This window comes from Streptomyces sp. NPDC051976 (assembly GCF_040680795.1).
Taxonomy (GTDB): Bacteria; Actinomycetota; Actinomycetes; order Streptomycetales; family Streptomycetaceae; genus Actinacidiphila.
Genome location: NZ_JBFAXL010000062.1, coordinates 1 through 49,100 on the forward strand (window position 1 = coordinate 1; position 49,100 = coordinate 49,100).

Annotated in this window: 36 protein-coding genes and 3 tRNA genes; 21 read left to right on the forward strand and 18 right to left on the reverse strand. The window is 73.2% G+C overall.

Annotated features, from left to right (window positions below; all coding sequences use genetic code 11):
- Positions 1 to 163: 163 nt before the first annotated feature.
- Positions 164 to 1,186: a LacI family DNA-binding transcriptional regulator gene (locus AB0M29_RS37535; RefSeq protein WP_365391309.1), complete on the reverse strand. Its 1,023-nt coding sequence runs from the start codon at positions 1,184 to 1,186 to the stop codon at positions 164 to 166.
- A 329-nt stretch (positions 1,187 to 1,515) separates the two neighbouring features.
- Here AB0M29_RS37535 and AB0M29_RS37540 point away from each other — a divergent pair, with 329 nt between their 5' ends.
- From AB0M29_RS37540 to AB0M29_RS37555, 4 genes are all read left to right on the forward strand, one after another.
- Positions 1,516 to 2,868, forward strand: coding sequence for an ABC transporter substrate-binding protein (locus AB0M29_RS37540; RefSeq protein WP_365391247.1), 1,353 nt, complete (start codon positions 1,516 to 1,518; stop codon positions 2,866 to 2,868).
- Positions 2,869 to 2,951: 83 nt separating this feature from the next.
- Entirely contained in the window at positions 2,952 to 3,890 is a 939-nt protein-coding gene (locus AB0M29_RS37545; protein ID WP_365391248.1) for a sugar ABC transporter permease, read from the forward strand.
- Between the two features lie 3 nt (positions 3,891 to 3,893).
- Positions 3,894 to 4,817 carry a carbohydrate ABC transporter permease gene (locus AB0M29_RS37550; RefSeq protein WP_365391250.1) on the forward strand — a complete coding sequence of 308 codons (924 nt, stop codon included), beginning with the start codon at positions 3,894 to 3,896 and terminating at the stop codon, positions 4,815 to 4,817.
- Positions 4,818 to 4,895: 78 nt separating this feature from the next.
- The gene (locus tag AB0M29_RS37555; protein ID WP_365391252.1) at positions 4,896 to 6,389 is read left to right on the forward strand and encodes a GH1 family beta-glucosidase; all 1,494 of its coding nucleotides are present in this window, start codon (positions 4,896 to 4,898) and stop codon (positions 6,387 to 6,389) included.
- A gap of 88 nt (positions 6,390 to 6,477) precedes the next feature.
- Here AB0M29_RS37555 and AB0M29_RS37560 read toward each other — a convergent pair whose 3' ends face one another.
- The 3 genes from AB0M29_RS37560 to AB0M29_RS37570 form a co-directional block, all read right to left on the reverse strand.
- Positions 6,478 to 7,965, reverse strand: coding sequence for a cellulose binding domain-containing protein (locus AB0M29_RS37560; protein ID WP_365391254.1), 1,488 nt, complete (start codon positions 7,963 to 7,965; stop codon positions 6,478 to 6,480).
- 218 nt (positions 7,966 to 8,183) lie between these two features.
- Entirely contained in the window at positions 8,184 to 9,566 is a 1,383-nt protein-coding gene (locus AB0M29_RS37565; protein WP_365391256.1) for a HAMP domain-containing sensor histidine kinase, read from the reverse strand.
- Positions 9,563 to 10,267 carry a response regulator transcription factor gene (locus AB0M29_RS37570; RefSeq protein ID WP_365391258.1) on the reverse strand — a complete coding sequence of 235 codons (705 nt, stop codon included), beginning with the start codon at positions 10,265 to 10,267 and terminating at the stop codon, positions 9,563 to 9,565. The genes AB0M29_RS37565 and AB0M29_RS37570 overlap by 4 nt, the downstream gene beginning before the upstream one ends.
- Positions 10,268 to 10,391: 124 nt before the next feature.
- On the opposite strand from AB0M29_RS37570, the gene AB0M29_RS37575 reads away from it, so the two are divergent.
- Positions 10,392 to 10,937, forward strand: coding sequence for a hypothetical protein (locus tag AB0M29_RS37575; protein WP_365391260.1), 546 nt, complete (start codon positions 10,392 to 10,394; stop codon positions 10,935 to 10,937).
- 51 nt (positions 10,938 to 10,988) lie between these two features.
- On the opposite strand, the gene AB0M29_RS37580 is transcribed toward AB0M29_RS37575, so the two are convergent.
- Both AB0M29_RS37580 and AB0M29_RS37585 read right to left on the reverse strand, forming a co-directional pair.
- Positions 10,989 to 11,864, reverse strand: a complete 876-nt coding sequence (locus tag AB0M29_RS37580) for a fused MFS/spermidine synthase (protein WP_365391262.1) — start codon at positions 11,862 to 11,864, stop codon at positions 10,989 to 10,991.
- Positions 11,865 to 11,871: 7 nt separating this feature from the next.
- Positions 11,872 to 12,270 (reverse strand): hypothetical protein, encoded by a 399-nt coding sequence (locus AB0M29_RS37585; protein ID WP_365391311.1) that lies wholly within the window; start codon positions 12,268 to 12,270, stop codon positions 11,872 to 11,874.
- 273 nt (positions 12,271 to 12,543) lie between these two features.
- On the opposite strand from AB0M29_RS37585, the gene AB0M29_RS37590 reads away from it, so the two are divergent.
- Complete coding sequence (locus tag AB0M29_RS37590) at positions 12,544 to 13,821, forward strand: tetratricopeptide repeat protein (RefSeq protein ID WP_365391264.1); 1,278 nt, start codon at positions 12,544 to 12,546, stop codon at positions 13,819 to 13,821.
- Positions 13,822 to 14,146: 325 nt separating this feature from the next.
- On the opposite strand, the gene AB0M29_RS37595 is transcribed toward AB0M29_RS37590, so the two are convergent.
- Positions 14,147 to 14,743: a histidine phosphatase family protein gene (locus tag AB0M29_RS37595; protein WP_365391266.1), complete on the reverse strand. Its 597-nt coding sequence runs from the start codon at positions 14,741 to 14,743 to the stop codon at positions 14,147 to 14,149.
- A 40-nt stretch (positions 14,744 to 14,783) separates the two neighbouring features.
- A complete protein-coding gene (locus AB0M29_RS37600) occupies positions 14,784 to 15,473 on the reverse strand; it encodes a TetR/AcrR family transcriptional regulator (protein WP_365391268.1) in 690 nt (229 codons plus the stop codon).
- Positions 15,474 to 15,712: 239 nt separating this feature from the next.
- Between AB0M29_RS37600 and AB0M29_RS37605 the strand changes: the two genes are divergently transcribed.
- From AB0M29_RS37605 to AB0M29_RS37640, 8 genes are all read left to right on the forward strand, one after another.
- Positions 15,713 to 16,675, forward strand: a complete 963-nt coding sequence (locus AB0M29_RS37605; RefSeq protein WP_365391270.1) for a phosphatase PAP2 family protein — start codon at positions 15,713 to 15,715, stop codon at positions 16,673 to 16,675.
- 21 nt (positions 16,676 to 16,696) lie between these two features.
- Positions 16,697 to 17,875 carry a hypothetical protein gene (locus tag AB0M29_RS37610; protein WP_365391272.1) on the forward strand — a complete coding sequence of 393 codons (1,179 nt, stop codon included), beginning with the start codon at positions 16,697 to 16,699 and terminating at the stop codon, positions 17,873 to 17,875.
- Positions 17,866 to 19,545: a hypothetical protein gene (locus tag AB0M29_RS37615; RefSeq protein WP_365391274.1), complete on the forward strand. Its 1,680-nt coding sequence runs from the start codon at positions 17,866 to 17,868 to the stop codon at positions 19,543 to 19,545. Before AB0M29_RS37610 ends, AB0M29_RS37615 begins: the two co-directional genes overlap by 10 nt.
- Positions 19,546 to 19,643: 98 nt before the next feature.
- Positions 19,644 to 20,942, forward strand: coding sequence for an AAA family ATPase (locus tag AB0M29_RS37620; protein WP_365391312.1), 1,299 nt, complete (start codon positions 19,644 to 19,646; stop codon positions 20,940 to 20,942).
- A gap of 80 nt (positions 20,943 to 21,022) precedes the next feature.
- Positions 21,023 to 21,388: a hypothetical protein gene (locus AB0M29_RS37625; RefSeq protein ID WP_365391275.1), complete on the forward strand. Its 366-nt coding sequence runs from the start codon at positions 21,023 to 21,025 to the stop codon at positions 21,386 to 21,388.
- Between the two features lie 147 nt (positions 21,389 to 21,535).
- Positions 21,536 to 22,204, forward strand: coding sequence for a bifunctional DNA primase/polymerase (locus tag AB0M29_RS37630; protein ID WP_365391276.1), 669 nt, complete (start codon positions 21,536 to 21,538; stop codon positions 22,202 to 22,204).
- Between the two features lie 56 nt (positions 22,205 to 22,260).
- Positions 22,261 to 22,334, forward strand: a tRNA-Lys gene (locus tag AB0M29_RS37635).
- A gap of 90 nt (positions 22,335 to 22,424) precedes the next feature.
- Positions 22,425 to 24,971 (forward strand): phosphatidylglycerol lysyltransferase domain-containing protein, encoded by a 2,547-nt coding sequence (locus AB0M29_RS37640; protein ID WP_365391278.1) that lies wholly within the window; start codon positions 22,425 to 22,427, stop codon positions 24,969 to 24,971.
- A 48-nt stretch (positions 24,972 to 25,019) separates the two neighbouring features.
- Here the strand turns inward: AB0M29_RS37640 and AB0M29_RS37645 are convergent, their stop codons facing one another.
- Positions 25,020 to 26,573: an alpha/beta hydrolase gene (locus AB0M29_RS37645; RefSeq protein WP_365391280.1), complete on the reverse strand. Its 1,554-nt coding sequence runs from the start codon at positions 26,571 to 26,573 to the stop codon at positions 25,020 to 25,022.
- 236 nt (positions 26,574 to 26,809) lie between these two features.
- On the opposite strand from AB0M29_RS37645, the gene lysX reads away from it, so the two are divergent.
- The 3 genes from lysX (at position 26,810) to AB0M29_RS37660 (ending at position 31,833) form a co-directional block, all read left to right on the forward strand.
- A complete protein-coding gene (gene lysX / locus AB0M29_RS37650; protein ID WP_365391282.1) occupies positions 26,810 to 30,217 on the forward strand; it encodes a bifunctional lysylphosphatidylglycerol synthetase/lysine--tRNA ligase LysX in 3,408 nt (1,135 codons plus the stop codon).
- A 75-nt stretch (positions 30,218 to 30,292) separates the two neighbouring features.
- Complete coding sequence (locus AB0M29_RS37655; RefSeq protein WP_365391284.1) at positions 30,293 to 31,324, forward strand: polysaccharide deacetylase family protein; 1,032 nt, start codon at positions 30,293 to 30,295, stop codon at positions 31,322 to 31,324.
- An 80-nt stretch (positions 31,325 to 31,404) separates the two neighbouring features.
- Positions 31,405 to 31,833: an OsmC family peroxiredoxin gene (locus AB0M29_RS37660; protein WP_365391285.1), complete on the forward strand. Its 429-nt coding sequence runs from the start codon at positions 31,405 to 31,407 to the stop codon at positions 31,831 to 31,833.
- Positions 31,834 to 31,875: 42 nt separating this feature from the next.
- On the opposite strand, the gene AB0M29_RS37665 is transcribed toward AB0M29_RS37660, so the two are convergent.
- Both AB0M29_RS37665 and AB0M29_RS37670 read right to left on the reverse strand, forming a co-directional pair.
- Positions 31,876 to 33,132 carry a M6 family metalloprotease domain-containing protein gene (locus AB0M29_RS37665; protein ID WP_365391287.1) on the reverse strand — a complete coding sequence of 419 codons (1,257 nt, stop codon included), beginning with the start codon at positions 33,130 to 33,132 and terminating at the stop codon, positions 31,876 to 31,878.
- 16 nt (positions 33,133 to 33,148) lie between these two features.
- Positions 33,149 to 34,393 (reverse strand): M6 family metalloprotease domain-containing protein, encoded by a 1,245-nt coding sequence (locus tag AB0M29_RS37670; protein WP_365391289.1) that lies wholly within the window; start codon positions 34,391 to 34,393, stop codon positions 33,149 to 33,151.
- Between the two features lie 306 nt (positions 34,394 to 34,699).
- Here AB0M29_RS37670 and AB0M29_RS37675 point away from each other — a divergent pair, with 306 nt between their 5' ends.
- Positions 34,700 to 36,460 (forward strand): EAL domain-containing protein, encoded by a 1,761-nt coding sequence (locus tag AB0M29_RS37675; protein ID WP_365391291.1) that lies wholly within the window; start codon positions 34,700 to 34,702, stop codon positions 36,458 to 36,460.
- 141 nt (positions 36,461 to 36,601) lie between these two features.
- Here AB0M29_RS37675 and AB0M29_RS37680 read toward each other — a convergent pair whose 3' ends face one another.
- Both AB0M29_RS37680 and AB0M29_RS37685 read right to left on the reverse strand, forming a co-directional pair.
- Positions 36,602 to 38,383 carry a glycosyl hydrolase family 18 protein gene (locus AB0M29_RS37680; RefSeq protein WP_365391293.1) on the reverse strand — a complete coding sequence of 594 codons (1,782 nt, stop codon included), beginning with the start codon at positions 38,381 to 38,383 and terminating at the stop codon, positions 36,602 to 36,604.
- Between the two features lie 262 nt (positions 38,384 to 38,645).
- Entirely contained in the window at positions 38,646 to 39,761 is a 1,116-nt protein-coding gene (locus AB0M29_RS37685; protein WP_365391295.1) for an LLM class flavin-dependent oxidoreductase, read from the reverse strand.
- A 314-nt stretch (positions 39,762 to 40,075) separates the two neighbouring features.
- Between AB0M29_RS37685 and AB0M29_RS37690 the strand changes: the two genes are divergently transcribed.
- Positions 40,076 to 40,831, forward strand: coding sequence for an IclR family transcriptional regulator C-terminal domain-containing protein (locus AB0M29_RS37690; protein WP_365391297.1), 756 nt, complete (start codon positions 40,076 to 40,078; stop codon positions 40,829 to 40,831).
- 84 nt (positions 40,832 to 40,915) lie between these two features.
- Here AB0M29_RS37690 and AB0M29_RS37695 read toward each other — a convergent pair.
- The 4 genes from AB0M29_RS37695 to AB0M29_RS37710 form a co-directional block, all read right to left on the reverse strand.
- Positions 40,916 to 40,989, reverse strand: a tRNA-Lys gene (locus AB0M29_RS37695).
- 110 nt (positions 40,990 to 41,099) lie between these two features.
- Positions 41,100 to 41,173, reverse strand: a tRNA-Lys gene (locus AB0M29_RS37700).
- A gap of 56 nt (positions 41,174 to 41,229) precedes the next feature.
- Positions 41,230 to 42,078 carry a pentapeptide repeat-containing protein gene (locus AB0M29_RS37705; RefSeq protein WP_365391299.1) on the reverse strand — a complete coding sequence of 283 codons (849 nt, stop codon included), beginning with the start codon at positions 42,076 to 42,078 and terminating at the stop codon, positions 41,230 to 41,232.
- Between the two features lie 97 nt (positions 42,079 to 42,175).
- Entirely contained in the window at positions 42,176 to 43,582 is a 1,407-nt protein-coding gene (locus tag AB0M29_RS37710) for a M1 family metallopeptidase (RefSeq protein WP_365391301.1), read from the reverse strand.
- Between the two features lie 258 nt (positions 43,583 to 43,840).
- Between AB0M29_RS37710 and AB0M29_RS37715 the strand changes: the two genes are divergently transcribed.
- Positions 43,841 to 44,992, forward strand: coding sequence for a PP2C family protein-serine/threonine phosphatase (locus AB0M29_RS37715; protein WP_365391303.1), 1,152 nt, complete (start codon positions 43,841 to 43,843; stop codon positions 44,990 to 44,992).
- A gap of 34 nt (positions 44,993 to 45,026) precedes the next feature.
- Here AB0M29_RS37715 and AB0M29_RS37720 read toward each other — a convergent pair whose 3' ends face one another.
- Positions 45,027 to 47,981, reverse strand: coding sequence for an FAD-binding and (Fe-S)-binding domain-containing protein (locus AB0M29_RS37720; protein WP_365391305.1), 2,955 nt, complete (start codon positions 47,979 to 47,981; stop codon positions 45,027 to 45,029).
- A 168-nt stretch (positions 47,982 to 48,149) separates the two neighbouring features.
- Here AB0M29_RS37720 and AB0M29_RS37725 point away from each other — a divergent pair, with 168 nt between their 5' ends.
- Complete coding sequence (locus AB0M29_RS37725) at positions 48,150 to 48,959, forward strand: GAF and ANTAR domain-containing protein (RefSeq protein ID WP_365391307.1); 810 nt, start codon at positions 48,150 to 48,152, stop codon at positions 48,957 to 48,959.
- Positions 48,960 to 49,100 lie beyond the last annotated feature (141 nt).

Sequence of the window (49,100 nt, forward strand, 5' to 3'; positions counted from 1 at the left end):
GTTAGGGGCGCGGGGAACTGCGCGCTCAGCCCCCACCGGGCCGGTGGTCCGAAAGCAACGCGTCTGCCCCACTGGGGCCGGTGGTGACGTGCAGGAGCGCGACGGCTGGTCGCGCAGTTCCCCGCGCCCCTGACGGGGCTAGGCACTACGCCAGCGCGGGCGGCTACGCCGAGTCGCGTTGGACCAGTTCGGTGGCCAGGACGACGTGCCGTCGAACGGAGGCGCGTTCGGCGATCTCTTCGAGAAGGACGCGCGCCATGGTGCGCCCCATCTCCTCGGTGGGCTGCCGGACGCTGGTGAGCGGCGGGTCCATGTGGCGGGCGATGGCAGAGTCCTCGAACCCGACGAGCGCCACATCGGTGGGCACCGAGCGCCCGGACTCCCGCAGTACCTGGCGCGCGCCCGCCGCCATGAGATCGGACGCGGCGAAGACGGCGTCGATCTCCGGGCGCCGGGCGAGGAGTTCGCGCATCGCGCGCCGCCCGCCCTCCTCGGTGAAGTCGCCGTGCGCGACCAGCGTCTCGTCGAGGCCGAGCCCGGCCTCGACCACCGCCTGCCGGTAGCCGTCGAGGCGGCAGCGGGCCACGTACATGTCCGGCGGCCCGGTGATGGTGGCCACGGCCCGCCGGCCGCGCGCCACGAGGTGGGCGACCGCGGCGCGCGCCCCGCCGACGTTGTCGGCGTCGACGTACGACACGGACTCCAGGTCGCTGCGGCGCCCGTTCAGCACCGCGGGCATCTCCAGCTGTTCGAGCAGATCCGGCAGCGGATCGTCCTCGTGCACCGACACCAGCAGCACGCCGTCCACCCGGTGGGCGGCGAGGTACTGGGCGAACCGGGCCCGCTCCTTGGGGGTGCGGATCAGCGTCAGCAGCAGCTGCATGTCGGTGTCGGCCAGCTCCGCGCCGATCCCCCGGATGATGTCGGAGAAGTACGGCTCGGCGAACAGCCGCGTCTCCGGCTCGGGGATGACGAGCGCGATCGCGTCGGTGCGGTTCCCGGCCAGCGCGCGGGCCGCCCGGTTCGGTACGTACCCCAGCTCGGCGATGGCGGCCTCGACCGCGGCCTTCGCTCGGTCGCTGACCCTCGGTGACCCGTTGATCACGCGGGAGACCGTGCCGCGGCCCACTCCGGCGCGCACGGCCACCTCCTCCAGGGTGGGCCTACCGCTGTGCCGCCCGTTCATGGCCACTGCCGCCTCCTGTACTCCACTGTGGCGCCACCTTAGCGCTCGCCGCTCCCACTCCGGAGAGTGCCTGAGAGCGCTCCCACCCAGCGTTCACCGTAGCGGCTCGTGAGCACGCCGTGCGTTCAAGAAATGACGGCGACTCCGCTCCGGACACGTTCCGGCAACGAAAAGGACTTCACATCTTGACACTGACCCCTCCCAGGCAGGAATGTTCCGGCAAGCCTAAGTGGGAGCGCTCCCACAACCCTGACACCCCGCGGCACCCGCGCGTCTCCCGGGGGACACACGGCGCCGCACGCCAGCACCAGCCTGACAAGGAGAGTGGAATGCGCACTTCCGGCAGAAGCCGCAAGGCCGCAGTCATCGCGGTCGCGGGGCTCGCGACCTGCGCGACCCTGATCACCGGTTGCAGCAGTGACAGCAAGTCCTCGGACAGCGGCGGCAAGGCGTCCTCCGGCACCGAGAAGATCACGCTGCACATCGGCGACTTCGGGTCGTTCGGCTACGACGACAAGACCGGCGCGAAGCTCTTCTCGGAGTACGAGCAGCTGCACCCGAACATCAAGATCGTCGAGGACAACGTCTCCGACGGCCAGCAGTACTGGGACTCGCTCAAGCTGCACCTGCAGCAGAACAGCGGCCTCGACGACATCCAGGCGATCGAGATCGGATACATCGCCGAGGCCATCCAGCCCAACCTGGCGTCGAAGTTCGTCGACTTCAAGAGCGTCAGCGGCTTCAACGCCGACGACTGGGTGAGCTACAAGGAGAAGGAGGCCACCACCGCCGACGGCAAGGTGATCGGCGTCGGCACCGACATCGGCCCGACCGCGATCTGCTACCGCACCGACTTCTTCAAGCAGGCCGGGCTGCCCACCGACCCGGCGCAGGTCTCCGCGCTGTGGAACGGCGACTGGGCGAAGTTCGTCTCGGTCGGCGAGCGGTTCAAGTCCAAGGCGCCCAGCGGCGTGGCCTTCACCGACTCGGCCGGCGGCCTGTTCAACGCGGTGCTGTCCAGCCAGTCGGCGCAGTACTCGGACGCCAGCGGCAAGCTCGTCTACGACTCCAGCCCCGGTGTGCAGACCGCCTGGACGCTGTCGGCCAAGGCGGTCCAGGAGGGCCTGACCGCCAAGCTGCAGCAGTTCGACTCCAACAACACGTGGTCGGCGGCGTTCAAGACCGGCAAGTTCGCCACCATCGCCTGCCCGAGCTGGATGACCGGCATGGTCGCGAGCAACTCCGGCCCGGCGAACAAGGGCAAGTGGGACATCGCCCAGCCGCCGCAGGCCGGCAACTGGGGCGGTTCGTTCCTGGCCGTGCCCAAGTCGGGCAAGCACACCGCCGAGGCGACCGCGCTGGCGCAGTGGCTGACCGCCGCCGCCCAGGAGGTCAAGGTCTTCCAGAAGTTCGGCAACATCCCGTCGAACAAGGCCGGTCTGGCCGACCCGGCGGTGCAGAACGCCACGAACGACTACTTCGGCACCTCCGGCGCGCCGATCGGGAAGATCTTCTCGACCACGGCCAACAACATCCAGCCCGCGCCGATCGGCCCGGACGACGGCACGGTCAAGGACATCATCACCAAGAACGGCCTGCTCGACATGGAGCAGCGCGGCACCTCCGCCGACAAGGCCTGGTCGAACGTCAAGGCCCAGGTCAAGGACAAGGTCGGCGAGTAATCCCGATCGGGGCCGCCCGGCAGTGACTCCTGCCTGCCGGGCGGTCCGTGTTCCCCCTCCCCAACCCCGGAAGGACGCCCCTCGTGGCCATCTCCGCCCCGCCGGCCGGCTGGCGCACCCGGCTCTACCGGCTGGACACCAAGGCGTCGCCGTACGCGTACATCGCCCCCTTCTTCCTCGTCTTCGCGGCCTTCGGGCTCTTCCCGCTCATCTACACCGGCTGGCTGTCACTGCACCATGTCGAGCTGGGCGACAGCGGCTCGGGGACCTGGGTGGGCTTCGACAACTACACGAGCCTGTGGGACAACCAGTTCTTCTGGAAGGCGCTGCGGAACACCTTCACGCTCGGTGTGATCTCCACGGTGCCGCAGCTGCTGATGGCCCTCGGCCTGGCCCATCTGCTCAACTACAAGCTGCGCGCCCGCGGTTTCTTCCGGGTCGCGGTGCTGGCGCCGTACGCCACCTCGATCGCGGCCGCCGCGCTGGTCTTCGTCCAGCTGTTCAACCCCGACTACGGGATGATCAACCAGTTCCTCGGGCACGTCGGTGTGCACGGCATCCGCTGGGACTCCTCCAAGTGGCCCGCGCAGATCGCCATCTCGGCGATCGTGACCTGGCGCTGGACCGGATACAACGCGCTGATCTACCTGGCCGCGATGCAGGCGGTGCCCGCCGATCTGTACGAGGCGGCGGCGCTCGACGGCGCCTCGCGCTGGCGGCAGTTCCTCAGCGTGACGATCCCCTCGATCCGCCCCACGATCTTCTTCACCATCATCGTGTCGACCATCGGCGCCACCCAGCTCTTCGGTGAGCCGCTGATCTACGGCGGCGGCGTCGGCCCGACCGGCGGCACCGACCACCAGTACCAGACGCTGAGCCTCTACATGTACGACAAGGGCTGGCAGGTCGGCCAGCTCGGCCAGGCGTCCGCGGTGGCCTGGGTGATGCTGCTGATCCTGCTGCTCATCGGCGCCGTGCAACTGCTCGTCCTGCGGTCCAACCGCCGGAAGCTGGGGGGCTGACCCATGGCTCAACTGACCGAGTCCGTCAAGCCGGCCGAGTCGCGCCGGCACTCCGCGCCGCCGCGCACCGCACGCCGCCGCAAAGTGCGTGCTGGTGGCGCCGGCAAGCAGCACGACGGCGGCCCCCTCGCGTATCTGTTCCTCATCCTCGCGGCGCTGGTCTCGCTGTTCCCGCTGTACTGGACGGTGGTGGCGGCCTCGCACACCGACACCGACATCGTCACCCCGCCGACGCCGCTGCTGCCCGGCAGCCATCTGATCGACAACCTCAAGATCGTCTGGGAACAGGTCGACATGACCAAGGCCCTGGTCAACTCGACGATCGTGGCCGGGTTCGTGTCGGTCAGCACGGTGCTCTTCGCGACGCTGGCCGGATTCGCCTTCGCCAAGCTGGAGTTCCGCGGCCGCAACGCGCTGCTGACCGTCGTGGTCGCCACGATGACGGTGCCGCCGCAGCTCACCGTGATCCCGCTGTACCAGATCATCACCAAGGCGGGCTGGGTCGGCCACCTCCAGTCGGTGATCCTGCCGTCGCTGGTGGCGGCCTTCGGTGTGTTCTTCATGCGGCAGTTCCTGGCCGAGGCGCTGCCGATCGAGCTGGTCGAGGCGGCGCGGGTGGACGGCGCGCACAGCCTGCGGATCATCTGGCACGTGGTGTTCCCGATCGCCCGCCCGGCGATGGCGGTGCTGGGGATGCTGGTCTTCGTCCAGTCGTGGAACGACTTCTTCTGGCCGTTCATCGCGCTCAGCCAGCAGAACCCGACGGTGCAGGTCGCGCTGGCCGGTGTCGGCTCCGGCAACCACCAGATCGACCACGCGGTCGTGGTGTGCGCGGCGCTGGTCGCCACCCTTCCGCTGCTGCTGGTCTTCGCGGTGCTCGGCCGGCAGATCGTCAGCGGCATCACCGCGGGTGCCGTGAAGAGCTGACCCCGACCGCCCCCGCCGGCCTCTCGCCCCGCCGGCCCTCTCCCCCGCTTACCCCTGATTCCCCTGGAGTCCCCTGTCATGACCGCTGTCCGCTCCGAGAGCACTGGACTCTCCACGAGCCCGCCCTCGCTCCGCTTCCCCCCCGGCTTCGTCTGGGGGGCGGCCACCGCCGCCTACCAGATCGAGGGCGCCGCGGCCGAGGACGGCCGCACCCCCTCGATCTGGGACACCTTCAGCCACACCCCCGGCCGGGTCCTCAACGGGGACACCGGCGACATCGCGGCCGACCACTACCACCGCTTCCGTGACGACGTCGCCCTGATGTCCGAACTCGGCCTGGGCGCCTACCGGTTCTCCGTCTCCTGGTCGCGGGTGCAGCCCACCGGCCGCGGCCCGGCCGTCCAGCGCGGCCTGGACTTCTACCGTTCGCTGACCGACGCGCTGCTGGAGCGCGGCATCACCCCGGTCGCCACCCTCTACCACTGGGACCTGCCGCAGGACCTGGAGGACATCGGCGGCTGGACCGTACGCGAGACCACCGAGCGGTTCGCGGAGTACGCGGGCATCGTGGCCGGCGCCATCGGCGACCGGGTCCCGTACTGGACGACGCTCAACGAGCCGTGGTGCTCGGCCTTCCTGGGTTACGGCTCAGGCGTGCACGCGCCCGGCCGTACCGAGCCGGAGTCCGCGCTGAAGGCCGCCCACCACCTCAACCTCGCCCATGGCCGGGCGATCGGGGTGCTGCGTTCCGTTCTCCCCGACACGGCGCAGACCTCGATCACCCTCAATCTGCACCAGATCCGGCCGGTCAGCTCCTCGGCCGCCGACCAGGACGCGGCCCGCCGGATCGACGCCGTCGGCAACCGGGTCTTCACCGGCCCGATCCTGGACGGCGCCTACCCCGCCGACCTGCTGGCCGACACCGCGCACCTGGTCGACTGGGAGTCGCTGGTCAAGGACGGCGACCTCGCGGAGATCAGCCGCCCGATCGACCTGCTGGGCATCAACTACTACACACCCACCCTGGTCTCCGACGGCCGCGACAGCACCCCCGGCACCGATCTGACCCGCAACGACGGGCACGGCGCCAGCGACCACTCGCCGTGGCCCGGGTCCGAGCACGTGGCCTTCCACCTGGCGCCCGGCGAGACCACCGCCATGCGCTGGGCGGTCGACGCCACGGCGCTGTACGACCTGCTGCAGCGGATCGCCCGCGAGCACCCGGGGCTGCCGATGATGGTCACCGAGAACGGCGCCGCCTACGACGACTACCTCTCCCCCGAGGGCGCCGTCAACGACCCGCAGCGGATCGCCTATCTACGCGGCCACCTCTCGGCCGTGCACCGCGCGGTCGCCGACGGCGCGGACGTCCGCGGCTACTTCCTGTGGTCGCTGATGGACAACTTCGAGTGGGCGTACGGCTACAGCAAGCGGTTCGGCGCGGTCTACGTGGACTTCAGCACCCAGCGCCGGATCCCGAAGTCGAGTGCGTACTGGTACGCGGCGGTCGCCCGCGACAACGTCCTTCCGCAGGAGGCGGACGAGGCGGGGCCGGGGGCCGTGGCGTCCTGACCCCGTTCGACGACCGCGGCCGGCCGCTCCTCTCCCGTGGGGGGGAGAGAGGAACGGCCGGCCGGTCGCAACGGCTGGTGGGGGGGTGTCAGCCGTTGAAGGAGGCGAAGGCCTTCGAGAACGCGCCCGCGCTCTGCGCGATCGAGCTGCACGTGGCGTCGGCCCACTGCTGGGCACCGCCGGCGCACTGCTTGTCGCGGGTCGCGGACCACATCGACAGCCACGCCAGGCCCTTGGTCTTGGCGAAGTTCGCGAGCTGGGTGGCGTCGGCGACGGTGAAGATCTCGCTGCTGACGTCGTTCACGCCGATCATCGGGGTCACCGCGATCTTCTTCCACGCGGCCGCGTCGGAGAGCCCGAGCACGCTCTTGACCTGCGCCTGGGTGGCGGTGGCGCCGTCTATCGCATACTGGCCCATGTCGCCGTTGAACGAGGCCCCGTAGTCCATCGCCATGATGTTGACGGCGTGGATGTCCACCCCGTTGCTCTTGGCGTTGCTCAGCAGGTTGATGCCGTCCTGGGTGAGGCCGGTCGGCATCGCCGGGAGGGTGTACGACACCTCCAGGCCGCTGTGGCTGCGCTGGAGTTGGGCGATGGCCTGGGCGCGGCGGGTGTTGGCCGCGCTGTCGGGCAGCGCGCCGCCCTCGACGTCGAAGTCCACCTTGGTGAGCTTGTACTGGTCGATCGCCTTGCCGTACGCGGCCGCCAGGTCGGAGGCCGAGGAGCAGGCGGAGGCCAGCTCGGTGCCGTTCGCGCCGCCGAAGGAGACGCGCACGTCACCGCCGGCCGCCCGCAGCGCGCCGATCTGTGCGGCCACCGCGTCGCTGCCCAGGTCGGTCACCCCGCCCCACTTCGGCACGCAGCCGCCGCCGGAGACGACGAAGGCCAGGTTGAACTGCTTGACGCCGTTCGCCTTCGAGGCCGCCACCAGGTCGTACGCGGGGTACAGCGAGGTGTCCACGTACGGCGCGAAGCCGCCGCTCGCGGTGGAGCCGGGGCTGGTCGGGGTGGGCGTGGGAGTCGGCGTCGCGGTCGCGGTCGGCTTGGCCGTCGGGGTGGCCGTCGGCTTCGCGGTCGGCGTCTGGGTCGGGCCACTGGTCGGGGTCCCGGTGGGGTGGCCGGTGGGAGTCGGCGTCGGGCCGTCGGAGACCGAGCACTTCGCGTTGTTGATCAGGCAGTTGAGCGGGTCGCCCGCGGTGCCCTTCGACGTCGTCACGAAGCCGACGTCCACCTTGCCGCGCGCCGCGATCGTGGCGTTCCAGCTCGCCGCGGTGACGGTCACCGTCTGACCCGACATCGTGTACGAGCCGTTCCACAGCGAGCTGATGGTGGTCCCCGACGGCAGGTCGAACTTCAGCGTCCACCCCGTCAGCGGGCTGCCCGTCTCGTTCGTGATCTCGTACTGCCCGGTGTAACCGCCGGTCCAGCCGCTGGTCTTGCTGTACACCGCGCCCACCGACGCGGCACTCGCCGACCCGGCCAGCGCGAAGGCGCCGCCCGCGACGGCGGCGACAGCGGTGACCCCGCCGATGAACTGGACCTTGCGGCTGGGGCGGCGGCGGTGCGTGGTTGCCATCTGGAGCCTGCCTCTGTGACTGGGGGAGGGGGACGCGGCGTCACGCTAGCGCCCCCGGATCGGACAAAAACCCAGTTCAGGACCGTGGACCCACTTCTTATGTCGGGCTTAAGGAAGGGAAAGGGGGCCGTTAAACAAGCCACCCCTCACGGGCCCCGCGAAGGCCGCGCGGCCCTGACAGGTGTCAGGACCGCGGGACGGTGGCGGCAGCGGTCCGGCTACGACTTGGCGGGGCGGCGGTTCAGGGGGGTGCGGCGGCGGTGGCCCGGGGTGGGGTGGGGCGAGGCGGCGGGGTCGGGGGTGAGGGCGAGCCAGAGCCGGATCTCGGCGCCGCCGAGGACGGAGCGGCCGACGGCCAGGTCGCCGCCGGTGGACTCGGCGACGCGGCGCACGATGTCGAGGCCGAGTCCGGTGGAGCCCTGGCCGCCGTCGCCGTGGCCGCGCCGCAGCGCCGCCGCGGGGTCGGCCACGCCCGGCCCGGCGTCGGAGACCAGCACGATGACGGCGTCCTCGCCGCGGTGGACGTCGACCGCGAAGGCGGTGCCCTCCGGGGTGTGCCGGAAGACGTTGCCGAGCATCGCGTCGAGCGCGGCGGCCAGTTCGGCCCGCGCCACCGGGACCCGCACGGGCTTGTCGGCCCCCGCCGAGCGCACCTCGCGGCCCTCGTCCTCGGCGAGCGCCGACCAGAACGCCATCCGGTCGCGTATCACCTCGGCCGCGTCGCACCCCACGGCGGCGGGCGCGTGGCTGCGCTGCTCGCGGGCGGCGCGGATGATCTGGTCGACCTCGCGTTCGAGCTGCGCGACGGCGGCCCGGGTCTGGTCGGCGGCCGGACCGTCGCCGAGGGAGGCGGTGTTGAGCCGCAGCACGGTGAGCGGGGTGCGCAGCCGGTGCGACAGGTCGGCGGCCAGCTCCCGCTCCCCGGCGAGGAGTTGGTTGACCTGGTCGGCCATCGCGTTGAACGCGGCCGCCGCGGACCGCAGTTCGGTGGGCCCGGCCTCCGGTACCCGTACCGCCAGGTCGCCCTCGCCGAGTTGCTGGGCGGCGCCCGCCAGCCGTACCGCGGGGCGGATCATCCGGGTGCCGAGCCGGTCGGCGATGGCCACCGAGCCGACGATCAGGCCGACGCCGACCGCGGCCAGCAGCAGCCAGGCGGTGGCCACCCCGCGGGTGATGTCGCCGTCCGGCACGAAGACCTCGACCACCGCGACCGTCCCCGAACTCACCGCCGTCGGCTGGAGCAGCGCGTACCCGCCGGGCACGTGCACCGTCGCCGCCTCGCCGTACTTCGACGCGCTGTCCAACGCGGCGGCCGTGGCGTGGAAGCGGCCGATCTCGACGGTCTGGGTGCCGGGGGTTGCCGGTACCCGCAGCGCGATCCGGGACTCGGCCCCGGCCTGGGTGGTGGCGACGGCCCGTTCCAGCTCGGCGCGGTCGGTGGTGATGGCCAGCGCGGGCCCGATCGCGGCGGCCTGCCGCTCGGCGCTGGTGAGCGCCCGGTCCCTGGCCATCTCCTTGACGACCAGGCCGAGCGGTACGGCGAAGGCGATCACGACCATCGCCGTGACCGCCAGGCACACCTTGACCAGGGCCCATCTCACAGCGGGCGCTCCACGACCGGTGGTTCCAGCTTCACGCCCACCCCGCGCAGGGTGTGCAGATAGCGCGGCCTGGCCGCCGTCTCGCCGAGCTTGCGCCGCAGCCACGACAGGTGCACGTCGATGGTCTGGTCGTCGCCGTACGACTGCTGCCAGACCTCGGCGAGCAGTTCGCGGCGCCCCACGACCACACCGGGCCGGGCGGCGAGGAACGCCAGCAGGTCGAACTCGCGCCGTGTCAGGTCGAGGACGACGCCGTCGAGGGTGGCCGCGCGCCGCCGCACGTCGATGTGCAGGCCGCCGACATGGATCAGCGCGTCGGCGGGGGGCGCGGCGGAGCGGCTGTTGGCGCGGCGCAGCACCGCGGCCAGCCGGGCCGACAGGTGCTCGACGGAGAACGGTTTGATCAGGTAGTCGTCCGCGCCCGCGTTGAGCAGCCGCACCACCTCGGCCTCGTCGTCACGCGCGGTGGCGATGATCACCGGGACGTCGCTGAGCCCGCGCAGCATCTTCAGCGCCTCCGACCCGTCGAGGTCGGGCAGGCCGAGGTCCAGGATCACCACGTCGAAGCCGACCTGCGCGACCTCGCGCAGCGCCTCCAGGGCCGTGCCCACACTGCGTACGGTGTGGGCGGCCTCGGTGAGGTGCCGGATGAGGGCGGAGCGCACGAACTGGTCGTCCTCGACGACGAGCACACTTGCCATGCGCGGCAACCTAGCCCATCCGGGGCAACCCGTTCCTCTTCGGTGACGGATCCGCGGTGTACACGCCGGGGCACAGGGGGGCGCATCGGACGCGTGTTCCCGGCGGCCGCGGGGGTACGGCAGTATGGCGCGGGTGCACAGAGGACTTCTCCACGCCGCCGCGTGGATGCTGGCCACCGCGGTGGCCGTGACGCTGTCGTGGTTCGGCGTCCACTCCGTGCTGCGTACTGCCTACGACCCGCCGCGGGCACTGCCGGTCTCCGACCTCGGCCCGCCGGTCGCCTCGTCCACGCACCGCCCGAAGCCGCCGGAGACCCGTTCGCCCACCTCCCCCGCCACCACACCCCCGTCGGCCTCCCCGACCCGCACCACCAAGGCGCCGCTGCCGCCCAAGCGGCCGCCGGGCACGCCCCGCTCCACCTCGTCGGCCAGCAGCGACACCGGCAATGTGCACAGCTACACGGTCGACGGCGGCCGGGTCGCCCTGGACCTCGGCCCCACCTCGGCCTCGCTGGTCTCCGCCACGCCCAACCCGGGCTGGCAGATGCAGGTCTGGACGCAGGACGGCTGGCTGCGGGTGACCTTCACGCAGACCTCGGGCGGCGGCTCGTCGTCGGTCTTCTGCACCTGGAACGGCCATCCGCCGACGGTCGAGGCGTTCGAGGACTAGGTCCTGTCCGGCGGATCGTGGCGGCCCAGGCGAGCCCCGGCGTTCGCGGTCTCAGTCGAAGACGGCCGGCGGTGGGGGCGGTGAGGCGGCGGCCGTCGCGTCGGTGACCACCGCCGCGCCGCCCGCGAAGTCGGCCAGCGCGCGGCCGTGTTCGACCCGGCCGGGGTGCGGGTCGGAGGCGACCCTGCGGGTCAGCTCGGCGACCGGCAGCTCGTGGTCGGCGGCGAGCAGGATCAGGTTCCCGAACCGCCTGCCGCGCAGCACCGCGGGGTCCGCGGCGAGGCAGACCTGCGCGAACGCGGCGCGTACGGTGGCGATCTGGGTGCGCAGGAAGGCCAGCGCGCCGCCGTCGGTGAGGTTGGCCGCGTAGGTCCCGTCCGGGCGCAGCACCCGCCGCACCTCGGCGAGGAACTCCGCGCTGGTGAGGTGGGCGGGGGTGCGGGCACCGCCGAAGACATCGGCGATCACCAGGTCCGCCCAGCCCTCGGGGAGCTTCGCCAGGCCCGCCCGCGCGTCACCGCCGCGCACCTTGATCCGCCATCCGCGGTCCCACGGCAGCTCGGCCCGCACCAGCTCGGTGAGCGCCGTGTCCAGCTCGATCACCTGCTGGGTGGAGCGCGGCCGGGTGTGGGCGGTGTACCGGGCCAGGGTGAGCGCGCCGCCACCCAGGTGCAGCACTTGCAGCGGGCGGCCGGGCGGCGCGGCCAGGTCCACGATGTGGCCGAGCCTGCGCTGGTACGAGAAGTCCAGGTGGGCGGGGTCGTCGAGGTCGACATGGGACTGCGGCGCGCCGTCGACGAGCAGGCTCCAGCCGCGCGGCCGCTCACGGTCGGGGCGGAGTTCGGCGAGTCCGCCGTCCACCGGGGCGGTCACCGCCTCCGGGGTACGCGCTCTGCCGCCACCGCCCTGCCGTCTTCCTGCTGCCATGCTCCGATTATCGGCCCGGCGCGCGGTGGTCCCGCACGTCAGCGACGCGCCGCACCTCGCTCGCCCGGTAGCCGTCGGCCAGCTCAATGGTGCGGGCCGCGGTGCCGAGCGCCGCCCGCAGCACCGCCGGGTCGGTCACGGCGGTGTCGGTGTGCGGCGGCACCAGCCAGCCGGTGTCCTCGACCGGCGGCTCGCCGTCCAGCACCAGCCCGCGGCCGTCGGTCCTCGTACACGAACTGCCGGGCAGGTCCCAGCAGTCCGCGGTGCCCGGCGGCACCAGGAAGCCGAGGCGGTCCCCCGCGTTGTCGTGCAGCACCGGGCCCACTCCGGTACTCAGCCGCAGGATGTCCACCGCTTCGAGACCCTGCCTGGCCGGCACGGTCACCAGCTCGCACGGCGGCGGCAGTTCGCTGCGCTCCGTGCTCGGACCCGACGTGTGTGACCCGCTGGTGTCCAACAAGGCAACTCTCCTCACGCTCACGATGTGATCGGCGCCACACCGTTACAACGCGTCGTGGCGTCAACGGCTACGCCGGATTCATGCCGTAAGGGGTGGCGTTTCATGGCGGATGGTGCGTGAGATATCCGTTTTGTACGGGAATTCGTGCTTTGTGGGTACCCGGACGCCGGTACCGTCGTCCCGCCGCCGAGCGGCACCGTCCGTCCGGGAGTGTCCGTCATGACGTCGTCCGCCGCTTCCTCCTCCCCCGTTCCCGTCGCCAACACCGCCTTCCGGCGGGTGCGGGGCGGTCTGTCGCCGGGCGAGTTCGCGGCCGCGGTACGGCGGGCGGCGCGGGAGATCGGCGAGCAGGTCAGCTGCGACGCCCGGTACATCGGGCGGCTGGAGGCGGGCGAGATCCGCTGCCCCAACTACGCCTACGAGCGGGTCTTCCGCCATATGTTCCCCGGCCTCACCCCGGCGGACCTCGGCTTCGCCCCACGCCAGGCGGTCCGCGGCCGGCGGGCGGCGGCCGCGGCCGCCCCCACGCAAGAGCCCATTCCCCACCCAATGTCCGGTCCGATGTACGAGGAGAGCGACGTGCTGCGTCGCGCGTTCATGAACGGCGGCTCGGCCGCCATCGCCGCCGCACTGATCCCCGCGCAGGGCGGCCGCCGCCGTACGACGGCACCGACGGGGGCCGACGAGGTCCGGGCGGTCCACGAGGCCGTCCGGCGAATCCGGCTGCACGACGACCGGCACGGCGCCGAGGGGCTCTACGACACGGCCGGTGACGCGCTCAGGACCGCCTACCGGCTGCTCGACGAGAGCGCGTACGGCCCGGCGGCCACCGCCGGGCTGGCCGCCGGGGCCGGTGAACTCGCCGTGTCCGTCGGCTGGCTGGCCCACGACTCCGGCCGCCTCGCCGAGGCGCGCTCCTACTACGCCGAGGCGCTGGCCACCTCCCGGATGGCCGGTGACCAGGCACTCGAGGTGCACGCCTTCTGCAACACCGCCTTCCTCGCCCGGGACGCGGGCCGCCCCCGCGAGGCGGTACGGGCCGCGCAGGCCGCCCAGTTGCTGGCCCGCGGCTTCGGCTCGCCCCGGCTGCTGGCGCTGCTCTCCCTGCGGGAAGCGGGCGGCCGTGCGGGGCTCGGTGACCAGCGCGGCTGCGAGCGGGCGCTGGCGCGGGCCCAGTCGCTCTTCGCGGCGGGGCCGCGGGACGCGGATCCCGGCTGGATGAGTTTCTTCGGCGAGGCCGAGCTGGCGGGGCTCGAGGCCCAGGCGTGGTCGGCCCTCGGCGTCCACGGCAGGGCCGCCGAGGCCGCCCGCGCCGCGGTCCGCCTCCAGGACCCGCACTTCACCCGCAACACCGCGCTCTACGAGGCCGAGCTCGCCGTCAACCTGGCCCGCTCGGGCCACCCCGAGGAAGCCGCCGCCGCCCGCACCCGCGCCCACCGCCTCCTCACCCACATCGGCTCGGCCCGCATCCGCACCCTGCTCACCAGCGCGGCCTAGGGGGTCGGGGGCCGGGGGTTCCGGCGAAGGGCCTCGAAATCGGATATTTACGGCGCTTCTGGCGCTTCGTCATCGGCGGACTCTTCCCCGCCACAAATATCCGGCAGCATTTCGAGACCCTCCGCCTGCACCCCCGGCCCCCTCAGGCTTTTCGACCCCAGTCGACCGGTAGCCAACATCCGACCCGGGAGGGGACATGGCGGGGTGTCCCCGCAGGGCGCCGAACACTCCCCCCGCAGAAGCCAATACACCCGGCAAGTGTTTGGCGCCCGAGGAGATACCCCGCCAGGGCCCCGACCCCACCCACGCGGAGCAGGCGCAGACGTCAGCCGAGGTGCCCGGTGTCGTTCCAGCGTTCGAGGGCGGGCGCGGCGTAGGCCCAGCCGAGGATGGAGAGGGAGGCGGGGTCGAGGCGGAGGGAGGCGGCGAAGGTCGGGGGAAAGCCGAGCCAGCGGGCGCCGAGGGTGCGCAGGAAGTGGCCGTGGGCGAAGACGAGGACGTCGCGGTCGGCGGACCGGGCCCAGGAGATGACGTCGTCGGCCCGTGCCGCGACCTCGGCCAGCGGTTCGCCGCCGGGGACCCCGTCCCGCCAGATGTTCCAGCCGGGCCGCATGGCCTGCAGCTCGGCGGGCGTCAGCCCCTCGTAGGTGCCGTAGTCCCACTCCAGCAGGGCGTCCCACTCCTTGGCGCGCCCGTCGCCGAACCCGGCGAGATCGCAGGTGGCCGAGGCCCTGACCAGCGGGCTCGTCCTGACCTCCACGTCGGGCAGGCCGCCCCAGGGTTCCCGCCGCAGCCGCTCACCGAGCACGGCCGCGGTCCTGCGGCCCTCCGCGGTCAGCGGAATGTCGGTGCGCCCGGTGTGCCGCCCGGACAGGGACCATTCCGTCTGGCCGTGCCTGACCAGAAGGATGCGCGGAGCCATGCGGCGGAGCCTTTCCTCGGGAGCGGGCCCCCATTCTCGCTCAGAGCCCGTGCCCCCCTCCGAGCAGGCCCTCCAGCATCGCGTCGAGCCCGTGCTCGTACTGCGCGCCGCCGTCGTCCTGCACGCGCAGCAGTTCCGGCGCGAGGCTGACCAGGGCCGGGTAGCGGTCGGCGGACAGCGCGCCGAGTTTGCTGTGCACCCGCTCGCGTACCCCCTCCTCGCACATCGCCCGGGCCCGCCGGGTGTTCCACAGCGCGGACCCGACCGTGTACTGCATCAGGGCGACATGGGCGCGGGCGGCGTCGGTGCGGTCGAGGCCGGTGCGGCGCAGCAGTTCGAGCATGCGGTCGATGACCGCGATCGCGTCGTCGCCGCGCAGCGGGCGGATGGTGAGCAGCTGGAGCGCGGAGGGGTGCTCGGTGAACAGCCGGTAGACACCCCTGCAGACCTCCCGGAGTTCACCCCGGGGGTCGCCCGCGCCGGTGGAGGGAAGCTCTATCGTGTCCATGAGCCGCTGCGCGACGGCGTCGCTGATCTCGTCCTTGCCACGGAAATGGGAGTAGACCGCCATGGTGCCGACCCCCAGTTCCTCGGCGAGGGCGCGCATGGTGAACGCCTCGGCGCCGTCGCGGTCGAGCAGGGTGATGGCGGCATCGAGGATACGGTCGGGGTTGAGCGAATTGCGGGGTGCGCGGCGCCGTGGGGAGCGGACCGGCTCAGTGACGGACATCGGAATCTCTGGTTTCTCGTCCTTGAGTACCTCGCGGCGGGCAACCCGGAGGAGCGGACCGGGCGTCCTGTGCTACGCATACCCTGCCACGAGAGGTTGAACACCGTACGAACTCGGTGTTCCAGCGAAAATCCCGAGGCGGTGTGCGTACGGTCTAACGTACGTCGTACGGTAGAGGGTACGCCAAAAGAGTCCACGACCGCCTCCGCGGCCAACGGAGAACCTGGAGAGACGTCCGCATGACGATCACCGCCACCGCGCCGCGAGCCGCCTCCTACCGAGGCAGGTTGCGCTGGTGGACCGAGCTACCGCTGATCGCCATCATCTATGGCCTGTACTCGGCGGGACGGCTGCTGGTCCGCGGTGACGTGGACGACGCCGTCGGGCACGGCGTCGACATCCTGCACTTCGAGCAGTGGCTGCACCTGGACCCGGAGGGCTGGTTCAACCAGCTCTTCACGGACCACGCCTTTCTGGGCGTGCCCGCGGACTTCGCCTACGCCTCGCTGCACTACATCGTGACGCCGACGATCCTGGTCTGGCTGTGGCGCCGCCGCCCCACCCACTACCGGGTGGCCCGCACCTGGCTGCTGATCTCCACCCTGATCGGCCTGATCGGCTTCACCACGCTGCCCACCGCCCCGCCGCGGCTGATCGGCGGCCACGGGTTCATCGACACCATGCAGCAGTACGGCTCGTACGGCTGGTGGGGCGGCGACGCGAGCGCGCCGCGCGGGATGGGACATCTGACCAACCAGTACGCGGCGATGCCCAGCCTGCACGTGGGCTGGTCGCTGTGGTGCGGGATCATGCTGTGGCGCTACGGGCGCAACTGGTTCGTCCGCACCCTCGGGGTGATCTACCCGCTGATGACCGCCCTGGTCGTGATGGGCACCGCCAACCACTACCTGCTGGACGCCGCTGCCGGTGTCGCGGTGATGGGCCTCGGCTTCCTGCTGGCCAAGCCCGCCCTGCGGGTGGTCGACAAGCTGCACAACCGCTACGGGCGCGTCCTCCACGACGGCTCGGCCGACGGCGCCTCGCACGAGGTCGCGTCCCACAAGGTGCCCGCGCAGCGGCCGACGTCCCCGCAGGACGCGCCCGCCGCGGCCGTGGACGGCGACCGCGCGGAGGGTGACCGGGCGGAGTCCGGGGACGGCCGTCCGGCGGGAGAACACGCCGGACGCGGCCGGATGTCCTAGCCGGGTGCCACACTTTCGCGGGTGAGCACTACGCACGACTCGCTACGGGAGCGGCTGACCGCGCTGCGCGGTCCCGGTGTCTCCCCCCGTCCGCTCGACGCCCGGGCGCTGGCCGCCCTGGCCGCCAACCCCGGCTGCCGCAGACGGGCCCTGCTGGACGCCGCCGGGGTCGACAAGGGCGCCGTCGCCGAAGTGCTGGGCGCGCCCGCCCGGTTCGGCCAGTCGCGGTTCGCCTTCTCCCGGGGGCACGCCTTCGAGGCGCGGGTGAAGCGGGACGACTGCGCGGAGCTGCTGCGGCTGCTGGGCGCCGAGGGCGCGGGCGGGACGGCCGCCGTGGTCCCCGACCTGTCGGCGCCGGGCCCCGAGGGGCGGGCCGCCCGCACCCGGCTGGCCCTGGAGGAGGCCGGTGAGCGGGCCGCCGCGGGGGTCTGGACGCTGCTCGACCACCCGCTGCTGGCGCTGGAGGTCGCGGGCTCGGTGGCGTATCTGGAGCCGGACGCGGTGGCCGTCGCGCCGGACGGCCGCTGGACGGTCGTGGAGATCAAGTCCTTCCCGATCCTGGACGGCGGCGCCGACGCGCTGAAGGTCGGCGCGGCGGCCCGGCAGGCGGCGGTCTACGTCCTCGCGCTCGACGAGGTGACCGCGGGGCGCGCGCGGCCCGACGTGCTGCTGGTCTGCCCGAAGGACTTCTCCAACCTGCCGACCGCCGAGTGGGTCGACGTACGCAAGCAGCTCTCGGTCACCCGGCGGCAGTTGGCCCGGCTCACCCGGATCGAGGAGATCGCCGCCGCCCTGCCCGAGGGCGCCACCTTCGACCTGCGGTACGCCGACGACGGCCGCACCGCCACCCGCCCGCGGCTGGAGCTGACGGCCGCGGTGGACGCCGTGCCCGCCGCCTACGCCCCCGAGTGCCTGTCCACCTGCGAACTCGCCTTCCACTGCCGCGACCGCTCCCGCGCCGACGGCTGCGTGGAGTCCCTGGGCCGCTCCCTGCGCGCCGACCTCGGCACCCTCACCACCGTGGAGGCCGTCCTGTCCGCCGCCACTGCCCACTCCGGCGACCCCGCCGACCCCGCGGTGGCCGCCCTCCGCCGCGCCGCGACCCTCCGGGCGGAAGCGCTGCGCGCGGCGGAACCCGTCCCGGTCGCCGCTCCCCGGCAAGGGGCGCGTGCGGAAACGGAGGAGCGGGCGTGTCGTTGATGGAGACGCTGGCGCGGGCGGAGGCTGTGGCCGGGGGGCGGGCGGTGCCTGCCGCGACCGTGCGGCACCGGTATCTGGCGGCGGAGCCGCTGGTGTTCGTGCCGCTCACCACCGCGGGTGAGGCGGGCGCGCCGCTGGGGGCGCTGATCGGCACCCGGCGGGAGGACCCCACCCTGCTGGTGGTGCCGCAGCCCCTCGACCGCGACCTGCGGTTCGCCTTCTTCGCGGGGCTGGCCGACGCCGCGCTGCCGCGGATCGAGGAGTACACGCGGGAGGTGGAGATCGAGCCCGCCACCCGTAACCGGGAGGAGAGCGAGGTCTGCGCCGACGCCGTGCAGATCGTGGTGCCCAACAGCGCGGCGCTGGAGTACGTACGCCTGCTCGGCCGCTCCACGCGCTTCCTGCGCACCGTCGAGGACAGTGACGCCCCGCACCCGGTGCCGGTGCCGGTGCCGCTGCTCGGCCGGTGGCTGACGCACTACGCGGAGCGGGCCCGTACGCCCGGCAGCGCGCTGCTGGTGGCGATGACCGAACTGCTCACCCGGCACTGGGCGACCGGGCAGTCCTCGATGGAGGACCAGCACCTGGGCGCGCTGCTCGCCTGGATAGCGCCTCCGCCGGGCAGCGACGGGGCGACCGCCGCGGAGAGCGCCCAGACCGACCGCGGCAAGGACGGCCTGCTGCTCAGCCCGCCCGCGGGCCCGGCCACCGACCCGGTCTTCGACAACGCGGCGCTGGCCCCGGCGATGGCCCGTTACGACGCGGCGCGGGCCGCGACCGGCCCGGACGCCGCCCGCGCGGTCGCCGCCGCGGAGGAGGAGGTGCGGCGGCTCGTGGCGTCGCAGCTGCTGCCGACCTGGGACGACGTGTGGCGCGGTCTCGACCTGCTGCGCGCGCTGCCGGAGGCCGCGCATGTGGCGGACCGCTGGAAGCGGGACCGCTGGTCCTTCACCGGGCACCGCGACCGGCTGGCGGCGGGCGAGCCGCCGCAGCCCAAGCGGGACGGCGCCATCGCCGCCGCCCAGAAGCTCGCGGGCCGTGAGACCGCGCAGGCCAGGCTGGCCGCGCAGGAGGCGCTGGACGACCCGCTGACGATGGCCGCCCGCAGACTGGCCGGTGAGGCGGTCGCGGGCGAGATCACCGCGGTGGAGATGGCGTACTCCGACGGCAAGCGGCCGATGCCCCGCCCCCTCCTGACCCTGCTGACCGACGACCGCCCACAGGCCGAACCGGGGACGAAGGCGTACCGCGCTGTCCCCGGCGCCCGCTCGGCGCAGTCCGCGGAACTGGTGTCGGTCGAAGCGGCGGACACGGCGAGCGTGGGTGGGGCGGCGAAGGCAGCCGACGCGGGCGCGGCCGGGGCGGCAGACGCGGTGGGCGCGGCGGATGCAGCGGACGCGGGCGCGTGGGAGATGTCGGGCCCGGCCACCGGCGGGCGCGCCCGCGTCGTGGTGCGGCTGACCGGGGGGATGGGGAGCGGGCGCGTCCCGAAGGAGGGTTCGGTGCCCGGGCCCGGCGACCGCGTGGTCTTCACCTTCTTCGAGCACGATCCGCGCGGCGGGCCCGGCCTGCCGGAGCCGCAGGACACGCCATGGACGCACGGGGGGCCGCCGGACGCGGCCGCGCCGCCGGAGCGTCCCGACCCCGTGACGGCGGAGGACTATCTGTGACGCAGGACGTACCGGGACCCGCCGGCCGGCAGGCCGCGGCTCCCGCGCAGGCGCGCGGCTTCGACCCCGGGGCGGAGGCCGCCGCCGCGACCTCGGCGATCCTGGAGAGCACGCTGCGCGGCACGGCCCGCGGTGTCGTGGTCGACTCGCCGCCGGGGGCGGGCAAGTCCACCCTGGTGGTGCGGGCGGCCCGCGAACTGGCCGCCGCGGGCGAGTCGTTGATGATCGTGGCGCAGACCAACGCGCAGGTCGACGACCTCGCGGACCGGCTGGCGAGCGCCGAGCCCGACCTCGCGGTCGGCCGTCTGCACGGCGCCGACTCCCCGCCCGACCCCGCGCTCGACCGGCATCCGTCGCTGCTGAAGTCCAGTGCGGTGGCGGATCTGCGGCCGTGCAAGGTGGTCATCGCGACCGCCGCGAAGTGGGCGTACGTGAAGTCCGCCGACGCGGAGCCGTGGCGGCACGCGATCGTGGACGAGGCGTACCAGATGCGCTCGGACGCGCTGCTGCAGGTGGCGGGGTTGTTCGAGCGGGCGCTCTTCGTGGGCGACCCGGGGCAGTTGGACCCGTTCAGCGTGGTGGGCGCGGAGCAGTGGGCGGGGCTGAGCTACGACCCGTCGGCGAGCGCGGTGGTCACCCTGCTCGCGCACAACCCGGGGCTGCCGCAGCACCGGCTGCCGGTGTCCTGGCGGCTGCCCGCGTCGGCGGCGCCGCTGGTGTCGCGGGCCTTCTACCCGTACACGCCCTTCCGCAGCGGCACCGGGCAGGGCGACCGGCGGCTGGCGTTCGGGGTGCCGGGGGACGGCGGCGGTCCGGACCGGGTGCTGGACGAGGCCGCGGAGAGCGGCTGGGGGCTGCTGGAGCTGCCCGCCCGGCACACCCCGCGCACCGATCCCGAGGCGGTACGGGCGGTGGCCCTGGTGGTGCGGCGGATGCTGGACCGCGGCGGGCTGACGTACTCGGAGTCGGCGTCCGGGCCCGCGCCGCTGACCGCGGACCGGATCGCGGTCGGCACCGCGCACCGCGACCAGGCGGCGGCGGTGCGCGGCGCGCTGGCGGAGCTCGGGGTGCCGGGCGGCGTCGGCGGGGTGACCGTGGACACCGCGAACCGGCTGCAGGGCCGCGAGTTCGACGTGACCGTGGTGCTGCACCCGCTGTCGGGGCGGCCGGACGCGACCGCCTTCCATCTGGAGACGGGGCGGCTGTGCGTGCTGGCCTCCCGGCACCGGCACGCCTGCGTCGTGGTGTGCCGGGCGGGCGTCGCCGACCTGCTCGACGAGCACCCGTCCTCCGAGCCGGTACAGCTCGGGGTGACGGTGAAGTTCCCTGACGGCTGGGAGGCCAACCACGCGGTCCTGGCCCACCTCGCGGAACACCGGGTGAGCTGGCGCCCCTGAGGCGCCGCCCGCCGCGGCCGTAGAGGGGCTTGCCCCCGCGCGGGACAATGGAGGGCGTGAACGATCCGGGAGGTATCCGAATGACCGAGCCGCAGTCGGCTCAGAACCCGCGCAAGAGCGCGCCGCAGTACAGGCGACCGGCGTCACTGGCCTTCGAGCCGGCCGCGGCCGTCGCCGACCCCGAGCACTTCTTCGATCTGGAGTCGATGGAGGACCCGGCGCGGATGCTGGCCCGGGCCACCGAGCTGGCGCTGGCCTTCCGGGCCGCGGCCGAGCGGGCCACCGAGTTCCAGGCGATAGCGGCGGCGCAGCTCGCCGATCCGCGGCGGTTCGACCGGCTGACGTACGCCCGGCTCGCCGAGCAGGCGGGGTGGACCGAGGACTACGCCAAGCGGATGGTCGAGTACGGCGAGGGTCTGATCGCGGGCCGCGGCGGGACGCCCTGACGCCGTCGCGGCGCCGCGTCACCCACCGGTCGCCGGGGAGTCACCCGCCGGACACCGGGCGGAAATGTACCCCATGTCCCGTGTCGGCGTGGTGAATTCGGGCGAATTGACAGACCGTCAACCCGATGGCGAGTACATGTAGACGCCATGGATGAATGGCAGCGCGCCACCGCGAACTCCTCGTTAGCCGACGCCGTCACGGAATGCGTCACCGATGCCGTCAGCGACGCCGTGTCGCTGGCCGTCTCGGAGGCCCAGCGGCGGCAGCACACCGCGTTCGTCACCGCCGAGGGCGCCGCCTGGCTCGCCTCCGCCAGCGCCTTCCCGCGCAGCGTCGAGGCGCTGTGGTCGGCCCGGCCCACCGCGCCCAGCGTGCTGCCCTGCGGTATCGCCTTCGACGTGGTGAACCTGCCCGCGCTCTTCGGCCGCCGTCTGCTGGAGCGGTTGTGGGCCGGTGGCCCCGGCAGCGGTCCGGTGGCCGTGCACCGCGGCCGGTTCCTGCTGCTGGTCGCACCCGGCACCGCGCAGCGGCTGCCGGCGCTGCTGGGCTGGGAGGAGTGGGGCGGCGCGATGCCGCCGATCGTGTGCCACGGCCTCGGCGACGCGGTGACCGTACCGCCGCTGCACGCGGAGCCGGACGGCCCGGAGGCCGCCGACGGCGACGGTGCCGCCGTGTCCCGCTGGGTGGTCGCGCCCGACACCCGGCACCCCTATCTGCCGGGGGCGGACGTGCTGCTCTGGGCGTGTGTGCGGGCCGCCAGGCCCGGCCCGGCGAGAACCGCTCCCGCCCTGGTCAGGGCACCCGGACGGGCCTGATCCATTTCGATTTCCACTCCTCGCTGACCGGATGCTAAGGTCTACGACGTCAGCAGGCGCCGCTAGCTCAGTTGGTTAGAGCAGCTGACTCTTAATCAGCGGGTCCGGGGTTCGAGTCCCTGGCGGCGCACAGACGGTCGAAGGCCCCTCGCGGAAGCGGGGGGCCTTCTTCGTCCCCGCCCGGGTGGCCGCCGACCCCCGCCCCGACGACCCTGGAGCCATGGTGCAGTGGCTGTCCGACGCGTACCGCACCCGGATCGTGGACACCGGAAGGGAACCGCTGTTCCTGCTGCTGCTCGGGCTGATCGGGTCGTTCCTCTTCATCCGGTTCAGCGTCCGGATGATCCGCCGCGGGGTGAAGTGGTGGCCGGGCAACGTCAAGCCGGGCGGGCTCCACATCCACCATGTGGTCTTCGGCCAGGCGATGATGCTGATCGGCGGCATCGGCTCCTTCGCGGTCCGCGGCGGCCCCGTGGCGCACGACGTGCTGGCCGTGGTGTTCGGCGTCGGCTGCGGGCTGGTGCTCGACGAGTTCGCGCTGGTGCTGCACCTCAAGGACGTCTACTGGAGTGAGCAGGGCCGCCAGTCCGTCGACGCGGTGATCCTCGCGGTGGCGGTGATCGGACTGCTGCTGATCGGGCAGGCGCCGCTGGGCGGATTCGTCGGCGGCGGGTGGGGGCAGTACGCGACCGGCGCGGTGCTGCTGCTGTTCGTGGTGGTGTGTCTGTCCAAGGGCAAGGTGTGGACCGGGCTGCTCGGGGTGATGCTGCCGCTGCTGGCGGTGGTCGGCGCGCTGCGGCTGGCCCGCCCGGCGAGCCCCTGGGCGCGCTGGCGGTACACCTCCCGGCCGCGGCGGATGGCCAGGGCGGAGCGGCGCGAGGACCGTATCCACCGCAGGATGGTGGCGGCCAAGACGGCCGTGATGGACGCGGTGGCGGGTGCCCCGCTGCCGTCGCCCGGCCCCTCGAAGCCCCGGCCCAGGACCACCATCGTGGATCTGCCGCCGTCCCGCCTGGAGCGGCTGCTGGCGGATGTGCTGCCGCCGCTGCGGCGGCCCGGCGCGGCCTTCGCCGTCTGGTACCTGCGGGTGGCGGCCGCCGTGAACGTGGTCACCGGCGCCATCGCGCCCTTCCGCGACCGGGTGCGGGCCGCCACCGACGGCGAGTACTTCACCGCCTTCCTGGTCAGCCCCGGCTTCACCGGCGCCGTGCTCGCCCTGGTGCTCTCGGTCAGCCTGCGCCGCCACAAGCGCGCCGCGTGGATCGTCACCACCGTGCTGGCCGCCGGGTACGGGGCACTGTGCTGCGCCGGTGTGGTGGCGGTGCCGGAGAGCCGCGGGCACCCCTTCAACTGGGTCTCGCTGGCGCTGACCGGTCTGGTGCTGGTCGCGCTGCTGGTGTCCCGGCCGGTGTTCAACGTGCGCGGCGAGCGCGGCAACATCTGGCTGGGGCTGCTCTCCTTCGTCGTGGGCAGTGTGATCGCGGTGGGCCTGGGGACGCTGCTGGTGCACGCCACCGACAAGCCGCCGCCGCCCGACTGGGGCGCCAGCCTGCGCTACACGCTGCTGCGGGTGCTCACCGTCTCCGGGCTGTTCGAGCTGCCGGAGATCTCGGTGCCCGCCTGGACGGACCTGGCCATCAACATCCTCAGCGTCGCGCTGATGCTCGTCGTGCTGCTCGCCTTCTTCCGTTCGCCGCGCGGCCGGGCCCGGCTGCGCCCCGCGGACGAGCGGCGGCTGCGGGCGCTGCTGCGGGTGCACGGGCGGCGCGACTCGCTCGGGTACTTCGCGCTGCGCCGCGACAAGTCGGTGTGCTGGACGACGGGGCGGGACGCCGCCGTGCTCTACCGGGTGGTCAACGGGGTCGCCCTGGCCTCCGGCGATCCCGTCGGCGCCCGCGACGCGTGGCCGGGCGCGGTCGCCCACTGGCTGGACACCGCGGGCCGCCACGCCTGGGTGCCGGCCGTCAGCAACGCCGGGCCCGCGGCCGCGGTGGTCTACGAGGCGGCCGGTTTCCGCTCGCTGCTCGCCGGTGACGAGGCGGTGGTGCAGGTCGGGCCGTTCGCGGCGGCCTTCGCGGGCGGCGACGTACGGCTGGCGGCGCTGCGGCAGGCACACGCCCTGGTGGCGGCGGGCGGGTACACCGTACGGCTGCGGCGGCACCGCGAGATCGACGCGGCCGAGCTGCGGCGGCTCGGCCATCTCGCCGACGCCTGGCGGCGGCACTCCGCCGAGCGCGGTTTCTCGGTGGCGCTGGGGCGGCTCGGCGACCCGGCGGACGGCGACTGCCTGCTCGCCGAGTGCCTGGACGCGCACGGCCGCACCTGCGCGCTGCTCGGTTTCGTCCCCTGGGGTCCCGACGGGCTCACCCTGGACCTGCTGCGGCGCGACCGGGAGTCCGGGCGGGCGCCGGTCGACTTCCTCATCACCGAGGTGCTGCTGGGCGCCCACGCCGGGACCGGCCCGCTGGCGGGGATCGGCCGGGTCTCGCTGAACTTCACCGCCTTCCGCAGCGCGCTGACCTCCCGGGTCCGCCGCGCGCCGCTGCGGCTGCTGGCGCGGCTGGGCCATCTCACCGAGCGCGAGCGGGCCTACGCCGCGTTCGCGCCGCGCTGGCAGTCCCGCTATGTGCTGTACGAACGCCCGACGGACCTGCCCCGGGTGGCGGCGGCCTCCGCCATCGCCGAGGGCTTCCTGACGGCGCCGCGGCTGCGCCGCCGCCAGGAAGCCCTGCTGCCGCCGGAGCCCGGCACGCCGGAGGAGGCGTGACCCGCGCCCCTCGGCGCGACATGCCGGCCGGGGCGTGACCCGCGGGCGTCAGCAGGTGGTGTCGCCCGGCGGGACCGTACCGTCCAGCAGATAGGCGTCGACGGTGGCGTTCACACAGGCGTTGTGGGCGAAGTAGGCGCCGTGGCCCTCGCCGCGGTAGGTCAGCACCCGGCTGCCGTTGCCGAGGGCGGCCGCCATGCGGCGGGCTCCGGCGTACGGGGTGGCGGGGTCGCCGGTGGTGGAGACCAGGAGGGCGAAGGGGGCGCCGGGGGCGGCGACGTGGCGGGAGGCGCCGTCACCGGGCGGCCAGCCGGTGCAGGACAGCAGGGTGGCCTCGATGGCGGAGCCGAACAGCGGTGAGGCGGCGGTGAACTTCGCGTCGAGCGTGTGCAGGCCCGCGGCGGACGGGCGTTCCGGTGTGTCCTGGCAGTCGATGGCGAACTTGGCCATCTCGTAGTTGTCCCGCGGCGCCCCGGCCCAGTCGGCGGGCGCCGGGATGCGGCCCGGCGCCTGGCCGGGATCGCCGGGGTAGGCCAGCTGCATCATCAGCTCGCCGTCGCCCCGCCGCAAGTCCGCCAGCGCCTGCCGCAGATCGGGCCAGCTGTCCTTGGAGTAGAGGGCGTTCTGCAGCCCCTGGAGATAGCCGGAGCGGTCGAGCTGGCCCAGCGAGGTGGTGAGCGCCCGCCCGTCGAACTCCCGTACCCCGGCGGATATCCCGGCCAGTACGTGGGTGGCGTCGTGCCCCGGCACCGGGCAGGAGCCGGGGTGGGCCGCGCAGTCGGCGGCGAAGTCGGTGAGCGCCTTCTGGAACGCGGCGGTCTGCGCCAGCGCGGTGTCCGCCTCGTCGAGCGTCGGGTCGGGGACGCCGTCGAGGACCATACGGCCGGTCCTGTCCGGGAACTCGTGGGCGTAGACGGCGCCGAGCTTGCTGCCGTAGCTGAAGCCGAGGTACGCCAGCTTGTCGTCGCCGACGGCCTGCCGGATGACGTCGAGGTCGCGGGCGGCGTTGGTGGTGCCGACGTACGGCAGCAGGGTGCCGGAGACCGCGTGGCAGGCGCGGGATATCTGCCGGGCCTGGCCGACCGCGTCGGCGGCGGTCACACCGGACAGGTCGCCGCAGTCCACGGGGGTGCTGCGGGAGACGCCGCGCGGGTCGAAGCCGACCAGGTCGTAGCGGGTGTTGAGCCGGGCCAGGTCGGCGGCCGTCTCGTCGGTGAGGGTCGCGGTGCCGGAGATGCCGGGGCCGCCGAAGTTGATCAGCAGCGAGCCGAGCCGCGGTCCCGGTCCGGTGGCCGGGACGCGGTCGACGGCGAGGGTGAGGGTGCCGCGGTCGGGCTGGGCGTAGTCCAGCGGCACCTGGACGGTGGCGCACGCCACCTTCAGCGGCCACGCCCCGCCGACCGCGCCGCCCGATGCCGGGCAGCCGCCCCAGCTGAGCTGCTGCCGGTAGTACGCCCGCAGCCCGGAGCCGCCGTCGTCGCGGCCGGTACCGCCACCCGGGGCAGCGGGGGCGCTGAGCACGGCCATCAGCACCACGGCGACGGCCGCCGCCACCCTGGGTCCGGGCCTGCGTATCCCCCGCCGCGGACCCCGCGACGCCATCCCCGGAAGTGTCCGCCGAGCGGCCATACGCCCACCGTAGGCGGCACGCGGGGGCGTCGCATGCGGGCCGCACGGCGGCGCGGACGGCGGCCGGTAAGCGGCCCGGAAGCAGTCCGGAAGCGGCCCGGGCGGACGTCCCCGTCTTGCGGTTTCCCGGGGCTGCGGAAAGCTGAACAGCACAGGTCTGGACGCACAAGGTCCACGTCACTCCCGCGCGTGCACGAAAGGCGGACCGGATGGCCCGGAAGGCCCCGATGTCGGCGCGGTGGTCGGCGCGCTGGAACGAGTTCGCCCCCGGGGTGCCCGGGTGGTTCGGCGAGTTCTTCGGGTTCCTGGCCCTCTTCTGCGCGGTCCTGGCGGTGGTCACCCCGCTGCACCACGTGCTGGAGCCGGTGCGGCGGTGGATCGAGATCCTGACCGTCCCGGCCTCGGCGAACCTGGCGTACGCCGCGTTCCTGGTGCTGCTCGGCGGCGCGATGGCGGCCCGCAAACGGGTCGCGTACTGGATCGTGGCGGTCTTCCTCGGGCTGACCGTGCTGGCGAACATCCTGCTCATCACGGTGCGGGAGTGGAGTGCGATCCCGGCGCTGCTGATCACCGGGACCGTGCTCGGTGTGGTGATCGCGGCGCGCGGCCAGTTCTCCGCCCGGGTGCGCAAGGGCGCGTTCTGGCGGGCGCTGGGGGTGCTGGTCTGCGGTCTGGTGATCGGCGTCCTGGTGGGCTGGGGGATGCTGGTGCTCTTCCCCGGCACCCTGCACGGCTCCGACCGGCTGCGCTGGGCGGTCAACAAGGTGGTCGGCGGCGTCAACGACCTGCCGGCGAACGTCGGCCGGGCGCCGTACTGGACGAACTTCTGGCTCGGTCTGTTCGGCGCGCTGGCGCTGCTGGCCGCGGCGGCGACGCTGTTCAGGTCGCAGCAGGTCGAGGCGGCGCTGCACGGCGACGACGAGGGCCGGATCCGCGGCCTGCTGGCGAAGTACGGCGCGCAGGACTCGCTGGGGTACTTCGCGACCCGGCGCGACAAGTCGGTGGTGTTCTCGCCGAGCGGGAAGTCCGCGGTGACCTTCCGGGTGGAGGTGGGCGTCTGCCTGGCCAGCGGTGATCCGCTGGGCGACCCGGAGGCGTGGGGTCCGGCGATCGACGCGTGGCTGGCGTACGCGGCGGCCTACGGCTGGGTGCCCGCGGTGATGGGCGCGGGCGAGGAGGGCGCGAAGGCGTACGCGCGGGCGGGGCTCGGCGCGCTGGAGCTGGGTGACGAGGCGATTCTCGACGTGGCGTCGTTCGACCTGTCGGGGCGGGAGATGCGCGGCACCCGGCAGGCGGTCAACCGGGTCCGCCGCACGGGTGCGGGCAGCAGGATCCGGCGTCACCACGAGCTGTCGCCCGACGAGCTGCGGGAGGTGATCCGGCTCGCCGACCAGTGGCGGGACACCGACACCGAGCGCGGCTTCTCGATGGCCCTGGGGCGGCTGGGCGACCCGGCGGACGGCGAGTGCCTGCTGGTGGAGGCGCTGGACGGCAAGGGGCGGGTGATCGCGCTGCTGTCCTTCGCGCCGTGGGGGGACGACGGGGTGTCGCTGGACGTGATGCGGCGGGACCGCACCGCGCCGAACGGGATCATGGAGTTCATGGTCACCGAGCTGGCCACGGGCGCGGGGGCGCTCGGCATCCGGCGGGTGTCGCTGAACTTCGCGGTCTTCCGCTCGGTCTTCGAGGAGGGCGCGCGGATCGGCGCCGGGCCGGTGCTGCGGCTGTGGCGGCGACTGCTGCTGTTCTTCTCCCGGTGGTGGCAGCTGGAGGCGCTCTACCGCTCGAACGTGAAGTACCAGCCGGACTGGTACCCGCGCTTCCTCTGCTACGCCGACGCGAAGGACCTGGCCAGGATCGGACTGGCGTCCGGGATCGCCGAGGGCTTCGTGGAGGTGCCCCGGCTGCGGTTCTGGAAGCACCGGAGTTACGCCCAGCCGGCCGCGGCCGATCTGACGGCGCCGGACATCACCGAGGCGCAGCCGGCGCGGCGGCTCGCGCCGCACGCGAAGGCGGGGGCCGCGGCGGCGGGGACGGCTGCCGCGGCGGGTGCGGCGGCCGGTGCGGCCGCCGCCAAGGACCGGCGGAAGGTGCCACGGGCCGAGGAAGCCCCGGAGGCCGCCGAGGCCGCGGCGGCCGCCGAGACCCCCGCGACCGCCGCGCACGGCCCCGCGCGGCCCGAGCAGGTCCGGGTGCGGCTGGCGAAGCTGGAACGGCTGCGGCGCGACGGCACCGACCCGTATCCCCCGGGCGTCGCCCCGACGCACACCCTGGCGGCCGCGCGGGCCGCCGCCCCGGGTACGGACCTGACGCTGGCGGGCCGGGTGCTGCGGGTGCGCGACCACGGCGGCGTGGTGTTCGTGACGCTGCGGGACTGGTCGGGCGACCTCCAGCTGATGCTGACCCGGGACCGGCTGGCCCGCGACGGCCTGCGACGGTTCTGCACCACGGTGGACCTCGGCGACCAGCTGCGGGTCGAGGCGACCATGACGGCCGCCCGCGGCGGCGAGCCGACCGCGGACGCGTACACCTGGGTGCTCACCGGCAAGTGCCTGCACCCGCTGCCGGACAAGCGGCGCGGTCTGGCCGACCCGGAGGCGAAGGTCAGGCAGCGCTATCTGGACCTGGTGGTCAGCCCGGACGCCCGCTCGGTGCTGGCCGCCCGCAGCGCCGCCGTGCACTCGGTGCGCGCCACGCTGTCGGAGCGCGGCTTCCTGGAGGTCGAGACGCCGATGCTGCAGCCGGTGCACGGCGGCGCCAACGCCCGGCCGTTCACCACCCACATCAACGCCTACGACCTGGACCTGTATCTGCGGATCGCGCCCGAGCTGTACCTGAAGCGGCTGTGCGTGGGCGGCGTGGAGAAGGTCTTCGAGCTCGGCCGCACCTTCCGCAACGAGGGCGTGTCGTACAAGCACAACCCCGAGTTCACGATGCTGGAGGCGTACCAGGCGTTCGCGGACTACGACGTGATGCTGGAGCTGACGCGCGAGCTGATCCAGAGCGCGGCGACCGCGGCGAACGGGGCGCAGATCGCCCGGCGCGGTGACGGCGAGGAGGTCGACCTGTCGGGGGTGTGGCCGGTGCGCACGGTGTTCGGCGCGATCTCCGAGGCGCTGGGCGAGGAGATCGGCCCCGGCACGCCCGCCGACCGGCTGCGGACGCTGTGCGACGGGGCCGGGGTGCCGTACACGCCTGACGACGAGGCGGCCGACATCGTGCTGGAGATGTACGAGCGGCTGGTCGAGGAGCGCACCCAGGCCCCCTGCTTCTACAAGGACTTCCCCACCGACGTCTCGCCGCTGACCCGCGGGCACCGCGGCGACCCGCGGCTGGCCGAGCGCTGGGACCTGGTGGCGTACGGCACGGAGCTGGGCACCGCGTACACCGAGCTGACCGACCCGGTGGAGCAGCGCGACCGGCTGACCCGGCAGTCGCTGCTCGCGGCGGGCGGCGACCCCGAGGCGATGGAGCTGGACGAGGACTTCCTGACCGCGCTGGAGTACGCGATGCCGCCGACCGGCGGGCTGGGGATCGGGGTCGACCGGCTGGTGATGTTCCTCACGGGGCGGTCCATCCGCGAGACCCTGCCCTTCCCCTTGGTACGCCGCCGCTGAAGCGGGTTTTCGGGGGGTCGCGGGTGGCCGGAAGGAGCCTTCTGGGGGTTGCGCGGCCTGTTTACGGTAGTGGGCATGACGTACAAAAGCGGACGTTCTGGGTTGGTGAGCCGGGCGATGGCGTGGCGGACGGCCGCCGTGGTGGCCACCGCGGCGCTCGCCGGGACCGCGCTGGCCGCGTGCGGCACACCGCACGCGGGCGGCCACGCGTCGGCCGCCGGTGCGCGGGGCATCGCCCACAGCGCCCGCGACACGGCGCGGCCGGTCATCCCCGGCCAGCGAACCGCTCCCCCGGAGACCGGCCCGACTGGCACGACCGGCCCGACCGGCACGTCCGGGACCTCCGGCGCGTCCCGCCCCGCCGCCCCCTCCGAGGGCGGCACGGGCACTCCGGGCGGCACCACTGGCTCGGACACCCCGGGCACCGGCGGCACCACAGGCAGCACGGCCGGCGGCACCGGCTCCGCGCGCGGTGACTCCGCGCCGGGCGGCGCCGCGCACACCGCCGAGACGATCCAGCACTCGCTGGAGGACGGCGGCCGCTCGGTCGCCCTCACCTTCGACGACGGCCCCGACCCGCGCTGGACCCCGCGGATCCTGGACGTGCTGGCGCGGCACCACGCGAAGGCCACCTTCTGCGAGATCGGCCCGCACGCCGCCGCCCACCCCGACCTGGTGCGCCGGATCGTCGCCGAGGGCGACCGGCTGTGCGACCACTCCGTCCACCACGACGAGCGGCAGGGCGGCAAGTCGCTGGCGTACAACACGCACGAGATAGTCGACGCGCAGTCGGAGATATCCCGGGCCGCGGGCCCCGGCGCCGCGCTCTGGTACTACCGCGCCCCGGGCGGCGACTTCACCCCGCCGATCCGGCACATCGCCGCCGACCACGGACTGCGCCCGCTGGGCTGGACGGTGGACTCACGGGACTGGTCGCTGCCCGGCACCGACAAGGTGCTGCGCACCGTCGACCGGGAACTGCGGCCGGGCGCGGTCGTCCTGATGCACGACGGCGGCGGCGACCGCACCGAGACGGTGGCCGCGCTCTCCCGGCTGCTGGACCAACTCGACGCGCAGGGCTACACGTACAGCTTCCCGGCGCGATAAAGGCGGGACGGGCGCGCCGCGAGGTAGCGTGCAGGAGGCGCTCGGCGCCATCTCGTTCCGCACCTCTTGGAGGCTTCACCATGGCAACCACCCGCACCGCGACGACGCAGTGGAAGGGCCCGCTGATGGGCGGCGCCGGGACCGTCTCGCTGGACACCTCGGGCGTCGGCAGCTACGAGGTCTCCTGGCCCTCGCGCGCCGAGGCCGCGAACGGCAAGACCAGCCCCGAGGAGCTGATCGCCGCGGCTCACTCCTCCTGCTACTCCATGGCGCTGTCGCACGGTCTGGCCGGTGCGGGCACCCCGCCCGAGACCGTCACGACCCAGGCCAACGTCACCTTCCAGCCGGGTGAGGGCATCACCGGCATCGTCCTGTCGGTGCAGGCCCGCGTCCCCGGCCTGTCGGCCGAGGACTTCCAGGCCGCCGCGCAGGACGCCAAGGCCAACTGCCCGGTCAGCAAGGCCCTCGCGGGTGTGAACATCACGCTCGAGGCCGAACTGCTGGCCTGATCTGCCTGATCCCCCACCGGACAGGCGCCGGTCCCGGGCGGTTCAGTGACGGGTGACGTGGACCCTCCAGTCGCCGGTCGCCGTCCGCCCGAGGACCTGGAAGGTGAGACCCGCCGCCGGGTCGGTGAATCCCTCGCCGACCCGGAAGGGCGCGTCGTTGAGGGAGTTGAAGGACCCGCTGCTGAAGTCGCAGGCGGAGGTGCGCGGATGGGCGTCCTGGACGGTCACGGGCCCCGCCCCCGAGTCGACGTCGGTGCGCACCCGGTAGGCGAGGATCCCCTCGCGGCAGGCGTCGCGGTCGTTGCCCAGCGCCTGTCTCGCCTCCAGCACGTAGGCGCGCGTGGGACCGTAGGGAATGATCACGGCCTTGCGGCCGCCGGGTATCTCCACCGCCTTGAGCTGGTACGTCGCGTCGCTCCTGGTGGACACGCAGGCGATCTGCCGGTCGGTGATCCAGCCGAGCCGCCACTTGTGCCAGGCGAACAGGTCGCCCTGCAGTCCCCAGTCGAGCGACATGCTGTCCCACTGCCCGGCGAGGGTGTCGGTGTGCTGGAAGTCGTCGGCGGCGTAGAGGTCGGGCAGGCCGAAGGCGTGGCCGTTCTCGTGGCTGAGCACGCGCGGGCCCGACTGGTCGTGGCCGTAGATGAGCGAGACCTTGTCCAGGTGCGCGCCGTCGTCGGTGGTGGCGGCCGAGGCGCCGGTCCAGGTCACGGAGAGCACGGCCTCGTCGGCGGGCGGGCCCGCGTTCGGGGTGACCAGCACGTTGACCAGGTCGTAGCCGCGGAAGTCGATGCCGCGGTCCGCGACCTTGAGCAGGTCGCGCATCATCGCGGTGTGGGCGTCCCACCCGTAGCCGCGGCCTATCCCGTACGCCGAGAACGGCCGCGGCATCCGTATGTAGCGCAGGACGGGCGTCGACTCGTAGTCCAGGCGGCCGTAGGAGCTGACGGCGTACCAGTTCTTCACGGCGGGGAAGAACTCGGCGTAGCGCTCGGCGGCGCTGTAGGGCGCGTGGGCGTCGGGGAAGTCGATCAGCAGGGTCAGGGCGCGCACGCGGCCGGTGGCGGGGGCGAACTCGGCGTCGGGGCCGCGGGCCGAGCTGTCGGGGAAGCCCTCGGACATGGCGACGCCCGGGGTGGCGCGCAGCGCGCACGGCCGGGCGGCGGGCGGCGGTGAGGCCGACAGCGCCGGTCCGCGCGCTCCCGCGGAGACGGTGCTGCCGACGGCGAGCACACCTATCGCGCTGAGGGCGGCGGCACGCGCTCCCGTGCGGTGCAGCCACGCGGAGAAGGAGGCCATGGCCACAGGGCACGCCCTAAGCCCGCAGGCGGGGGCCGTCGGGGCCGGGTGCGCCCTCGGTGACCTTCACCGTCCAGCCGCCCGCCGCGGTGCGGCCGGTGACGGTCACCCGGATGGACTTGTCCGCGGTCAGATAGGACTCCCCCACGCCGAGCGGCGCGTCGGCCAGCGGCGGGTAGACGGACGTGGCGGCGCACGCGGAGGTGCCGGGGTGGCCGTCGAGCACGTCGATCGGGCCCTCGCCGGACTCGGTGTCGGAGCGGACCTCGTAGAGGAGTACGCCGGAGCGGCAGGTGGTGCCGTCGTTGCCCGCGGGCGTACGCGCCTCGATGGCCAGCGCGGTGTCGAGGCCGGTGCGCACCACCGTCAGCTTGGTGCCGCCGGGCGTCTCGTCGGGGCTGAGGTCGTGGTAGCTCGTGCCGGTGCGGGAGACGCAGTCGACCTGGGTGGCACCGAGCCAGCCGAGTTTCCACTTGTGCCAGGCGAAGGGGTCGGGGGCCAGCCCGAACTGGCTGCCCATCAGGTCCCAGTCGCCGACATGGGTGTCCCAGTCCGCGTTGCTGCCGGCCGGCGGCCGGTAGTAGAGGTCGGGCAGGTCGAAGACATGACCCGTCTCGTGGGCCAGGACGTTGCGGTCCGGCGGGTGCCGCTCGAAGACGGTGACCAGCCTGCCGATGCTGGTGCCGTCCACTGTGACGGGGGCGGCCAGGTTGACCACCTTGGTGGCGTCGGAGTCCACGCCGGGCGCGTCGGGGTCGGCCACCAGATAGACGACGTCGTAGCCGTGGAAGTCGACGACCGGGTCCGCCACCGCGATCGCGTCCCGCAGATAGGCGGTGCGGTGCTTGGCGTCCCAGTCCCGGTCGATCGCGTAGTACGTGGACGGGTGCGGCATCCGCAGCCAGTGGCCGACCGGGTGCACCCGCAGGTGGAACCTGCCGTAGGAGGCGCGCTGGAAGAAGTCGGTGGTCGCCGGGAAGTGGTCGGCCTCGACCTCCTGGGTCGTCAGGTCGGGGGTGGCGTCCGGGAAGGAGAGGAAGATCATCAGCGCGTTGACGTCGCCCGTGGGGCGGGCGTAGCCGCTCTCCCAGCCGTCGACGCCCTCGGAGTGGTGCACCGAGGTACGCGGCAGCAGGCAGGCGGTGCCCGCGGCGGCGGCCGCGGTCGGCCCCGACACCAGCGTCCACGCGACGACCGCGCAGAACACGCTGACAGCCGCGGCCGCCGAACGCAGGACGCGCCGGCGTACGCCTGTCGACACGCCTGCCGAGATGTCTGGCCGCCGCACATGGACCTCCGGGGAGGGTTCGTGAGCCCGTTCGGGACACCTCCATCACATTGCTATGGATTGTGGCGATATGTCCTGCTCAACTGCTCCATGCGGGCACCGCGCACCGATCACTACGGTCCGTAATGACCCACCAGAAGCGATCACTTGATCGAGATCGGTCGCACAGTGGATCGATCCCGTCGTACACGTGCGGAGAATCACCACGACGACGCTGGAACACCAACTCCGCCAGCCCATATGATCGCGAGCGAGACGAGAGCGACACGGGGAGCGGCAATGGGCGTACCCGCGGGCGGCCCCGGCGTCGGAGCCGAGAGTACGGCGCAAGTCATCACGCACAGTCACAGCTCTGCCCGGCGATCCGCCGACACGGAACTGCGCGACTACCGGGCCGCGTTCGCGATCGCCCAGTCAGCGATGGCTCTGCTGGCACCGGACGGCACCGTCCTGGACGCCAACCGGGCCCTCGGCACCCTGCTGGGTCTTTCACCCGAACGGCTGACGGCCGAAGGCGCCGCTTCCCTCCTGGGGCTTACCGGCGACGCGCACGCCCGTGGCGCGTTCCACGACGTGCTCTCCGGCCGCCGCGACCGGCTGCGCTGCACCCGCCGGATCACCCGGGGCGACGGGGCCGCGCTGCGGGCCGAGATCACCCTGTCCCGGGCCGCCGGCGGCGCCGCGCTGCTGCTGTCGGTCGAGGACGTCGGCGAGCGCGACACCCTGCGGGAGCAGCTGCGCCATCTGCGGATGCACGACCCGGTCACCCGGCTGCCCAACCGGGCGCTGTTCTTCGAGCGGCTGACCGACGCCTGCGTGACCACCGACGGCCGCACCGGGCGGATCGGCCTGTGCTACCTGGACCTCGACGGCTTCAAGGCGGTCAACGACACCCTCGGCCACCGCGTCGGCGACGCGCTGCTGGCGGCGGTGGCGCGGCGGCTGCTGTCCTGCGCGGAGCCCGGCGGCCATCTCGTGGCCCGGCTCGGCGGCGACGAATTCGTCCTGCTGGTACGGGACTCCACCGGCACCGGGCAGGCCACCGAGCTGGCCGAGTCCGTACTGACCGCGCTGCAGCGGCCGTTCGACGTGGCGGGCCACCGGCTCGCGGTCTCGGCCAGCATCGGCGTGGTGGAGCGCGAGGCGGCGGGGAGTTCGGCCACCGGTCTGATGCAGGCCGCCGACACCACGCTGTACTGGGCGAAGGCCGACGGCAAGGCGCGCTGGACGCTCTTCGACCCTGAGCGCAACGAGCACCGGATGACCCGGCAGGCGCTGTCGCGCACCCTGCGGCAGGCCGTCGAGCGCGGCGAGTTCGTGCTCGACTACCAGCCGCTGGTCGCGCTGGACTCCGGCGAACTGCGCGGTGTCGAGGCGCTGGTCCGCTGGGAGCACCCGCACTTCGGGCGGCTGGCGCCGAACCGCTTCATCGGTCTGGCCGAGGAGGACGGCTCGATCGTCCAGCTCGGCCGCTGGGTGCTCGCCGAATCGTGCCGCCAGGCCCGCGCCTGGCAGCAGGCGTACCCCGCCGCGCCGCTGACGGTGAGTGTGAACGTGGCCGTACGGCAGGTGTGGGACTCCGACCTGGTCGCCGACGTGGCCGCGATCCTGGCGCAGACGGGGCTGCCGCCGCGGCTGCTGCAGCTGGAGCTGACCGAGTCCGCGGTGATGGGCTCGGCGGGCCGCCCGCTGCAGGCGCTGCACGCGCTGCACGAGATGGGGGTGCGGATCGCCATCGACGACTTCGGCACCGGTTACTCCAACCTCGCCTACATGAGCCGTCTGCCGGTCTCGGCCCTCAAGCTCGACGGCTCCTTCGTCCAGGGCTTCCGCTCCGCCGAGCACCCCAACCCCGCCGACGAGACGATCGTCGAGGCCCTGGTCGAACTCGCCCACCGGCTGGGCCTCACCGTCACCGCCGAGTGCGTCGAGAACGCCGAACAGGCGGAGCGGCTGCGGCGTATCGGCTGCGACACGGGCCAGGGCTGGCACTACTCACGTCCCGTGGGGGCGGAGGCGATCTCCCGGCTGCTGGCCTGATTTCGCGGCTCGATCGCCGGCGGGGCGGAGAAATCAGCCCCTCCGGCGATTGAGGCGCACACGGAAGGGGCCCGCGTCCTCGGGGGGAGTGAGGACGCGGACCCCAGGTTGTTCAGCCGTCAGACCTTCGACGGAGTCGGCTCAGCAGGCGCCGAGGTCCTGCCAGACACCCCATTCACCGGTGGTGCCGGGCTCCTCGTTGGTGGTCCACCACTTGGCGTTCCAGTTGTGGCCCTTCCAGGAGACCTTGTTGCCGTTGACGTAGATCGCCGAGGCGGACCAGGACGGCAGGGTGCAGGTGCCGCCCGGCGGGGTGGTCGGAGGCGTGGTGGGCGGGGTGGTGGGAGGCGTCGTCGGCGGGGTCGTCGGCGGGGTCGTCGGCGGCGTCGTGGGGGGTGTGGTCGGCGGGGTGGTGGGCGGCGTGGTCTGGGTGCCGCAGCCGGAGGCCGAACCGTTGGTCGCGGTGACGATCTTGTTGAAGAGCGTCGCCGACGGGTCCAGGTCGAGCAGCGAGTACATCATCGAACCGGCCAGTCCGTGGCAGTGCGCGTAGTCCGCCTTGGCCTGGATGCCCTGGCTGCCCAGGCCGGTCCAGAACTCGTTGCCGTTGTAGAAGTAGTTGGACTGGCTGGCGGAGTCGTAGAACGTGGTCGACGCGTTGTCGACGATGCCCGACAGCTCCTTGTAGTACGCGGTGCCCGCGACCTGGCTGATGCCGCGTGCGGCGGCGGGCCCGGTGGCCGACTGGTAGAGGCCGTGGTTCGCGCCCGCCGTCACACCGGTCCACCCGCGGTAGTACATCGGGTAGCCCATGGTGATCTTGTTGGCCGGGAAGCCGCCGGGGATGCCGTAGGCCGAGTCACCGGTGGTCCACGCCTTGATCGCGCCGTCGGTGCTGTACTTCTCGGTGCCCGGCGGGATCGCGGTCGAGGGGTCGCTGGGCGACTGGTACGTCGGGTCCTGGTTGTTGGTCGGACCGGTCGCGTCCCAGGCGCCGTGCATGTCGTACGTCATGATGTTCGCGTAGTCGAGGTAGTTGCCGATCTTGTTGGTCTCGACGTTCGCGATCTTGTCCTGACCGGCCGGAAGGGCGGCGGTCAGCAGCATGTGCTTGCCGCCGTTGGCCGCGCCGTAGGCGTCCAGCTCGGTGCGGAACTCGGCCAGCAGCGCGGTGAAGTTGGCCTTGTCGGCCGCGCTGTAGTGGTTGCCGGTGTGGCCGTTGGGCGAGCCGGGGTACTCCCAGTCGATGTCGAAGCCGTCGAAGATGCCCGCACCGGTGCCGGGGCCGCCGTAGCCGCCCTGGACGGGCAGGTTGCCCTTGATGAACATGTCGATGCAGGAGCTGACCAGCTTCTTGCGGCTGGCGTCCGTCGCGGCGGCGTCGGAGAAGTACTTGGAGTACGTCCAGCCGCCGAGCGAGGCGACGATCTTCAGGTTCGGGTACTTCGCCTTGAGCTTCTTCAGCTGGTTGAAGTTGCCGACGATCGGCTGGTTCCAGACGTCGCCGACGCCGTCCACGCTGATGTCCGCGCCGTACGACTTCTGGTAGTCCGCGAACGCGTCACCCGCGCCGTCACCGGCGTTGGGGTCGGACTCGTTGGTGGAGTCCGACGCCTTGGTCGCCTCGAAACAGGTGAGGTTCGTCGGGTCGATGTTCTCGAACGAGTAGTTGAGAACGTTCAGCTTGCCCGCGATCCCCTCGGTGTCGAGGTTCTTCGGGTAGAAGGCGTTGCCGTACACGCTCCACTGGTCGTAGTAGGCGATCTTGACACCGCCGCTGCTCGCGGCTGCGGCGGCCGGCTTGGCCGCGGCGGTGGTGTCCGCCTGCGCGGTGCCGACGCCGCCGACGAGCGCGACGAGGCCGCCGACGGCGAGCGCGGCGCTGGTGGCGGCGGCCACGAGCGCTCTCTTCCTGGACTGCACGAGAACCTCCGGGGGGAGAGGGAGGAACAACAGGGGGCTGTGGCATGGATAGCCGCCTGATCAAGTGCACGTCAATGGTCTGAACCAGACTTAGGACTAGACCAATCCGCCGACAGGCCGACCGGTCGGTAGCCTTCCGCTTGATGCGCAAAGCCGCTCGTCAGGGGCTGACGAGCGGCTTTAACGCTGGCTTAAGGGTGCGGAATCAACCATTCCGCCGTTGGACCACGGGTGGCCGGGAAACGAGTCTTTAACCGGCGCGTCAGCCCGCGATGTCCTTCGGGAAGCCGTACGCGTCGGCGATCAGCTCGTACGAACGCAGCCGCGCGGCGGGGGTGTGGGCGTTGGCGGTGATCACCAGTTCGTCGGCCCCGGTGCGGGCGACGAGGTCGTCCAGACCCGAACGGACGGTGTCCGGATCGCCGTTGACGACGTTGGTGATCCAGGAGTCCACGAACTCCCGCTCCATCGGGCTGAACCGGTAGGCCGCCGCCTCCTCGGGGGTGGGCACCAGACCGGGGCGGCCGGTGCGCAGCCGCAGCATGGCCAGCGCGCCGGTGAGCACCTGACGGCGCGCCTGCTCGGGGTCCTCGGCGGCCAGCGCCGAGACGCCGATGGACGCGTACGGCTTGTCCAGCACCGCGGAGGGGCGGAAGGAGTCGCGGTAGAGCGCCAGCGCCGGGACGGTGTTGGCGGCGGAGAAGTGGTGCGCGAAGGAGAACGGCAGTCCCAGCTCGCCGGCCAGCCGGGCGCTGAACCCGGACGAGCCGAGCAGCCAGATGACCGGCCGCGACGGCGACTGCACCCCGCCGTCCGCACTGCCCTGCACCGGGCCGGGTATCGCGTGGATCCGGGCGTAGCGGTGGCCGTCGGGGAAGTCGTCGTCCAGGAAGCGGGTCAACTCGGCGAGCTGCCGCGGGAACTCGTCGGCGCCCTCGTGCAGACTCTCGCTCCGGCGCAGCGCGGCGGCGGTGGCGCCGTCGGTGCCGGGCGCGCGCCCGAGGCCGAGGTCGATCCGGCCCGGCGCCATGGCCTCCAGGGTGCCGAACTGCTCGGCGATCACCAGCGGCGCGTGATTGGGCAGCATGACGCCGCCCGAGCCGAGCCGCAGGGTGCGGGTGTGGGCGGCGAGGTGGGCGAGGATCACCGCGGGCGAGGAGCTGGCGACCCCCGGCATCGAGTGGTGCTCGGCGACCCACATCCGGTGGAAGCCGCGGGTCTCGGCGGTCCTGGCGATCTCGACGCTGGTGCGCAGCGCGTCGGTGGCGGTCAGCCCGCTGCCGACGGTGGCCAGGTCGAGCACGGACAGCGGTACGGGGGCGCTGCCGCGGACCGTGCCGCGGATATCGTGGTCGGTGCGTCGTTCTTCGTCTGCCACGCGGGCGCCTCCTCGATCGCTTTCCTGCCTGCCCCCAGCGCAACCGGAGACACCGTCCGGTTATTCCCCGGCCGGAATTCGACCCTGAGTGCGGCATTCCAGAAGAGGGCAATGACCTAGGCATATGCCAGAGTGGCGCCTTCCTGCATATACGCCCGCAGGAGGCCAGATAACTCCTCAACCGCCTCTACGGGAAACGCGATTGGGGCTATCGTGGATGCTGGCCGAGCTGCCGGAACGGGTCCATTCCGACCTTCTTCCGTGACCAGCAGCGACAGCCGGGACGCAAACGGTCATACCTGCAGGGGGCTACCGTGGCGCTTGAGAACCGACAGATCGCGCCGGTCTACGCGGTCCAGAACGCGCTGCGCGTTCTGGAATCCGTCGACTCCCACCGGCACGGCGTCACCGCCGAACAGCTGGCGCGCGAGATCGGTGTGCCGCTGGACTACCTCACGCATCTGCTGGCCATGCTGCGCCGCGAGCGCTATCTGGGCTTCCTGCCCGGCGGCGGATACGTGATCGGCGAGTCGCTGGTTCTGCTCGGCGCCGCCAACCGCGACCAGGCGCTCGCCGACAAGCTCAAGGCCGTACTGACCGAGCTGCGCGACGAGGTCGGCGCGGCGGTCTACTTCAGCCGTTACGACGACGGCGAGGTGCACATCATCGACTTCGCCGACGGACCCAACGCGCCGAAGGTCAACGAATGGGTGGACTTCCGGTCCGCCGCCCACGCCAGCGCGGTCGGCAAGTGCCTGCTCTCGCAGCTCGACCACAACAGCCGCCTGGAACACCTCTCGCGGCACCGCCCGGCCCGGCTGACCTCGCGCACCGTCGTCAACGACCGGGTGCTGCTCACCAAGCTGGAGCGCCAGCCCGCCAGCGTCCCCACCCTCGACCTGCAGGAGTACGCGGTCGGCACCGTGTGCGCCGCGATCCCGGTCACCATCGGCAAGACCGTCGCCTGCCTGGCGCTGTCGATGCCGTACTCGCAGGCCCACCGGCTCAAGCCCGCCGTCGACACGCTGCACCAGCGGGCCGCGCCCGTCCTGCTGTCGTTCACCATCTGAGCCGTCCGAGCCAGCTGAGCCGCCCGGGCACGCGCTCCGCACGACGAAGGCCCCCCGCTTCCGCGAGGGGCCTTCGACCGTCTGTGCGCCGCCAGGGACTCGAACCCCGGACCCGCTGATTAAGAGTCAGCTGCTCTAACCAACTGAGCTAGCGGCGCCTGCTGACGTGGAGATGTTACCTGATCCCGAGGGGTCGGCCCAAACCAGGTCGGACCCGGGCCGGGAAACGCCGAAGGCCCCCCGTTCACACGGAGGGCCTTCGCACGAGTGCGCCGCCAGGGACTCGAACCCCGGACCCGCTGATTAAGAGTCAGCTGCTCTAACCAACTGAGCTAGCGGCGCCTGACAGGATCATCATACGTGGTCGGAGGGCGTGCTCAGCACCACCGCCCCACCCGCTAGGACGGGCTCTGGGCCGCCCAGTGCGCCGGGCGGCCCAGGGCGGCGGGGAAGCGGGTGCGCGCGTCGCCGCGGGCCGCGTTCAGCTGGGACTGGGTGAGGAAGAGCGCGCCGGTGAGGTCGGTGCCGCGCAGATCGGTGTCGCGCAGGTCCGCGCCGATCAGGTCGGCGCCCCGCAGATCCGCGTCCCGCAGATCCGCCCCGATCAGATACGCGCCGCGCAGATCGGCGCCCCGCAGCGACGTGCCCCTCAGCTGCGCGCCGATCAGGTCGGCTCCCCGCCGGTCGCGCTTGCGGCCGGGGACGGCGGCCCTGGCAAGCTCGCTGGCGCGCAGCAGCACCACATTGACCTCGGCGCGGTGCGCGGCCACGTCCAGCGCCAGCAGCTCGTCCGCGGTGCCCCGGCTGAGCGCCGCCACCCGCTCGCTGAGCCGCGCGGCGGCGGTGTGCACGGGGCGGGCGGCGGGCAGCGCCAGGGTCTCGGCCAGGTACCAGAGCAGTTCGTGGAGCTGCCGGACGACCGGCAGCACCGCGAACATCGCCCGGCCGCCGTCCTCGGCGCCGCGCCAGTCCCGGCCGCCGAAGGTCACCTGGGAGATCTTCTGGCCCGCGCCGAAGCAGTCGTAGACGGTGCAGCCCTGGTAGCCGCGGCCGCGCAGCTCGGCGTGGATGCCGCAGCGGTGGCCGGGGCCGAGATGCCCGCAGGGCTCCCCCGCCTTCTTGTCGGCGGCGAAGTCCGCGGAGGCGGTGAAGGCCAGCGCCACACAGCACAGCCCGAAGCAGTTGCCGCAGTCGGCCCGCAGCCCGTCCGCGGCCGGTGTCCGGCTGTCGGTTCCTGCCTCGGTCACGGCGCACGCTCTCCCGTTCGGTCTCCCGGGCGGGCCGTCGTCCGGCCCGCCCGGGATCCATGGTGCCGCACGCCGCGACCGGGTCCCTACCCGGCGGTCACGGCGCCGGGAGGACGGCGGGCTTGGCCGCGGTGTAGAGCCAGGTGTGGAAGAAGTCGCCCAGCGGCTTGCCCGACACCCTCTCGGCGAGGTGCTGGAACTCGGCGATGGTGCCGTTGCCGTAGCGGTGCAGCGCGGGCCACGCCTTCAGCACCGCGAAGAACGCGCGGTCGCCGATGGTGGTGCGCAGCGCCTGGATGGCGACGGCGCCGCGGTCGTAGACGGCGTCGTCGAACTGGTTGGCGGCGCCGGGGTCGCCCGGCTTCACCGTCCAGAACGCGTCGCCGGCGGGGTGGGCGTCGTAGATCTGCTGGGCGAGCTGCTGCGGGGTGCCGGTGTGCTCGTGCTCGGCCCACAACCACTCGGCGTAGCTGGCGAAGCCCTCGTTCAGCCAGATGTCGGACCAGCGCTCCAGCGAGACGTCGTCGCCCCACCACTGGTGGGCCAGTTCGTGCGCCACGACGCTGGTGTCGGGCTTGTTGACGAAGAAGTGCGGGCTGTAGAAGACCCGGGTCTGCGATTCGAGGGCGAAGTGCGCGGTCACGTTGGGCACGTAGCCGCCCGCCGACTCGAAGGGGTACGGGCCGAAGTAACCGCTGAGGAAGTCGACGATCTCCGCGGTGCGCTCGACGCTGGCCCGCGCGTTGGCGGCCTCGGCGGCCGGGAGGTCGGTGCTGTACGCGTTGATCACCGGGACGCCGGTGCGGGTGCGGCTGTGGGTGATGTCGAAGTGGCCGACCGCCAGCGTGGCCAGATAGGTGGCCTGCTGCTTCGTCTCCCGCCAGTGGTAGGTGCTCCAGCCGTCCGCGGTGCGGCGGGAGACCAGCAGGCCGTTGCTGATCGCCTGGTCGCCGCTGGGCACCTGGACCTTCACGTCGTAGCTGGCCTTGTCGGCCGGGTGGTCGTTGCTGGGGAACCACCACCAGGCCGACTCCGGCTCGTTGGCGGCGACCGCGCCGTCCGGGGTGCGCTGCCACGAGGTGAAGCCGTAGCGCCGCACGGTCGAGGGGACGCCGGAGTACGTGACGGCGACGGTGATCGGGTGGCCCTTGGCGATCGGCTTGGCGGGGGTGACGACCAGCTCCTGCTCACCGCTGGTGGCGAAGCCCGCCGGCCGCCCGTTGACCACGACCTTGCTCACCGTGAGGGCGAAGTCCAGGTCGAAGCTGCTCAGCCCCTGGGTGGCGGTCGCGGTGATCACCGCGGTGCCGTCGAGCTGGTCGGTGGCGGGCTGGTACTTCAGGTTCAGGTCGTAGTGGGAGACGTCGTAGCCGCCGTTCCCGTAGGTCGGGTAGTACGGGTCGCCGATGCCGGGCGCGCCCGGGCCGACGTCGGCCGCGGATGCCGGGATCGCCAGCAGCAGGCCGATGGCGGCGGCGACGGGCGCGATCACTCTCGTACGCACAGGGGTCCTCCAGCGCGGGAGTCACAGGGTCAGTGGCAGGTACACGGCGACCCTAGGGAGACCCGGGCACCTCAGCCACCCCTTCCCTCACTGCTGTCGCAGAGTTTTCATCCTGGGCAACACAACGGCCGGATCCCGACCCACAGGTTTTTGCGCTTGCGGAGCCGGGTGGAGCTTGGAACTCTGGTACTGATCGGCGCGCCTTGAGGAGCTGGACGAGCGGCTGCCCCCGCCGGGAAGGCCAGATAGGTACACCATGTGAAGATCGCCTGGCTCAAGAAAGCCTTGCTGCGGGTCGAGGGCGAGTATCTGTCGCGGATGGGTATCTCGCTCCCGATCATCGCGATCATCGTGGTGGCCCTCGCCGACCTGGCCGCAGGCCGGGACCACTTCCTCACCCCGGGCATCATCGTCGCGCCGCCGCTCGCCGCGATCACGGTCAGCTGGCAGCGCACCATCTTCATCGGGTTCCTGGGGCTCGCCACCCAGGCCGCCCTCTCGCCGTACGACGGTGTGACCGACGTCAACGACCACGACATCCTCTTCGGGCAGTTGTTCGCCTACACGGCCGTCACCGTCTTCAGCGTCTACATCGCCTGGCGCCGCGAGACCGGCGCGCGGGCCTTCACCGCGATCACCTCGGTCGCGGAGGCGGCCCAGCACGCCCTGATGCGCCCGCCGGCGCCCCGGGTCGGCGGTGTCCGGCTGGCCGTGCGGTACGTGTCGGCGGCCGACGCGGCGCAGATCGGCGGCGACCTCTACTCCGTCCTGGAGACCCCGCACGGCGTGCGCGCCCTGATCGGGGACGTGCGCGGCAAGGGCCTGGGCGCGGTGCAGACCTCCGCCGTGGTGCTCGGCGCCTTCCGGGAGGCGGCGTTCGACGAGGGCGGTCTGGAGCGCGTCGCCCAGCGGGTGGACACCAGCGTCGGCCGCAACGGCACCAGCGGCGACTTCATCACCGCGCTGTTCGCGCAGTTCGACAAGCCGGACCGCGTGGAGCTGCTGCACTACGGCCATGTGCCGCCGCTGCGGGTCTCCCGCGACGGCGAGGTCGAGCAGCTCGTACCGACCGATCCCTGGCTGCCGCTGGGCCTGGCCGACATGGTGGACGACGGGCCCACGCCGTGGCGGGTGCCGCTGCTGCCCGGCGATGTGCTGGTGTTCTGCACGGACGGCGTGATCGAGGCCAGGAGCCCGGCCGACAACACCTTCTACCCGCTGGAGCAGCGGGTCGGCCCGCTGGTCAAGGGCAGTTCGCACGACCTGGACAGCGCGGTGGAGCGGGTCTACGCCGATCTGCTCGGGCACACGGGCGGCTCGCTGTCCGACGACGTCGTCCTGCTGCTGGTCGCCCCGATCCCGCGGCCGCTGCCCGCCCACCCGCAGGACCCGCCGGTCGTCACCGGCTGACCGGCGTCTCCCCGTTCCCGGCCCGCGAGGCGGTTCAGCGGGTGGCCCGCTCCAGCGCGATCAGCACCGACTCGTACGGCTCCCCCGTCGCGTGTTCCATGCCCAGCTCGCACATCCGGTTCGCGGACAGATAGGCGTCGTAGCCGCGCGCGGCGACCTCCTCGGCCTCCCGCCGGGTCGCGGCGTCCACCAGCTCCTCGTGCAGCGTGCCGCGGTCGGCGGCGAAGCCGCAGCAGCCGCTGTCGTCGGGCACCACGACCTCCCGCGCGCAGGCGCGGGCGACCGTCTCCAGCGCGTCCGTGTGCCCGAGGTGCCGCAGCGAGCAGGTCGGGTGCAGCACCGCGCAGCCGACCCGGTTGGCGACGGTCAGCTTGGGCAGCAGCTGCTCGGCGGCCCACACCACCGAGTCCACGACGGTCAGTTCGCCGTGCAGCTCGCGGTTGGCGTCGGTGAGGTACGGCACCACCTCGCGCGCGAGCCCGAGCGTGCAGGAACTGGCGTCCACCACCAGCGGCAGCCGTCCGCCGCCGGTCCACACCCAGGCGGCCTCCACGATCCTGTTGGCCATCACCGCGCCGCCCGCCGGGAAGCCCTTGGCGTGCCAGACGGCGGCGCAGCAGGTGCCCGCCACGTCGTCGGGTATCCACACCGGCAGCCCGGCCCGCGCGGAGACGGTGACGACGGCCTGCGGCAGCGACTCCCCCCGCTGCCCGCCGCCGGTCGCCGGGCCGCCGAGGATCCGGTTGACGCACGCCGGGTAGTAGACGGCGGCGGCCCCGGTCCGCTCGGTTCGGGGCAGCCGCGGTGCCGCGCCGGGCAGTTCGGGCAGCCACTCCGGCACCACTCCCGCGGGCGCGGCGCGGCGGGCCAGCGCGCCGGCCGCGGCCAGCGGGCGGTCGCCGACCCGGTCGCGTATCGCGCCCGCGGCGGCCACGGTGGCGCGGGCGGTGCGTTCCGCGGCGCGCCAGTGGGTGGCCAGCGCGGCGGCGGCCCGCTCCCGTCCCCGGGAGTGCCGGGCGCGGCGGAAGTCCCGCATCAGGGCGCCGGTGTCGATGCCGACCGGGCAGGCCAGCGCGCAGGTGGAGTCGCCCGCGCAGGTGTCGACGGCGTCGTAGCCGTACGCGTCGAGCAGCGCCTGCAGGACGGGTGAGCCCGCGGGCTGGCGGAGCATCTCGCGGCGCAGCACGATGCGCTGGCGCGGGGTGGTGGTCAGGTCGCGGCTGGGGCAGGTCGGTTCGCAGTGGCCGCACTCGACGCAGCCGTCGGCGGCCGGTTCGATGACCGGCAGCGTCTTCAGGCCGCGCAGATGGCCGCGCGGGTCGTGGTCGAGCACCACGTGCGGCGCGAGGATGCCGTCCGGGTCGAGCAGCCGCTTGATCCGCCACATCAGCCCGGTGGCCTGCGCGCCCCACTCCAGCTCCAGGTACGGCGTCAGGTTGCGGCCGGTGCCGTGCTCGGCCTTCAGCGAGCAGTCGAACCGCTCCACCATGGTGTGGCAGAAGTCGTCGAGGAAGGCGGCGTAGCGCTCCACCTCGGCGGGCACGCCCGGGTCGAAGGCGAGCAGGAATTGCAGGCCGCCGTGGGCGGCGTGGCCCGCGACGGCGGCGTCGTAGCCGTGCCGGGCCTGGAGGTCGAGCAGTTCCGCGCAGGCTTCGGCGAGCCGGTCCGGCGGCACCGCGAAGTCCTCGGTGAACAGAGTCGTGCCGGGCGGGCGGGCGCGGCCGACAGCCGCCACGAACGCCCTGCGCATCCGCCACAGCGCGGCGGCGCGCTCCCGGTCGCGGCTGAAGGCGTTGTCGGCGGACGGCACCGGGGCGATCAGCCCGAGGTCGTCGCACAGCCGGCGGGCGGCTCTCTCGTACGCCCCCAGCTCGGTGTCGTCCGCGGCCCGGAACTCCACCAGCAGGCAGGTGGTCTGCCGCGGCAGCCCCGCCCACTCCGCGGGCCCGCCCGGCACACCGGCCACCGCGCGCAGCGCGTTGCCGTCCATCAGCTCGACGGCGTCGGCTCCCGCCTGGTGGAACAGCGGTACGGCCGCGGCGGCGGCGGTCAGCGAGGGGAAGAACAGCAGGGCTGCGGTGGTGGCCGGGCGCACCGGCAGGGTTTCGAGGACCGCCTCGGCGACGAAGCCGAGCGTGCCCTGCGCGCCGCACATCAGGCGGCGCAGGATCTGGACGGGCGTCTCGGCGTCCAGGAAGGCGTCGAGGCGGTAGCCGCTGGTGTTCTTGATGGCGTGCTTGGCGCGGATCCTGGCGGTCAGCTGCTCGTCGGCCTCTATCTCGTCCCTGATGTCCAGCAGGCCCTGGCACAACTCGGGTTCGGCCGCGGCCAGCGCCGCGTCGGCGTCCGGGTCGCCGGTGTCCACGACGGTGCCGGACGGCAGGACCACCGTCATCGAGGCGACGGTGCGGTAGGCGGTGCGGGTGGTGCCCGCCGATATGCCGGAGGCGTTGTCGGCGATCACCCCGCCGAGGGTGCGGGCGACGGCGGCCACCGGGTCGGGCCCGAGCACCCGCCCGTACCGGGCCAGCGTCGCGTTGGCCCGCGCGAGCACGGTGCCGGGCAGGATCCTGGCCCGGGTGCCGTCGGCCTCGATCTCGACGCCGCTGAAGTGGCGGCGTACGTCCACCAGGATGTCCTCGGCCTGCGCCTGGCCGTTCAGGCTGGTACCGGCGGACCGGAAGACGAGGTTGCGGCGCTCGCGCCGGGCGTACCCCAGCAGCTTCACCACGTCCTGGGTGCTCTCCGGCACCACGACGGCCTGCGGCACGAAGCGGTAGGGGCTGGCGTCGGAGGCGTACCGGACGAGGTCCGACACCGCGCCGAGGACCTTGGCGGGGCCCAGCAGCGCCGTCAGTTCCGCGCGCAGGCCCGCCGGGGTGCCGCCGGCCCGCGACTCCTCGACCCGGTCCGGCACCGTGTCCCCGGCCGCGGGCGGCACGGGGCGCAGCGCATCCCCGTTCGGCTCACGTACGTCTCGCACGGGCATCAGGACCTCCTGGACGGGGATCTCACACCGTTTGCCAAGGTATGCCGGACTTGGCGTTCCCGCGCGACCACCTCGGTCTCCGTCCTCCGGCGGACGCGGGACCGGCGCGCGCGGGGAATACTCGGCAGCGTGGCCGGTACCGGGGACCGGCCCGGGATGGGGGCAGGCGTGGGTACGAATACGGGGACGGTGGCCGCTACGGGACCGGAAGCGAATACGGAGCCGGGTTCGGCCACCGGGGCGGCGCGCGAACAGTTGCTCGCCTCCACCTTCCTCGCGCTCACCGACACGCTCGGTGAGGAGGACGAGCCGTCGTGCGTCATGGAGCTGCTCGCCGAGCGGTGTGTACGGCTCGTCGACGTGGCGGCGGCCGGTCTGCTGCTCGCCGACCGGAGCGGTGAGGTGCGGATGGCGGCGGCCTCCGACGAGCGGGCCCGGCGGCTGGGGCTGGACGAGCAGCGCTGCGGTGAGGGGCCGGGTCTGGAGTGCTACCGGGACGGGCTGCCGGTGACGGCCGCGGAGCTGGCCCGGGAGGCGGTGCGGTGGCCGCGCTTCGCCGAGCGCGCGCTGGAGAGCGGGTACACCGCGGCGTTCGCGGTGCCGCTGCGGCGCGGTGAGGAGGTGATCGGGGCGCTGAGCCTGTTCCGTACGGCGCCGGGGCCGCTGCCGGCCGCCGACGCGGAGCTCGCGCAGGCGCTGGCCGACGCCACCACCGTGGGCGTCCTCCAGGCCCGGGCCCGGCAGCACCAGGCCGTGCTCGCCGCGCAGCTCCAGTCCGCGCTGGAGAGCCGCGTCCTGGTCGAGCAGGCCAAAGGTCTTCTCGCCGAACGCTGGCAGATCACCGTCGACGACGCCTTCACCCTCCTCCGCCGCCACTCCCGCGCCCACCGCCAACGCCTCCCCGACCTGGCCCGCGCCATCCTCACCCACCAACTCGACACCGACTCCCTCCGCCCTGGCCCAAGTTCACCCCCGTAATCCCGCCCTGCGCCGCGCCCCCGGCGGCCCGTGATCCCGCCCCGCCCCGCCCCGCCCCGCGCCCGTCCCCCGCGGATCGCACCCGCCCGCCGCCGAATCCACCCCACCCGACCTGCCCGCCCGCTGCCTCTGGCAGCGGGC

What these genes read in the sequence shown, in the direction of transcription:
- AB0M29_RS37535 (WP_365391309.1), bottom strand. Translation starts at nt 1,186, where the DNA reads ATGAACGGGCGGCACAGCGGTAGGCCCACCCTGGAGGAGGTGGCCGTG.
- AB0M29_RS37540 (WP_365391247.1), top strand. Translation starts at nt 1,516, where the DNA reads ATGCGCACTTCCGGCAGAAGCCGCAAGGCCGCAGTCATCGCGGTCGCG.
- AB0M29_RS37550 (WP_365391250.1), top strand. Translation starts at nt 3,894, where the DNA reads ATGGCTCAACTGACCGAGTCCGTCAAGCCGGCCGAGTCGCGCCGGCAC.
- AB0M29_RS37555 (WP_365391252.1), top strand. Translation starts at nt 4,896, where the DNA reads ATGACCGCTGTCCGCTCCGAGAGCACTGGACTCTCCACGAGCCCGCCC.
- AB0M29_RS37560 (WP_365391254.1), bottom strand. Translation starts at nt 7,965, where the DNA reads ATGGCAACCACGCACCGCCGCCGCCCCAGCCGCAAGGTCCAGTTCATC.
- AB0M29_RS37570 (WP_365391258.1), bottom strand. Translation starts at nt 10,267, where the DNA reads ATGGCAAGTGTGCTCGTCGTCGAGGACGACCAGTTCGTGCGCTCCGCC.
- AB0M29_RS37575 (WP_365391260.1), top strand. Translation starts at nt 10,392, where the DNA reads ATGGCGCGGGTGCACAGAGGACTTCTCCACGCCGCCGCGTGGATGCTG.
- AB0M29_RS37580 (WP_365391262.1), bottom strand. Translation starts at nt 11,864, where the DNA reads ATGGCAGCAGGAAGACGGCAGGGCGGTGGCGGCAGAGCGCGTACCCCG.
- AB0M29_RS37590 (WP_365391264.1), top strand. Translation starts at nt 12,544, where the DNA reads ATGACGTCGTCCGCCGCTTCCTCCTCCCCCGTTCCCGTCGCCAACACC.
- AB0M29_RS37595 (WP_365391266.1), bottom strand. Translation starts at nt 14,743, where the DNA reads ATGGCTCCGCGCATCCTTCTGGTCAGGCACGGCCAGACGGAATGGTCC.
- AB0M29_RS37600 (WP_365391268.1), bottom strand. Translation starts at nt 15,473, where the DNA reads ATGTCCGTCACTGAGCCGGTCCGCTCCCCACGGCGCCGCGCACCCCGC.
- AB0M29_RS37605 (WP_365391270.1), top strand. Translation starts at nt 15,713, where the DNA reads ATGACGATCACCGCCACCGCGCCGCGAGCCGCCTCCTACCGAGGCAGG.
- AB0M29_RS37625 (WP_365391275.1), top strand. Translation starts at nt 21,023, where the DNA reads ATGACCGAGCCGCAGTCGGCTCAGAACCCGCGCAAGAGCGCGCCGCAG.
- AB0M29_RS37630 (WP_365391276.1), top strand. Translation starts at nt 21,536, where the DNA reads ATGGATGAATGGCAGCGCGCCACCGCGAACTCCTCGTTAGCCGACGCC.
- AB0M29_RS37640 (WP_365391278.1), top strand. Translation starts at nt 22,425, where the DNA reads ATGGTGCAGTGGCTGTCCGACGCGTACCGCACCCGGATCGTGGACACC.
- AB0M29_RS37645 (WP_365391280.1), bottom strand. Translation starts at nt 26,573, where the DNA reads ATGGCGTCGCGGGGTCCGCGGCGGGGGATACGCAGGCCCGGACCCAGG.
- lysX (WP_365391282.1), top strand. Translation starts at nt 26,810, where the DNA reads ATGGCCCGGAAGGCCCCGATGTCGGCGCGGTGGTCGGCGCGCTGGAAC.
- AB0M29_RS37655 (WP_365391284.1), top strand. Translation starts at nt 30,293, where the DNA reads ATGACGTACAAAAGCGGACGTTCTGGGTTGGTGAGCCGGGCGATGGCG.
- AB0M29_RS37660 (WP_365391285.1), top strand. Translation starts at nt 31,405, where the DNA reads ATGGCAACCACCCGCACCGCGACGACGCAGTGGAAGGGCCCGCTGATG.
- AB0M29_RS37665 (WP_365391287.1), bottom strand. Translation starts at nt 33,132, where the DNA reads ATGGCCTCCTTCTCCGCGTGGCTGCACCGCACGGGAGCGCGTGCCGCC.
- AB0M29_RS37675 (WP_365391291.1), top strand. Translation starts at nt 34,700, where the DNA reads ATGGGCGTACCCGCGGGCGGCCCCGGCGTCGGAGCCGAGAGTACGGCG.
- AB0M29_RS37720 (WP_365391305.1), bottom strand. Translation starts at nt 47,981, where the DNA reads ATGCCCGTGCGAGACGTACGTGAGCCGAACGGGGATGCGCTGCGCCCC.